The following is a 40800-nucleotide window of genomic DNA, read 5'->3' on the forward strand; positions in this document are numbered from 1 at the left end:
TGCGGCCGGGCGGCTTCTACGCCGCGAACCTCGCGGACGGCCCGCCGCTGGCCTACGTGAAGTCCCAGATCGCGACGGTGGGCACGGTCTTCCCCGAGCTCTGCCTGACCGCCGACCCGGCGGTGCTGCGCGGGCGCCGCTTCGGCAACGCCGTGCTGCTCGCCTCCGACCACGCCCTGCCGGTCGCCGAGCTGACCCGCCGGGCCGCGTCCGACCCGCACCAGGGGCGGGTCGAACACGGGCGGGCGCTGGCGGACTTCACGGGCGGCGCGGCGCCGGTCACGGACGCGAGCGCCCGGCCGTCGCCGGAGCCGCCGCCTTCGGTCTTCGAGTGACCCCGGACGGGCGGGACAGCCGCTAGTACAGCGGCAGCCGGCCCGTCCGGGCGACCTGGGAGTACCAGCGGGCGCTGGACTTGAGGGTGCGGGTCTGGGTGGCGTAGTCGACGTGGACCGCGCCGAAGCGCTTGCTGTAGCCGTGGGCCCATTCGAAGTTGTCGAGCAGCGACCAGAGGAAGTAGCCGCGGACGTCGGCGCCGTCGGAGATGGCCCGCCGGACGGCGTCCAGATGCGCGTGCAGGTAGGCGATGCGCTCGGGGTCGTGCACCGTGCCGTCGCCGTCGGGCTTGTCGTCGTACGCGGCGCCGTTCTCGGTGACCACCAAAGGCAGGCCGGGGACCTCCTCCGCGAAGCGGACCAGCAGGTCGTACAGGCCGGTCGGGTCGACGGACCAGTCCATGGCGGTCCGCTTGCCGGGCGGGCGGTGGAAGGCGACGCCGGCGGCGCCCGGCCAGGGCGAGGGCTCCGGGGCCTCGCCGGGCAGGCCGTTGTCAGTGGCGGCTGCTACCACTGTGGGGGTGTAGTAGTTGATGCCCAGCGAGTCGAGGGGGTGCTTGATGACGCCCGGGTCGCCGTCGTGCACGAACGCCCAGTCCGTGATGCCCGCCGTGTCGGCGAGGAGATCCTCCGGGTACGAGCCGTGCAGCATGGGCCCCGTGAAGATACGGGTGGCCAGGGCGTCGATGCGCCGCTGAGCGTCGATGTCCTGGGGGGCGTCGGTGAAGGCCCGGACGACGCCGGGGTTGAGGGTGACCGACACCTGGCCGTGGGAGGGCAGGGCCGCGCGCAGGGCCTGGGCGCCCAGGCCGTGGGCGAGGTTGAGGTGGTGGGCGGCGCGCAGGGCGGCCAGCTCGTCGGCCCGGCCGGGGGCGTGGACGCCGGAGCCGTAGCCGAGGAAGGCGCTGCACCAGGGCTCGTTGAGGGTGGTCCACATGTCGACGCGGTCGCCGAGGGCCTCGGCGACGAGGTGGGCGTAGTCGGCGAAGCGGTGGGCGGTGCCGCGCTCGGGCCAGCCGCCCGCCGTCTCCAGCTCCTGCGGCAGGTCCCAGTGGTAGAGGGTCAGGACGGGGCGGATGCCGTGTTCGAGGAGGTCGTCGACGAGGGCGCGGTAGAAGTCCAGGCCCGGCTGGTTGGGGTGGCCGCGGCCCGAGGGCTGCACGCGCGGCCAGGAGACGGAGAAGCGGTACGCGCCGATGCCGAGGTCGGCCATCAGGCGGACGTCGTCGGCGCGGCGGTTGTAGTGGTCGGTGGCCGTGTCGCCGGTGTCGCCGCCGAGGGTCCTGCCGGGGGTGTGGGAGAAGGTGTCCCAGATGGAGGCGGTGCGGCCGTCGGCGTGGGGTGCGCCCTCGATCTGGTAGGCGGCGGTGGCGGTGCCCCAGAGGAAGCCGGGCGGGAAGTTCACGGTCATCGGGTCTCCGTAAGTAGGTAGACGGCCCGGGAGGAGGGGAGAGCGGGGTGGGCGGAGGGGAGGCGGCGGCGCGGGGGCGGTCAGCCCTTGACGGCGCCCCGCATGATGCCGCCGACGATCTGTTTGCCGAAGAGGGTGAAGGCGAGCAGCAGCGGCAGGGTGCCCAGCAGCGCCCCGGCCATGATCACGGCCTGGTCGGGGACGTAGCCGCGGCCGAGGCCCGTGAGGGCCACCTGCACGGTCGGGTTCTCCTGGGTGAGGGCGATGATCGGCCAGAAGAAGTCGTTCCAGGCCTGGACGAAGGAGAGCATGGCGAGCACGGCCATCGCGGGCCGGGCGACGGGGAAGACGACGTGCCAGATGATGCGCAGGCTGCTGGCGCCGTCGACGCGCGCGGCCTCGACGAGCTCGCCCGGGAGCGCCTCCAGCAGGTACTGGCGCATGAAGAAGACGCCGAAGGCGCTGACGAGGGTGGGCAGGACCACCGACTGGAGCTGGTCGGTCCACTTGAGCTCGGCGACGACCATGAACAGGGGGACGACGCTGAGCTGGGGCGGCACCATCATGGTGCCGATCGTCAGGAGCAGCAGCGCGCCGCTGAAGCGGAACTTGAGCTTGGCGAAGGCGAATCCGGCGACGGTGCAGAAGAGCACCGTGCCGAGGGCGACGGTGCCGGCGACGAGCAGGGTGTTGAGGAGGGCGAGGCCCATGTTGGCCTCGGTCCAGGCGGTGGCGGTGTTCTCGGCGAGCCGGGTGCCGAACCAGAAGGGCGGCGGGGTCTTCGCCAGGCGCATGTTGTCGCGGGAGGCGGTGACGGCCGTCCAGACGAGGGGGAAGAGCGAGCCGGCGGTGAAGACGGCGAGCACGGCGTAGGTGAGGGGGCCGCCGTGCAGCTGCCGGCCGGCGCGGGTGCGGGCGGTGGCGGGGGTGGGTGCTTGCCTGCCCGGCCGGCGGCGGGAGCGGAGGCGGCGGCGCAGCCGGCGGAGCCTGCGGAGGGCCGCCGTGCGGGTCCGGGGCCGCCGCCGGGGGCCGGGGCCTTCGCGTTTCGGTCGTCCGGTCGTCGTGAGCGTCACGGCAGCAGCCCCTCAGTGGCTCTTCCTCAGCCGCCGCGCGATCAGCATGTTGGCCGCGGCGATCAGCAACAGGATCAGGAACATCGTCCAGGCGACGGCGGAGGCGCGCCCGAGGTGGAAGTTGAACCAGCCCTGTTCGTAGAGGTAGAGGCCGAGGGTCTGGAACTGGTGCGAGGCCCCGCCCTTCTGGCCGCCCGCCCCGCCGAAGAGCAGGGGCTCGCCGAAGAGCTGGGTGGCGCCGATGGTGGAGACGACGACGGTGAAGAGGATCGTGGGGCGCAGGGCGGGCACGGTCACGTAGCGGAACTGCTGCCGGCGGGAGGCGCCGTCCAGGGCGGCGGACTCGTACAGCTCGTCGGGCACGGCCTGCATGGCGGCCAGGTAGATCAGGGCGTTGTAGCCCGTCCACCGCCAGATGACGATCGAGGAGACGGCGATCTGGGAGCTCCAGGTGCCGTTCTGCCAGTCGACGGGGCTGATGCCGAGGGAGCCGAGGGCCCAGTTGACCATGCCGTAGTCGCGGCCGTAGAGGAGGACGAAGACGAGGGTGGCCGCGGCGACGGAGGTGGCGTACGGGGTGAGGAGGGCGACGCGCCAGAAGGTGGCGGCGCGCAGCCGGTAGTGCAGGAGGTGGGCGAGCCAGAGGGCCATCAGCAGCTGGGGGACGGTGGAGAGGACGCCGATGGTGAGGGTGTTGCGCAGGGCGTTCCAGAAGAACGCGTCGTCCAGCAGCCGGACGTAGTTGTGCAGGCCGACCCACTCCATGTGGTCGGGGGAGGCCAGCTCCACCCGGTGCAGCGAGGCCCACCCGGTGTAGATGAGGGGGAAGAGGCCGAAGGCGCCGAAGAAGAGGAAGAAGGGGGCGACGAAGGCGTAGGGGGTGTAGCGCACGTCCCAGCGGTAGAGGCGGCTGCGCCAGGGGCCCGGGGCGCCCCTGCCCTGCGCACGGGGCGGGCGGGGCACGGGGGTTCCGGCGGCGGCCGGGGTGCGGGCCGTGGCCGTCATGCGTCCACCACGTTGTCGATCTCCTTCTGCGCCGCCTTCCAGCCGGCGCGGGGGGACTTGCCCTGCTGCTCGACCTGGGGGATGCCGACGTCGGTGAAGGCGGTGCCGATCTGCTGCTCCTTCGGGCCGATGACGAGGGTGGGGATGGCGCGGGCCGCGGCGGAGAAGATCCGGCCGGTGGGCGCTCCGCAGAAGTAGGGGTTGCGGGCGTCCCGGACGAGGGGCATGGCGTAGGAGGCGGGGGTGGAGGGGATGCTGGCCTGCCGGCCGAAGAGCTTGGCCTGCTGTTCGGGGGCGGTGAGCCAGGCGGCGAGGGCGGTGGCCGCGGTGCGGTGCCGGGCGGCCTTGGGGACGGTGATGAAGGAGCCGCCCCAGTTGGCGGGGCGGGGGGCCGCGGCCACGTCCCACTTGTCCGCGCCCTCGGCGCCGGCCTTCTCCTTGATGTAGCCGAGCATCCAGGGCGGGCAGGCGACGGAGGCGAAGCGGCCGTTGGCGTAGGCCTGGTCCCAGGGCTTCTCGAACTGCTTGAGGCGGGCGGTCAGGCCGCCCGTGGCGGCCTGCATGGCCAGGTCCCAGGACTCCTTGACGGCGCGGCTGGTGCGGTAGACGGGCCGGCCGCGGTGGTCGTAGTAGCGCTCGGCGTGGGCGTGGACGGAGGCGTTGTAGATGCCGGCGGCCGAGTCGGTGAAGACGGTGCCTGCGGGGGCCCGGGCCATGTACCGCTTGCCGGTGTCGATGTACTTCTGCCAGTCGCCGGCCCAGAGGCGGCCCACGCTCTCGCGGTCGGTGGGCAGGCCGGCCTTGGCGAAGAGGTCCTTGCGGTAGCAGACGGCGATGGGGCCGATGTCCGTGCCGAGGCCGATCGTGCGGCCGCTGCGCGTGGTGGCCTGGTCCCACTTCCAGGGCAGCCAGTCGCTCCGGCGGACGCCCTTGACGCGGGAGAGGTCGACGAAGCGGTCGGCCTGGGTGGTGACGACCTCGTTGATGTTGCCCGTCTCGACGGCCTGGATGTCGGCGAGGCCGCCGCCGGCGGCGAGGTGGGTGAGGAGCTGCGGGTAGTAGGCGTCGTTCCGCTCGATCACGCTCTCTTTGATCGTGATCCCGGGGTGCAGCCGTTCGTACTCGGCGTAGAGACCGGCCTGTTTGTAGCCGAAGACGCCGAAGGTGCCGACGGTGACGGTGGTACTGCGGCCGCCGGCGCCGCTGCCGCCGTCCTCGCCGGTGCGGGCGTCCTCGGCGCAGGCGGCGAAGAGGACCGCGGCGAGCGTGGCGGCGATCCCGGCGGCCGCCTCGCGGCGCCGCGAGGGACGGCTCACGGCGCGGGGGCGGTGTGCCTGCGGGGGCCCGTTTCCGTCGCGCTGCCAGGTGCCATCGCTCACTGCCCTTTCCTCCGGGGCGCGGCTCCGCGGAGGTACGCCGCGCCGCGCCCAGTCCCGGCATCCGATCATTCCCTCGGACGAGGCGATCATCGCTCCGGCCGGGCCCTCCTCACCCGTAGGAGGGAGCTCGCGCGGGGGCGCCCGGGCAGGGCGGGGGCGTCAGGCGAGGTGGCCGGTGTCGTTCCAGCGTTCGAGCGCCGGGGCTCCGTAGGCCCAGCCGAGGATGGAGAGCGAGGTCGGGTCGAGGCGGATGCGGGAGCCGAAGAAGATGTCCTCGCCCAGCCAGCGGGCCGCGATGGTGCGCAGGATGTGGCCGTGGGCGAAGACCAGGACGTCGCGGTCGGCGGAGCGGGCCCACTCGACGACCTCGTCGGCACGGGCGCTGACCTCGGCGAGGCTCTCGCCCTCCGGGACGCCGTCGCGCCAGATCAGCCAGCCGGGGCGCTGCGCCTTGATCTCGGCGGGGGTCATGCCCTCGTAGGCGCCGTAGTCCCACTCCATGAGGGCGTCCCAGGTGGTGGCCCGGTCGCCGAAGCCGGCCAGCTCGCAGGTCTCGTGGGCGCGCAGCAGGGGGCTGGTGCGGACCTCGGTGTCCGGCAGGCCGTTCCAGGGGGCGCGGTGCAGGCGCTCGCCCAGGAGCTTGGCGCCGCGCCGGCCCTCGTCGAGGAGCGGGATGTCCGTGCGGCCGGTGTGCTTGCCGGACAGCGACCATGCGGTCTGTCCGTGCCGGGCCAGCAGGATCCGCGGTGCCATGACGCGCCCCTTCATCAGTGTTCGGTGACATTTCCAACAGAAATCATCACAGAGCGCCGCACCGCACTAAGGATTTCAAAAGAACGGCGACAGAAACGATCTGCTCGCCCTCCATCATCGCTCACCCGCCGAGCGGCCCCGCTTGCAGTTCCTCACACCCGGCACAGGCAACCCGGGCCTCGGCCGAAGCGTCTCCCTCCCCGCACCCGTCCGCAGGGCAGAGCACGCGGCACAACGAGCGGCATAACACACGGCGGAACAGCGGGCGAACCCGGAGCGTCCGGGAAGTCGCGGGGCGGTGTGCGATCGATGCGACGTACACCGTACGGTGGCATGCGCGCTTGTTGGCCGACGGACAAATGGAGAGCGTACGGATGTACCGCACCGCACCGCTTCGGAAGCGGCCGCGCTGGTGGACCGAGCTGCCGCTGATCGCCGTGGTGTACGGGCTGTACTCCGCCGGCCGGCTGCTCGTCCGGGGCACTGTGGAGCCCGCCGTCGACCACGGCCTGGCGATTCTCGATCTTGAGAAAAGCTTCCGAATAAACTTCGAGCACCCGCTCAACCGGCTGTTCACCGAGCACCCGGCCCTCGGCATACCCGCCGATTTCGCGTACGCGTCGCTGCACTATCTGCTCACGCCCGCGATCCTCATCTGGCTCTTCCGGCGCCGCCCCGCCGAATACCGCCTCCAGCGCAGCTGGCTGATGATCTCCACCCTCATCGGCCTCGTCGGGTTCACCCTGCTGCCCACCTGCCCGCCCCGGCTCCTCGACGCCGGCGAGGGCTTCGTCGACACGATGGCCCAGTACTCCTCGTACGGCTGGTGGGGCGGCGACGCGAGCGCCCCCCGCGGCCTCGGCGGGATGACCAACCAGTACGCCGCGATGCCGAGCCTCCACGTCGGCTGGGCCCTGTGGTGCGGCGTCGTCCTCTGGCGCCAGGGCCGCACCCCCTGGGCCAAGGCGGCCGGCGTGATCTACCCGCTCGCCATCGCCCTCGTCGTGATGGGCACCGCCAACCACTACTTCCTCGACGCCGTCGCGGGCGTCGCCGTCATGGTCGCCGGCCTGCTGCTGGCCAAGCCCGCGCTGCGCCTGGCCGACCTCGTCAAGAGCCGCCTGACCGGCGCGGGACGCGGGGAAACGGCCGGGACGCCCGCGAATGTCAGTGCCGGGTGCGAGACTTCGGCGGGTACAGCGCTTCCCCGGGCGGCGGCCTCCCGCCCCGCCGCAGGAGACGGCCGTCCGGGAGCGCCGCAGCGACCCCTCGAGGCGGATGCCAGTGACCAGATCCCCCGACAGCCGGCCCACGGCAGGGCCGGCGAAAGCCGCACCGGCGACACTGCGGCAGCGGCTCGCTGAGCTGCGCGGGCCGGGCAGCACGCCGCGCCCGCTCGACGCCCGCGCCCTCGCGGCCCTCGCCGCCAACCCCGGCTGCCGCCGCCGGGTCCTGCTGGACGGCGCCGGAGTCGACAAGTCCGCTCTGGCCCGGGCCCTCGGCGCGCCAGCCGCCTCCGGGCAGTCGCAGTTCGCGATAGCGCGCGGCCACTCCTTCGAGGCCCGCGCCAAGGCCGACGGGGGCACGGAGCTCGTCCGGCTGCTCCATGAGCAGCTGCGCGACGGCACCGCGGCCCCCGAGCCCGGCTCCGCCGACGTCCCCGACCTGACCGCCGGCGGCCCCGAGGGCCGCACCGCCCGGACGGCGCTCGCCCTGCGCGAGGCCACGGCCGCCGGCCGCTGGGCGCTCCTCGACCACCCGCTGCTCGCCCTCCCCGTGGCGGGCGCGCCCGCCTTCCTCGAACCCGACGCCGTGGTCGTCCACCCCGACGGGACGTGGACGGTCGTGGAGATCAAGTCCTTCCCGGTGATCGACGGCGCGGCCGACCCCGGCAAGGTGGGCGCCGCCGCCCGGCAGGCCGCCGTCTACGTCCTCGCGCTGGAGGAGCTCGCGGCCCGGACCGGCGACGGCGACCCCGCGCGCGTGCGCCACGAGATCCTGCTGGTCTGCCCCAAGGACTTCGCCAACGTCCCGGTCGCCGGGCTCGTCGACGTCCGCAAGCCGCGCGCCACCACCCGCCGCCAGCTCGCCCGGCTCGCCCGCGTCGAGGACATCGCCGCGGAGCTGCCCGCCGGCACCACCTTCGACCTGTGCCTCGCCGACGACGGCAAGACGGCGCACAGGCCCGCCGGGGAGCTCGCCGCCGCCGTCGAAGCCGTCGGCGCCGCCTACGCACCGGAGTGCCTGGCCGCCTGCGAGCTGGCCTTCCACTGCCGCGCCCGGGCCCGGGCCGAGGGGTCCGTGGCCACCCTCGGCCGGGGGCTGCGCGGGGAGCTGGGCGGGCTGACGACGGTGGAGTCCGTGCTCGCCGCCGCGCTCGGGGACGCTCCCGTGCCCGAAGAGGCGCCCGGCGGTGCGCCTGACCCGACCGTCGTCGCGCTGCGCCGCGCCGCGGCCCTCCGTGCGGAGGCCCTGGCCCCGCCGCTCACGGGAATCGAGGCCGCCGCATGTCGCTGATCACGACGCTCGCCCGGCTGGAAGCCGTACGGGACGGGCGCGCGCAGCCCCTGACCACCGTGCGCCACCGGCATCTGGCCGAACAGCCGCTGGTGTTCGTCCCGCTGACCACGGCGGGCGAGGCCGGCGCCCCGCTCGGCGCGCTCGTCGGCACCGAGCGCGAGCGGCCCCGGCTGCTGGTGGTGCCGCAGCCGCGCGACCGTGACCTGCGCTTCGCGTTCCTCGCCGAGCTGGCCGAGGAGATGCTGCCCTACGTCGAGGGGTTCGCCGAAGACATCACCCTTGAGGAGCGCAAGGAGACCGACCCGGAGACCGGCAAGAAGGTCACGGTCCAGGCCGAGCTGTGCGCCGGGGCGCCGCAGCTGCTGGTGCCGGGCGCGGCGGGCGTCTCGTACGTCCGGCTGCTCGGGCGCTCCATGCGCTTCCGCCGCACCGCGGAGCAGGACCCCGACGCACCCCACCCGGCTCCCCCGCGCGTGCCGCTCCTCGGCCGCTGGCTCACCCACTTCGGCGAGCGCGCCCGGGTGCCCGGCTCGTCGCTGCTGCTGCCGATGACGGAGCTCCTGGGCCGCCACTGGGCCACCGGCCAGAGCAGTCTGGAGGACCAGCACCTGGGGGCGCTGCTCGCCTGGATCGACCCGCCGGAGGGGCTGACGGGAGCGGAGGCCGCGCTGCGCGCGGAGCTCGCGCGCGACGCGGCCGGGCAGCTGCTCCACCCGCCCGCCGGCCCGGCCACCGACCCCGCCTTCGACAACAAGCTGCTGGCCCCGGCCGTCGCGCGCCACGACGCCGGGCTGCCGGGGGCCTCGAAGGAGATCCGCGCGCTCCTGGAGACGCAGCTGCGTCCCACGTGGGACGCGGTCTGGCGCGGCGTCGACCTGCTGCGGGCGCTGCCCGAGGGAGTGCGGGCCGGCGAGCGCTGGAAGCGGGACCGCTGGTCCTACACCGCGCACCGCGACCGCGTCCGGGCCGGCGAGCCGCCGCAGCCCCGGCGGGACGACGCGGTGACGGCCGCCCGCAAGCTCGCGGCGCGGGAGGCGGCCCAGGCGCAGCTGGAGGCCCAGGAGGCGCTGGACGATCCGCTGGTGATGGCCGGGCGGCGGCTGGCGGGCGAGGCGTTCACGGGGGAGGTCACCGAAGTGGTGATGGAGTACACGGAGGCGAAGGTGCCGCGGCCCAGGCCGCTGGTCACCGTGCGCACGGACGACGGCCCGTATCTGGCCGAGGGGGCGAAGGTGCACCGCGTCCTGCCGGGCGGCAAGGCGCAGCCCGGCGAGTTCGCGGGGCACGTGCCCGGTGAACCGGGGGCCCTGACGGTGCGTCTGACGGGCGGCATGGGGCGGGGCCGGGAGCCCGAGCCCGGTTCGGTGCCGGAGAAGGGGGACCGCGTGTGCTGGACGCTCTTCGAGCACGCCCCGCGCGGCGGCCCGGAGCTGCCGGATCCCGAGCGGACGCCGTGGACGCACGGCGGGCCGCCCGGCGAGCCGGCGGCGGAGCTGCCCGATCCCGTGACCGCGGAGGACCTGCTGTGAGGACGCCCACGATGCACCCGGAGAACGCGGGGGCGGTGCCGCCGCAGCGCGGCCGCGCCTGGGACCCCGGCGCGGCCGCCGAGGACGTCACCCGCCGGATCCTGCACGACACCCTGCACAGCCCGGAGCGCGGCGTCGTGGTCGACTCGCCGCCGGGCGCGGGCAAGTCGACGCTCGTCGTCCGGGCCGCGCGGGAGCTGGCCGCGGCGGGCCGCCCGCTGATGGTCGTCGCGCAGACCAACGCCCAGGTGGACGACCTGGTGCTGCGGCTGGCCGCGAAGGACCCCGAGCTGCCGGTGGGGCGGCTGCACAGCAGCGACACGAACCCGTACGACCGGGCGCTCGACGCCCTGCCCTCGGTGGTGACCTCCCCGAAGGCCGCCGCGCTGGCGGGGCTGCCGGTCGTGGTGTCCACGGCCGCGAAGTGGGCGCACACGAAGGCCGCCGAGCCGTGGGGCCACGCGATCGTGGACGAGGCCTACCAGATGCGGTCGGACGCCCTGCTCGCCGTGGCCGGGCTCTTCGAGCGGGCGCTGTTCGTGGGCGACCCCGGGCAGCTGGACCCCTTCAGCGTGGTGGGGGCGGACGGCGTCGCGCAGTGGGCCGGGCTGTCGTACGACCCGTCGGCGAGCGCGGTGAGCACACTGCTCGCCCACAACCCGCGGCTGCCGCAGCACCGGCTGCCGGTGTCCTGGCGGCTGCCCGCGTCCGCCGCGCCGCTGGTGTCGGCCGCCTTCTATCCGTACACGCCCTTCCGCAGCGGCACGGCCCACGGCGACCGGCGGCTGTCCTTCGGCGTGGCGTCGGACGGCTCGGGCCCGGACCGGGTACTGGACGAGGCGGCCGTCTCGGGCTGGGGCCTGCTGGAGCTCCCCGCCCGGCACACGCCGCGCACGGACCCGGAGGCGGTCGGCGCGGTCGCGCGCGTCGTGCGGCGGCTGCTGGACCGGGGCGGGGTGACGGTCAGCGAAGCGGGGCCGGATCCGGTGCCGCTCACGGCCGCCCGGATCGCGGTCGGCACGGCCCACCGCGACCAGGCCGCCGCGGTCCGTACGGCGCTGGCCGGCCTGGGCGTGCAGGGCGTCACGGTCGACACGGCGAACCGGCTCCAGGGCCGGGAGTTCGACGTGACGGTCGTCCTCCACCCGCTGTCGGGCCGCCCGGACGCGACGGCCTTCCACCTGGAGACGGGCCGCCTGTGCGTCCTCGCCTCGCGGCACCGGCACGCGTGCATCGTCGTGTGCCGCGCGGGCGTGGACCGCCTCCTGGACGACCACCCGTCGACGGAGCCGGTGCAGCTGGGGGTGACGGTGAAGTTCCCGGACGGCTGGGAGGCGAACCATGCGGTGCTGGCGCATCTGGCCGAGCACCGGGTGGCTTGGCGCGGGTGAGCCGCCGCGGCGAGGCCGCCGAGGGGCGCTCTTGCGGTGCGCAGGACAATGGAGGGCGGTGCAGACGATCCTGGAGGTATGTACATGTCCGAGCCGCAGTCGGCTCCCGACGCGGGTCCGAGCGACCGGCCGCGTCGTCTGAAGCCCGCGCAGCTGCTCTTCGAGCCCCCGGAGGCGGTCGCCGACCCCGAGCACTTCTTCGATCTGGAGTCGATCGAGGACCCCCGTGAGCTGCTGGCCCGTTCCACGGAGCTCGCGCTGGCCTTCCGTGCCGCGGCCGACCGGGCGACCGAGTTCCAGGCCGTGGCGGCGGCCCAGCTCGCCGACCCCCGGCGCTTCGACCGCCTGTCCACGGCCGTGATCGCCGAGCGCGCCGAGTGGAGCGAGGACTATGCGAAGAAGATGGTCGAGTTCGGCCGTGACCTGCTGCGCGGCGGCGGGACCGAGGAGTGACCGGCGCCGCTTGAGGCGCGCCGCACCCCGGTCCGGGGCCCCCTCGCACCCCGGACGGCCCGTGGTCACCACGCCGACCATGGGCCGTTGGCATATGCGGCGCGCAAAATAGCGCACCGCACCCCGCGCTGTCCCGACTTCCGCAACTACCCGGATCCGCTCCGGCCGCACCGCTGAGCATGGGCGCCATGACCTCTCGGCAGTACGACCCGCGCGATCCGCTCATCCGGCCGTTCCCCCGGCACGGCGACGCCCCCGGCGCCTCCGGCGTCCCCGGCGTCTCCTCCCGGCTCCCCGGCACCGCCGCCCACGTCACGCTCGCCGGGGCGGACTGGCTCGCCTCGGCCAGCCCCTTCCCCCGGAGCGTGCACGCGCTGTGGATCGACTGCCCGGCCAGCCCGGTCGTGCTGCCGTGCGGCGTCGCGTTCGACGTGGTCAGCGCGCCCGCCCTGTTCGGCCGCCGGGTGCTGGACCGGTTATGGGAGAAGGGGCCGGGCTCGGGCCCGGTCGCCGCCCAGCGCGGCCGGCTCCAGCTGTTCGCGGCCCCCGGCACCGCCCAGCGCCTGCCCGCGCTGCTCGGCTGGGAGGAGTGGGCGCGCGCGATGCCCCCGCTGCTGTGCCACGGCGCGGGCGACACCGTGACCATCCCCCCGCTCTACCCCCCGGGCCCGGACGAGCCCGCGCCGCCCGTCTCACGCTGGGTGGTCGCCCCGGAGGTGCGCCACCCGTGGCTGCCGAACGCGGAGGCGCTGCTGTGGGCGTGCGTGCGGGTGGCGCGCGCGGAGGCCGGCTCTCCGCTGGCGGAGCTCCCCCGCCGTACGAAGGGCCGTGCGCCCGAGCCCGCTCTGTGAGCTGCCGCCCCGCCCTGCCGCCCGCCCCGCCGCGCAACCCCCCGTGTGGCCCAGGCCACCCCTCTGACCTGCACAACCACCCCCGTGGCCCGCTGAAACATCCGGATTTTCGTTCCACCCGATCAGGGTGCTAAAGTCTTCCCTGTCAGCAGGCGCCGCTAGCTCAGTTGGTTAGAGCAGCTGACTCTTAATCAGCGGGTCCGGGGTTCGAGTCCCTGGCGGCGCACAGACAGACGAAGGCCCTCACCGCAAGGTGAGGGCCTTCGTCGTACGCGCCGCACCGCACGCGCCGCGTTGCCTTACGCCCGGCTCACCCCCACGGTCCACGACCCGCCGGCCGTCCGCCCCCGTACGGTCACCCGGACCCCGTCCGCCTCCGAGCTGAGCGACTCCCCCACGCCCAGCGGCGCGTCGGCCAGCGGCGGGTAGACGGACTCGCCCCAGCAGGCCTGGTGGCCCGGGTGCCCGTCGAGGACCTGCACCGGCCCGCCGCCGGAAGCCGTATCGCTGTGCACGCGGTAGATGAGGACGCCTTCGGTGCAGGCGCCGCTGTCGTTGCCGAAGGCGGAGCGCGCCTCGACGGCGAGGGCCGTGGTCGTACCCGTACGGATGACGACCAGGCGGGTGCGGTTGTCGCCGCCCGGCTGCATCGGCGTCTCCAGCGGCTGGAGCGTGTAGAGGGCGCGGCTGGGGCCGCGGGCGCAGGCGACCTGCGCCGGGGTGAGCCAGCCGAGCTTCCACTTGTGCCAGCCGAAGGGGTCGGAGGCGAGCCCGAACTGGCTGCCCATGAGGTCCCAGTCGCCGACGTGGGTGTCCCAGTCGCCCTTGCCGTCGGTGGGCCGGTGGTAGAGGTCGGGCAGGTCCAGGACGTGCCCGGTCTCGTGGGCGAGGACGTTGCGGTCGGGCGGGTGGTGCTCGAAGACGGTGACGATGCGGCGCAGCGGGACGCCGTCGGCCTGGAGCGGCCGGTCGAGGTTGACGACCTTGGTCGCGTCGGAGTCGACGCCGGGGGCGTCGGGGTCGGCGACGAGGTAGACGAGGTCGTAGCGGCTGAAGTCCACGCCGGGGTCGGCCGCGGCGACGGCGTCGCGCAGGTAGTCGGAGCGCCGGTCGCCGTCCCAGTCGCGCTGTATCCGGTACGAGGTGGCGGACCGGGGCATCCGGAACCACCGCTTCACCGGATGGGCGCGCAGCGAGAACCGCCCGTAGGACGCCCGTTCGAAGAAGCGGGAGGTGGCGGGGAAGTGGTCGGCCGCGAGCTTCTCCGGGCTCACCGCGGGCTTGGAGTCCGGGAAGGACAGGAAGATCATGACCGCGTCGAGCCGGCCCACGGGCCGTGGGTAGGCGGGGTTCCAGCTGTCGAGCCCTTCGGAGTGGTGGGCCTGGCTGCGCGGGAGCGCGCAGGGCCCGCCGGGCCCCACGGCCTGCGCGGGGACGGCGACGAGCGTGGTCGCCGCGATCGCGCACAGGACGGTGAGGACGGCCCCGACGCGGCGCAGGCGCCGCGGCCGGTCCACTCCCATGGGTGTCTGCGGACGCACCACGTCGACCTCCCGGGACGGATTCGGGACACCTCATCCACCCTCGGTGGATTTGTGGTGTTATGCCCTATTCCGCTGCTCCGGTCGAGTGACTAGGCCGACTTCTGGGTACATCACACTCAGTCACTGATGGTCAATCGAGATGGTGTGGCACTACAGGCTCAGGCACGAGCGCGCACGGTCGTGCAGAAGTGGACAACCCGGGGTCGGCGGCCCGGCCTCGCTCATGAGGGCCGCTGGAACGGTCCTCTCGCGAGCTCTATGATCGCCACATTTCCAGCACGGATACCCCGGGCGGACGGCCTCCCGCCGCCTGTTCGGACACGCGTACGAGATCCATGAGACCCATACGAAGCCAGTGCGGAACGAATGCCATGCGGGAGCGAGCGGTGAGCGGAACCCTCGATGGCCAGGGCGGCGCGCCCGGCCCTACGCCTACAGTCGTCACGCAACGTAATGAATCCAGTGATTTTCGTGCCGCGTTCAATGCCGCACAGCTCGCCATGGCCGTGGTGGGCCGCGACGGCCTGGTGCGCACCGCCAACCACGCCCTCGGGGCGCTGCTCGGCACCGATCCGGCCCGGCTCGCCGACGCCCCGGCCGCCGAATTCACCGGCCTGCGCGAGGACTCGCGCACCTGGAGCGCGTACCGCGAAGTGCTGCTCGGCCGCCGCGAGCGGCTGCACTGCACCCGGCGGCTGAAGCACACCGGCGGCCAGGGGGTGTGGGCCGAGGTGATCGTCACGCCGCTGCCCGACAGCTGCGACACCCTCCTGTCCGTCGCCGACATCAGCGACCGGCGCGACCTGCGGGCCCGCCTGCGGCACCTGCGGATGCACGACCCCGTCACCCGGCTGCCCAACCGCAGCCTCTTCTTCGAGCGGCTGACCACCGCGCTCGCCACGGCCTCCGCCGCGGACGGCGGCACCGGCCGGATCGGCGTCTGCTATCTCGACCTCGACGGCTTCAAGGCCATCAACGACACCCTCGGCCACCGGGCCGGCGACAGACTCCTGGGCGCGGTGGCCCGCCGGCTGAGCGAGTGCGCCGCGCCCGGCGGCCATCTCGTCGCCCGCCTCGGCGGCGACGAATTCGCCCTGCTGGTCGAGGAGTCGGCGGGCACCGAGCAGCTCGTGGAGCTCGCCGCCTGCGTCCAGGACCGGCTCCAGCGGCCCTTCGAGGTGGCCGGCCAGCGGCTGTCGGTCTCGGCCAGCATCGGCGTCGTGGAGCGGCCCGCGGCCGGCACCCACGCCACCGAGCTGATGCAGGCCGCCGACACCACGCTGTACTGGGCGAAGGCCGACGGCAAGGCCCGCTGGACGCTCTTCGACCCCGAGCGCAACGCCCACCGGATGACCCGTCAGGCCCTGTCCAGCACGCTGCGGCCCGCGGTCGAGCGGGGCGAGTTCGTGCTCCAGTACCAGCCGCTGGTCGGTCTGGTCGACGGGGTCGTCCGCGGGGTGGAGGCGCTGGTCCGCTGGCGGCACCCGCAGCTCGGGATGCTCCCGCCGAATCGGTTCATCGGCCTCGCCGAGGAGACCGGCGCCATCGTCCCCCTCGGCCGCTGGGTGCTCGGGACGGCCTGCCGCCAGGCCAGGCTCTGGCAGCTCGCACACCCCGCGGAGCCGATCGTCGTCAGCGTCAACGTCGCGGTGCGGCAGGTGTGGGACTCCGACCTCGTCTCCGACGTGGCGGCCATCCTCGCCGAGACGGGCCTGCCGCCGCGGCTCCTTCAGCTGGAGCTCACCGAATCGGCCGTCATGGGCTCGGCCGGCCGCCCCCTGCAACAGCTGCGCCAGCTCAGCGACATGGGCGTGGCCATCGCCATCGACGACTTCGGCACGGGCTACTCCAACCTCGCCTACCTCAGCCGCCTGCCGGTCTCCACGCTCAAGCTCGACGGCTCCTTCGTACGGGGCTTCCGCGCGGAGGAGCCGCCGAACCCGGCGGACGAGACGATCGTCGAGGCTCTCGTCCAGCTCGCCCACCGGCTGGGGATCACGGTGACGGCGGAGTGCGTGGAGAGCGCGGAGCAGGCGGAGCGGCTCGGCCGCATCGGCTGCGACACGGGACAGGGCTGGTTCTACTCCCGCCCCGTCCCGGCGGACTCGATCTCGTCACTGCTGACGACGGGGGTGCGGCCGTAGGTCCGTCCGCGCGAGGTTCGCCCGCGCGCCGTGGGGCGGGCGCACTCTCCGCCGCGGCGGCGACGTGCCCGCCCGCGCGGGCGGAACCGCTGGTTCGCCCCGTACGCGTCTAGTTCAACCCGTACGCGTCCGCGATGAGTTCGTAGCTGCGCAGGCGCGCGTCCGGCCCGTGAGCGCTCGTCGTGATCATCAGTTCGTCGACGCCGGTCGACTTCACGAGGTGGTTCAGCCCCTCCTTGACCGCCTCGGGAGTGCCGTACACCGCACTCGCCAGCCGGTCCTCCACGAACTCCCGCTCCGCCGGGCTGTAGTCGTAGCGCTCGGCCTCCTCCGGCGTCGGCACCAGCCCGGGCCGCCCCATGCGCAGCCGCAGCATCGCCAGCGCCCCGGTGAGCATCTGGCGCCGGGCCTCCGCCGGGTCCTCCGCCGCGAAGGCCTGCACGCCGATCTTGGCGTACGGGCGGTCGAGGACGGCGGACGGCCGGAAGCACTGCCGGTACAGCTCCAGCGCGGCGACCGTGTTGCCGGAGGAGAAGTGGTGCGCGAAGGAGAACGGCAGGCCCAGCGCCCCCGCGAGCCGCGCGCTGAAACCGGACGAGCCGAGCAGCCACACCGAGGGCCGGTCCGCGCGCTGCACGCCGCCGGGCACCCGCCCCTGGACCGGGCCGGGCACGGCGTGGATCCCGGCGTAGCGGTGCCCGTCGGGGAAGTCGTCGTCGAGGAAGCGGATCAGCTCCGCGAGCTGCTGCGGGAACTCGTCCGCGCCCTCGCTGAGCCGGTCCGCGCGGCGCAGCGCGGCCGCCGTCGCCCCGTCCGTGCCGGGGGCGCGCCCGAGGCCCAGGTCCACGCGCCCGGGCGCGAACGCCTCCAGCGTGCCGAACTGCTCGGCGATCACGAGCGGCGCGTGGTTGGGCAGCATCACGCCGCCGGAGCCGAGGCGTATGCGGTCGGTGTGAGCGGCGAGGTGGGCGAGGACGACGGCCGGCGAGGAGCTGGCGATGCCCGGCATCGAGTGGTGCTCGGCGACCCAGAAGCGGTGGTAGCCGCGGCGCTCGGCCAGCCGGGCCAGCTCGACGGTGGTGGCGAGGGCCTGCCGGGCGGTGCGGCCCGCGCCGACGGTCGCCAGGTCCAGTACGGACAGGGGTACGGGGGCGCTGCCCAGGGCCTGTCCCCGGATGAAGTCGTCCTGCGCGTCGGGCACGGTGGTCCGCCTTCCTCTTCCTGATCTGTTCCTGCTGCTGTCTGCTGCGATCTGCTGCTGCGTGTTCCTGATCGGTTCCCGGTCCCCTGTAGCCGGAGACTCTCTCCGGTTATTCCCGGCCGTGCCCCGCCCGCGCCCCGCGCCCGCCGGTCGGCCGGCATGGCAACGGCATATGCCGTACTGCCAACACCCTCTTCCTGCCATGCGTTTCGCGGTTATCGTGGTCGGCGGGAGACTCACCGGAAGCCCGTCCCGTAGGGGGAGACCGTGGCGCTGAAGCCCGACCCGACCGCGCCGTTCCACTCGGTGCAGTACGCCCTGCGGGTGCTGGAGGCCGTCGCCCGGTACTCCGGCGGCGTCACCGAGGCCCAGATCGCCCGCGAGACCGGCCTGCCGGCCGCCCACCTCGCGCATCTGCTGCCGATGCTCCACCACGAGGAGTACGTCCAGCGGACCGGCGACGGCGGCTACGTCACGGGGGACGCCCTCGCCCTGCTCGGCTCCGGCGGCGACCGCACCGCCGCCCTGCGCCTCAAGCTCCAGCAGTCGCTGTCCGAGCTGCGCGACTCGCTCGGCGCGGCCGTCTACCTGAGCCGCTACATCGACGGCGAGGTCCGGATCACCCAGTGCGCGGACGCCCCGCACATGCCCCGGGTCAACGAGTGGGTCGACTTCCGCTCCGCCGCCCACGCCAGCGCGGTCGGGAAGTGCCTCCTCACCCAGCTCGACCACGACGACCGCCGCGAGCACCTCTCGCGCCACCGCACGGCGCGGCTCACGTCGCGGACGATCACCAGCGAGAAGGTGCTGCTCAGCGCGCTCGACCGGCAGCCCGCGACCGTCCCCGTCCTCGATCTCCAGGAGTACGCGCTCGGCACGGTCTGCGCCGCCGTCCCGGTCACCGCCGGGAGCACGGTCGGCTGCGTCGCCCTCTCCCTGCCCCTGGCCCACGCCCACCGGCTGCGGCAGGCCGCCGAGTCGCTGAACCGGCGGGCCGCGCCGCTGATGCTGTCGATGGCCCTGTAGCCCCCTGGGGGCCCGGGGGCGGTCGGGGCGGTCGGGAGCACCTCTCCGGACCAGGTATATTTATCTCTGTCAGCAGGCGCCGCTAGCTCAGTTGGTTAGAGCAGCTGACTCTTAATCAGCGGGTCCGGGGTTCGAGTCCCTGGCGGCGCACAGACAGACGAAGGCCCTCACCGCAAGGTGAGGGCCTTCGTCGTGCCGCTCCGGCGACCGATAGCCGATGGCTACTGATGGCCGATGACTTATGTCATCGGCGACCTGTGATCGGTGGATCTGCCCGCCGGAGCGCCGGAACGACAGAGTTATGGGCATGGACACGATGACGCTCGCCCCCGCCGCCTCCTCCGCCGCGACCACCGCGACCACCGCGACCGCCGCCTCCTCCTCCACCGTCACCGCCGAGGAGATCAAGCCGCTGCCGGCCTGGTTCTTCGCCTTTGAAGGCGTAATGTCCGCCGCCTACGACCTCTTCCAGGCCGACCACCGGCTCCTGTGGGCACTGGGCGCCCTGGGCGTGGTCAACCTCGTCGTGTCCCTGACCGTCCTGCGCTCGCGGCTGCGCCTGGCCAAGCGCATGTGGCGCGGCAAGAGCACCCGCAAGGTGGCCATCGGACTGGTCGCCCTGCGGCTCGGCGCCCACCTGGCCCTCACCTTCGCCGGCTTCACCGTCGTCTCGGCCGCAGGCCACTTCGCCTTCGCCGCCGCGATGTCCGCCACCACCGTCGGCCTGCTCTGGTACGCCCAGCGCGTCTCGCTGCGCGCGCTCGCGGCGGAAGGCGTCTGAGCAGGGCCCGTAGCATGGAGGCCGCCCTTCCACCGCGCACGCACCAGGAGACAGGAGAGGAGAGGACCGTGACCAGCGCGACCAAGAGTCACCGGACGGCGGCCGCGGCCGTGCTCCTGCTCCTCCTCACGGTGCTCTTCGGACCGGTCCCGGGCGGCGCGCAGCCGTACACCGCGGTCACGACCACCCCCTCCGCCCGTCACGCGGCACCGGCACCGGCACCGGACCAGGCAGCCGCAGCCGTAGCCGCACCCGCGCACGCCGGGAAGCCCGTACGGGCCGAGGCCCCGGACGCCGGCACCAGCTGCCGGCAGCAGGACGTGCCGCTGAAGGACGCCGAGACCGCCGTCGCCTCCGGGCACGCCGACCCCGTCACCGCGCCGGGCACCGCCCGCGCCCCGCTCCCCCAGGCCGCCGCGCCCCGGGCGACCGCGCCGCGCGCGCCGCCCGCACCCGTCGCGGGCTGCGCCGAGTTGCTCCCCGTCCTGCGGATCTAGATCCGGTCCCCACGGCCCCGCCGGGCCGTGCTTCGCCATATCCGGATTCCGTACGTTCCAGGGAGCTTTCTCCTTTATGTCTGCCACTTCCCCGAAGGCCAAGAAGACCGACCCCAAGGCCAAGGCCAGGACCAAGGCCGGCGCCAAGGCCGGGCCCCGGTCCAAGGCCAAGGCCTCCGTCCCCCTCCCCCGCCGCCTCGCCGCGCTCGGCGCGATCCTCGCGCTCGTCGCGGCGGTCGTCGCCGTCGGCATGGCCATCGGCAAGAACGGCGGCGACTCCGGCAAGCGCGGGCCTTCCGCCTCCGGCGACCCCTCCGCCGACCCGATGCGGGGCGCGTACGAGCGCGCCGAGCAGGCCACCAGCCGCCGCAAGGACGGCGACCCGCTCGCGCTCGGCCGGAAGGACGCGCCGGTCGTGCTCGTGGAGTACGCCGATTACCAGTGCTCGTACTGCGGCAAGTTCACCCGCGACAGCCAGCCCGAGCTGGTCAAGAAGTACGTGGACCAGGGCGTCCTGCGGATCGAGTTCCGTAACTTCCCGATCTTCGGCAAGGACTCCGAGCGCGCGGCCCGCGCCTCCTGGGCGGCCGGGCAGCAGGGGAAGTTCTGGCAGTTCCACGACGAGGTCTACGCCAAGCTGCGCAAGGGTGACGCCCTCGCCGAGGACAAGCTCGCCGACATGGCCGCCAAGGCCGGCGTGAGCGACATCGACCGTTTCCGCTCGGACCTGAACGGGTCGGCTGCCGAGGAAGCGGTCAAGAAGGACCAGCAGGAGGGGTACGACCTCGGCGTGACCTCGACCCCGTCCTTCCTCGTCGGCGGGCGCCCCATCGCCGGCGCCCAGCCGATGGCCGCCTTCGACGAGGCCATCGAGCAGGCCCGGGCCGCGGCCGCCGCGAAGAAGAGCGGGAAGTAAGGGGCCGGCGTGACCGACATCGGCTACCTCGCCGCCTTCCTCGGCGGCGCCCTCGCCCTGGTCAGCCCGTGCAGCGCACTGCTGCTGCCGGCCTTCTTCGCGTACTCCCTGGCGAGCCCCGGCCGGCTGCTCGCCCGCACCGGCGTCTTCTACGTGGGCCTCGCGACCACGCTCGTCCCGCTCGGCGTGGCCTCCACCGCGGCCAGCCGGCTCTTCAACGGCCACCGCGAGCTGCTGGTGACCGCCGGCGGCTGGATCGTGATCGCCATGGGCGCCGCGCAGATCCTGGGCCTGGGCTTCGCCTCGAAGAGGGCCCAGGCGGCGGCCGGGCGGATCACGCCGCGCTCGGCCGCGTCGACGTTCCTGCTGGGCTGCGTGTACGGGCTGGCCGGGTTCTGCGCGGGGCCGATCCTCGGTGCGGTCCTCACCGTGACGGCCGTCAACGGCAATCCCGTCTACGGCGGCTCCATGCTCGCCGTCTACGCCCTCGGGATGGCGCTGCCGCTGTTCGTCCTGGCGGTCTTCTGGGACCGCTTCCGGCTCGGCAGCCGGCGGTGGCTGCGCGGGCGGGAGCTGCGGATCGGACGGCTGCGGCTGCACACGACGTCCCTGGTGTCGGGGCTGTTCTTCATCGGGATCGGCGTGCTGTTCCTCGCCTACGACGGGACCACGGGGCTTCCCGGTCTGCTGGACGCCGACCAGGAGTTCCGCCTGGAGGAGCTGGCGTCCCGCGTAGGCAACGCCGTCCCGGACTACGCCCTGCTGGCGGGGCTGGCGCTGGTGGTGGCGGGGCTCCTGGCCCGTTTCGCCCTCCGCCCGGGCAAGGACGACTCCGAGCAGGAGTGACGGGGCCGAACCGGCCTCAGGCCGGGATGATGGCGCCTCCCCGGGGTGGGGCCGGGGAGGCGCCAGGAGGCTCCGGCGTCCGGTGCGGTCCCGGAGGAGGCCGTCAGAACTGGACGTCGGAGCAGGCGTAGAACGCGTTGCCGGTGTCCGCGATGGTCCACACCGCGAGGACGAGCTGCTTGCCGCTCCGGCCGGACGGCAGCGTGCCCTGGTGGGAGACGGTCGCGTCGGGCACCCGGCCGCCGTACGGCACGGTCAGGAACGGCTGGAGGTCGAGGTCGGACCGGGTGAGCGGCCGGCTCGGGTCGTAGCCGGGCCTGGTGAGGTAGTAGCGGAAGTCGGTCGTGGCGTGGCGCGCCGTGAGCCGCCACCGGAACGTATAGCTCTGGCCCGAGCTGACGCTCGTGCTGGGCCACTGCCCGCCCCGCGGGTCGTCGAGCTCCGCGAAGCGGCTGTTGCCGCCGGCGCATATCGTGCCGTCGGCGGGCCCGCGGGCCGGGAAGCCCTTGGAGCCCTCGACGCTCTGCGGCTCCCACTGGATCTCGCCGCAGTCCTTGACGGTGCCGTTGGCGCAGTACACCTGCCGGCTGGTGGGGGTGTCGGTGTAGCCGTGGCTGCTCGCGCTGCCGGTGGCGAACAGGGACGTAGCGGCGATGCCGAGGCCGATGATCGCCGCACTGATCTTTTTGCGCATGCCTTTGCTCCTCGGAGAACGTGGGGGGTTCTGTGAGCCGAGTGAAATGCGGTCTAGACCAAGGCGGAGGCTAGTACCGGCCGTTTGGCATGTCTAGGCCAACAGTCGCAACGATCCGGTCGCGCCCCGTACGGGACGCCTTCACTTGCTCTCCATGGGGACCGCCGCTGCCCTGCACCCATGCCCGCGCGGAGGCCGCGCCCCGGCCTCCGGTCCTTCGCTGTTCAATGAGGCGCTCTTGACGCAGTTCGTCAGGTGTCTCCGGGCGCCGGAGCCCCGCCGGGCACCGGACGCCGGAGCCCCGCCGGGTACCGGGCGGCGCGGCGATCCGCCGGACGCTCAGCCCACGCGCCCGTACGCGTTCGGCCGGTAGCGGCCGAACGTCGAGACCCGGACCCCGGACCCCGGCCGCGGCGCCTCGACGTAGCGCTCCCCGCCCAGGTAGACCGCCACGTGGTGGACGCCGGAGGCCCGCCCGTTGCGGGACCAGAAGACGAGGTCGCCGCGGCGCAGCGCGCGCCGCCCGATGCGCTTCGTCGCGCGGTACTGGTCGGCCGCGACGCGCGGGAGCCGTACGCCCGCGCGACGGTAGGCCTGCTGGACGAGCCCGGAGCAGTCCCAGCGGCGGGGGCCGTCGCCGCCCATGGCGAAGGGGTCGCCCACATGGGCCAAGGCGTAGCGGATGGCCGGTTCCAGGCGGTCACCGACGGGCCGGGCCGCCGGGAGGACCGTCCGCGGGCCGCCGCGCCCGGCCGGCGGTCCTCCCGCCGCGGAGGGTGCGGCCGCCGCCGGGCCCGCTCCGGGCCCGGCCAGCACGGCCGCCCAGACGGCCGCCACGACCGCGCCGCGTATTCGCACCACGCCCGCCGCGCCTTTCCCCGGGCCCCCGGGCCCGGCGTCCTGCCAGTACTCGGGCACAGCCTCTCAGCGGCCCCGGAGGGCCGCACGCCGGAGCGGCCCGGGCGGGTGACGAGGCGCGTGGTCGGGAGCACCCCTCGGGATCAGGTAGAGTTTTCTCTGTCAGCAGGCGCCGCTAGCTCAGTTGGTTAGAGCAGCTGACTCTTAATCAGCGGGTCCGGGGTTCGAGTCCCTGGCGGCGCACGCGAGTCTCAAGGCTCCTCACCTCTCGGTGAGGAGCCTTGAGTCGTTTTCCGGCCAATGGCATGCCCCCTCATGCCGGGTCGCACCACTTTGCCCGGTAAACACCTTGTTTCACCCTTGCGATCATGGCCCGGCGTCCGAGATCCTGAACGGACAGCGATGACCCAACATCACTAAGTGACGATTGAGTTGAGTTGGGTGGCGCCGGGGGGGCCGGTGCTCTTGGGGTCCGTGCGGCTCGTGGGGGGCCGGACGAGACCCGCGATCTGACACACGCAGTCAGCATGCGTGCGGGGGGAAATGCACATGACGTCCACTCCTGCCGGCGCCCGGCGGCAGCTCCACGATCAGACGGCGGCGGCCGGGCCTCGCACGCCCGTCCGCCAGGGAACGATCCCGCAGCAACCAGGCCATAGCGGGGCAGTCGACCACGGCGGGGCGGCCGGCCATGGCGGGCCGGTCAGAGTCCCGCCCTCGCGCCCGCCGAGAGCCCGGCCCCGGTTCGACTACGAGCACTACAGCCGGCTGGCCGGCCCGCTCACCCAGCCCGACCCGGACCGTCCGTACCGGGTGCGCTACCGCAGCCTGCTCGCCGAGGAGACGCACCGCGTCCTCGGCGCGGCCCTCCTCGGCGCCGCCCCCGTCGTCTCGCTCGGCCTGCTGATCTGGCTGATGCAGCCCGCGCACTGGACGCAGCGCGACCACGCCACCCCGCTGATGCGGGTGCTGGATGCGGTGATGCTGGTGTCGATCGGCCTCATCGAGCTCTTCCGCACGATGAACGTCGCCTCGAACGCCCACGCCACCCTCGTCGCGCGCGACCCCGTCCCCGTCGTGCCCGAGACCGGCACCAAGGTCGCCTTCCTCACCTCGTTCGTGCCCGGCAAAGAGCCGCTCGACATGGTCACGCGGACGCTGGAGGCGGCGGTCCGGCTGCGCCACCGCGGCCCGCTCGACGTCTGGCTGCTCGACGAGGGCGACGACCCCGCCGTCAAGGCCGTCTGCCGGCGGCTCGGCGTGCGCCACTTCTCCCGCAAGGGCATCGAGAAGTGGAACCGTCCGAAGGGCCCGTTCCGCGCCAAGACCAAGCACGGGAACTACAACTCCTGGCTGGACGCCCACGGCGACGCGTACGACTTCTTCGCCTCGGTCGACACCGACCACGTCCCGCTGCCCAACTTCCTGGAACGCATGCTCGGGTACTTCCGCGACCCCGATATCGCGTTTGTCGTTGGTCCTCAGGTCTACGGGAACTACGATGCGGCCGTGACCAAGGCCGCAGAAAGCCAGCAGTTCCTTTTCCACGCCCTGATCCAACGCGCCGGAAACCGCTACGGCGCACCCATGTTCGTCGGCACCAACAATGCCGTCCGGATCAGCGCTCTGAAGGGAATCGGCGGCCTCTACGACTCGATCACGGAGGACATGGCCACCGGCTTCGAGCTGCACCGTCACCGCAACCCCGCGACAGGGCGGAAGTGGCGCTCGGTCTACACCCCGGACGTCCTCGCGGTCGGCGAGGGCCCCAATGCCTGGACGGACTTCTTCACCCAGCAGCTGCGCTGGTCCCGGGGCACCTACGAGACCATTCTCAAGCAGTTCTGGAAAGGCCCCTGGTCGCTCTCCCCAGGGAAATTCCTCAATTACAGCCTGCTGGTCATCTATTATCCGATGACCGCACTCAACTGGATGCTCGGCGCCCTCAGCTGCGCCCTCTTCCTCGGGCTCGGCGCCTCCGGAATCCAGATCAATTCCGAGGTCTGGATGATGCTCTACAGCGATGCGGCCGCCCTCCAGATCGGGCTCTACATCTGGAACCGCCGGCACAATGTCTCGCCGCACGAGCCCGAGGGCTCGGGCGGGCTGGCCGGCATGGTGATGTCCGCGCTCTCCGCCCCGGTCTACGCCCGCTCGCTGATGGATGCCGTGCTGCGCCGCAAGAGCCGCTTCGTCGTCACGCCCAAGGGGGATTCCGCCAGCCCCGACACCCTGTTCGGGACCTTCCGCATCCACCTGTTCTTCCTGGTGGTCTTCGGCGGCTCGCTGGTGGCCTCCTTCTGGCTCGGTCACACCCACGCCGCGATGCGCACCTGGGCGGCGCTGGCCCTCGCGATCACCGTCGCCCCGATCGTCGCGTGGTGGTGGACGACGCACCGCGCCAAGAGAGCCGTGGAGGCCACCCGATGAACTTCCGGCGTTACCGTGTCAGCCGCCGCACCCGCCGCTTCGCGGTGGGGTCGGGGGTGGTGCTCGCCCTGGCGGGCATGAACGGGCCGGCCATCTGGGGCTACGCCTCCCACGAGTACCACGACTACAAGATCAACCAACCGGAGTACAAGGAGCGCAACGGCCACTGGGACGTGGTCGACGTCCCCGAGCGGTACCGGATCAATACGATCCACGCGGCCCTGCTGCACACCGGGAAGGTGCTCCTCGTCGCCGGCTCCGGCAACAACGCCGCCCATTTCCGCGCGAAGTCCTTCCGCACGGTCCTGTGGGATCCGGTGGCGGACACGTACAAGGACATCCCCACCCCGAAGGACCTGTTCTGCGCGGGCCACACCCAATTGCCCGACGGCCGCCTCCTGGTGGCCGGCGGCACCCAGCGGTACGAGAAGCTGGAGGGCGACATCACCAAGGCCGGCGGCCTGATGGTGGTGCACAACGAAAACCCGGACAAGCCGATGACGCTGCCCGCGGGCACCCGCTTCACCGGCCGCAAGAACGGCAAGACCTTCGAGTCGAAGGACGCGGTGCTCGTCCCCCGCGCCAAGAAGGAGCAGAACAAGGAGACCCGTAAGGTCACCGTCACGGTCTCCACCGCCCGCGTCTATGTGGAGGCGCTCCAGAAGGGGCACGAGTTCGAGACCGGCCTCACCGACAACTACCGGGTCGAGGGCCTCTCCGGCAAGGACGGCCAGAACGTCTACGGCATCGCCAACAAGCTCTCCTTCGACAAGAAGGACTTCCAGGGCATCAAGGACTCCTTCGAATTCGACCCGGTCGCCGAGCGCTACGTCACGGTCGACCCGATGAACGAGGCCCGCTGGTATCCGACCCTGACCACCTTGCAGGACGGCAGGGTCCTCTCGGTCTCCGGCCTCGACGAGATCGGCCAGGTCGTCCCGGGGAAGAACGAGGTCTACGACCCGAAGACCAAGAAGTGGACCTACCTGCCCGACGAGCGCTTCTTCCCGACGTATCCCGCGCTCTTCCTCACCGACAAGGGCCGGATCTTCTACACCGGCTCCAACGCGGGCTACGGCCCGGCGGACAAGGGCCGCGTGCCCGGCCTGTGGGACCTGTCGACCAACGCGTTCACCGAAGTGCCCGGCATGAGCGACCCGGACATCCTGGAGACCTCGATGTCCGTCCTGCTGCCCCCCGCCCAGGACCAGCGCTACATGGTCCTCGGCGGCGGCGGTGTCGGCGAGGACGCGAGGTCCACCGCCCGGACCCGCATCGTCGACCTGCACGCCGACCGGCCGCGCTTCCGCGACGGCCCCGACCTCTACGCCAAGGCCCGCTATCCCAGCAGCGTCATCCTCCCGGACGACACGGTGCTGACCACCAACGGCTCGGGCGACTACCGCGGCCGCAGCGCCTCCAACGTCCTCAAGGCCGAGATCTACGACCCGGCGGACAACAGCCGGCACGAGGTGGCCGATCCGCTGGTGGGCCGCAACTACCACTCGGGGGCGCTGCTGCTGCCCGACGGCCGGGTGATGACCTTCGGCTCCGACTCGCTCTTCGGCGACAGGGCCAACTCCAAGCCGGGCGTCTTCCAGCAGCAGATCGACCTCTACACCCCGCCCTACCTCTATAAGAAGGGGCGGCCCGAGCTGAAGGACACCGCTCCCCGGACGGTGGAGCTGGGCGGCACGGCCACCTACCGCGCGGAGCGCCCGCAGGACATCGCCAAGGCGCGCCTCATCAGGCCGGGGTCGTTCACGCACGTCACCAATGTGGAACAGCGGTCGATCGCGCTGGAGTTCAAGCGGACGGCGGACGGCATCACGGTCACGCTGCCGAAGGACCCGTCGCTGGTGCCCCCCGGGTGGTACATGCTCAATGCCGTCGACGGCCGGGGCGTGCCCTCACCGGCGGTATGGGTGAAGGTGCCTCCGGCGGCCCCGGCGGCTCCGGAAACCCTGGCCAAGCGGTAGCGCCCGGCGGCGGGCGCAGGAAGCAGATCCCGCGCCGGCGCCGCGGTCAGTGGGCGTTGCGCGCGAGGTCCAAGGCGTAGGCCTCCCACCACTTGCCCGCGCCCGGGCCGCCCTTGCACGTGCCGTCGGACTCGCCCGGGCGCTTGACCCACAGATACGCGTCGACCTTCGCGTCCCCGGTGCGGGTGGTGGGCGGGGTGCCCAGGGCGCGGCCGCTCGGATTGCACCAGGCCTTCTCGTGGCCGGGTGCGTTCAGCGGGCCGTTGCCGTTGCGGCTGGTGTCGATGACGAAGTGCTTGCCGCCCAGCAGGCCGGACAGCCGGTGGCCGTAGTCCTTGTTGGCCTTGGTGGTCTGGAAGTTGGAGACGTTCAGCGCGAAGCCGTCGGCCTGGTCGATGCCGGCCCGGCGCAGCGGATCCGCCATCCGGTCGGCCGGAATGACCCAGCTGGAGTTGCCCGCGTCGAGGTAGACCTTGGTGTGCGGGAGGGCCTTGAGGCGGCCCACGGCCTCCTTGAGGAGCGCGAACCGCTCCTCGTGGTACTGCTGCGGGGTGCAGCCGTCGGAGATGTGGGGCAGGGCGTCGGGCTCCAGGATCACCGTCGCGCCGCGGTTGCTGATGCCCCGGACGGCGCCGTCCAGCCAGCCCCGGTAGGCGTTGCCGTCGGAGGCGCCGCCCTGGGAGTACTGACCGCAGTCGCGGTGGGGGATGTTGTAGAGCACGAGGACGGCGATGCGGTCGGCCCTGGCGGCGGCCTCGGTGAAGCCGCGTGCCTGCCCCTCGGGGTCATCGGGGCCGATCCACTCGGCGACGGGCTGCGCCGCGATCTTGCTCAGGAGCTGGGCCTGGCTGCTCCGGCCGCGGCCGCGGAGCTCGGAGGCGCGCTTGGCCGCGGTGGACTCGGGGTTGACCCAGAAGGGCACCTGGGCCTTGGGCTGCTGGGCGGGGGCCTGCGGGGGCGGGGCTTCCTTGGGGGGTGCCGCGGAGGACTCGGCGGAGGAACAGCCGGCGAGCAGCAGCATCGCTCCCACGGCGGCCCCGGCACTGCCCAGAGCCGCGCGCGCCCTGCGCGCACGGCCGGTGTGACTGCCGTACATCCATTCCCCCTCGGGTGCATTCCTGTAGGGGTGTCCCCACGCCCCCACGGGACATGACCGGTCCCTGCAATGCTGGCACACCCCGGTGCCGAACCGTGTGTGATCTGTGGATGACGGGGAGTCAATTCGCCCGGTCGGCCCACCCCGTACGCTCATCGCCGTACGAGCGCGGCCGGCGTCCTGGGCCCCTTCGGCCCGGTCGCACCGGTCAGGTAGGCGGAGACGACGACGTTCGCGCTGTACGAGCGGCGGGCGCGGTCGAAGTCGCCGCCGCAGGTGATCAGGCGTAGTTCGGCGCGTTTGCCGTCGCGCGGCCCGTAAGCCTTGGCGGGGTCGAAGCGCTCCTTCGTGAAGACGGAGACGTCCTCGACGGTGAACTCGGCGGTGGTGCCGTCCGCGCGGCCGACGCCGAGGGTGTCGCCGGGCTTGAGGCTGCCGAGGTCGTAGAAGACGGCGGGCGCGTCGTCGGTGTCGACGTGGCCGACGAGGACGGCGGCGCCGGGTGCGCCGGGCTGCGGCCCGCGGCGGTACCAGCCGACGGTGCCGGCTTCGGCGTACGGGGGCGGGTCGACGGCGCCCGCCGGGTCGAGCCCCCTGGCCTCGACGGGGGCGTCCACGCCCAGGGCCTTGATGGTGAGGGAGCGGGGCGGGGCCGGAGGGAGGGGCGCGCGGGCCGGGGGCAGCGGGTCGGCGAGCGGGCGGCCGGCCGCGGCGACATCACCGGCGGTGGGGGTGACGGAGGAGCCGTGGCCTTCGGTGATCTCGCGCCCCCACAGCCACAGGCCGAGCAGCAGGGCGACCCACACCGCGCCCGTCAGGAGCCGGCCGCGGCCGCCGGTGCGGGTGGCCGGCCCGGGGTCGGGCTCGGGTGATGCGGGTTCGGGCATGGCCTGGGGGTCGCTTTCCCTCACTGCTGCCCGGAGGACCGCTGGGCGGCCTCGGTGCGGCGCCGGTGCCAGATCAGGCCGGTGGCGATGAGCGCCGTGATGCCCGCCAGGACGAGGCCGGGGGTGCCGGGGGCGTTCTCGGCCGCGGTGCCTCCGCCGCCCGCGGGGACGGGCGCCACGGGGGCGGGCGGCTCGTGCGGCGCCTGCTGCTGCGGCTGCGGGTGGACGGCGGGCCTGCTGTCCATCGCGCGCTCCCGGTCCTGCTGCTTCCGGTCCTGCTGCGGCGACTGCGAGGGCAGCGCCACCTGCTCGTGGGCGTGCGTGACCGGCAGGGGCTTGCCGTGCGGGACGACGGTCAGCTTGCCCTCGGCCACCGCGTCCTCGCCGTCGCACGTGACCCGTACGGGGTAGACGCCGGGGTCCACGGACGAGCGGACGGCCGCCGCGGCGAACAGCCCGGCCGAGTCCCTGGCGAGCCGGGCGTCGGAGACGAACGCCTCGGAGGCGGCGGTGGCCCGGTCGCCCGAGCAGCCGGCGACGCGCAGCTGCACCTGGCCGCCGGGGTGGCTGCTGACGGCGGTGAGTTCGATCGTTCCGGACATGGTGGCGGGCTCGTCGTCGGCGTGCGCGAGGGGCGCGCAGACGGCGACGGCCGCGAGAGCACCGCACAGGGCAAGGCGGGCAGAGTCCATGGTGAACCTCCTGACAGTCAGAGATTCACCTGCTGTTCCCGGCGGGCGCATCCGCTCCGTGGGCGGGTTGCTCCGTTCGGTGCCGGACGGGGCCCGTTCAGATCAGGGGCTGTTCGGATCGGGGGCCGGCGTCAGGCGATCCGGATCCGACCCGGCGTCAGACGATCAGGTCGACCAGGTCCGCGATCGAGTCGGCGACCTGGGAGGGCCGGAACGGGTGGCGGTCGATGTCCTCGGGCCGGGTCAGCCCGGTCAGGACGAGGAAGGTCCGCATGCCCGCCTCCAGGCCGGCGAGGATGTCGGTGTCCATCCGGTCGCCGATCATGGCGCTGCCCTCGGAGTGCGCGCCGATGGCGTTGAGCCCGGCCCGCATCATCAGGGGGTTGGGCTTGCCGACGAAGTACGGCTCGCGGCCGGTCGCCTTGGTGATCAGCGCGGCCACGGAGCCGGTGGCGGGCAGGGGGCCGCCGGCGGAGGGGCCGGTCTCGTCGGGGTTGGTCGCGATGAAGCGCGCGCCGCCGTTGATGAGCCGGATGGCCTTGGTGAGCGCCTCGAAGGAGTAGGTCCGGGTCTCGCCCAGGACGACGTAGTCGGGGTCGGCGTCGGTGAGGACGTAGCCGATGTCGTGCAGGGCGGTGGTCAGACCCGCCTCGCCGATGACGTACGCGGTGCCGCCGGGCCGCTGGTCGTCCAGGAACTGGGCGGTGGCCAGCGCGGACGTCCAGATGTTCTCGACGGGCACGTCCAGCCCGATGCGGGCGAGGCGGGCGTGCAGGTCACGGGCGGTGTAGATGGAGTTGTTGGTCAGGACGAGGAAGGGCTTGCCGGATTCTCTGAGCCGCTTGATGAAGGTGTCGGCGCCCGGGACGGGGATGCCCTCGTGCATCAGGACACCGTCCATGTCGGTCAGCCAGGACTCGATCGGCTTGCGCTCTGCCATACGGGGACTCCTGCCGTACGCGCCCGCTTCGCGGGGCTCGGGGACGCCGGGTCGCACCTCTTCGTGCCACGGCTCGTGTCTCCAGCGTAGACACGTCCGGGCGACGTCCCGGTGACGGCTGCGCCTCGGGCGGCTCACGGCCCCCGGAAGCCCCTCGGCAACCACGGAACCTCTGGCGTCTCTGAGGCCCCTGCCTCCCCCGGAGGCAGACCTTCAGCGCCCCGAGCGCCGCGCCCCCACGATCAGGGACGCCCCGGCGAGGAGCAGCGCGCCGGCCGCCGCCGCGATGGCGAGGAGGGGGCGCTGGGAGCCCGTGTCGGCCAGCAGGGGCTGCTCGCCGTCGTCGGCTCCGCGCTTGGCGGGGGCGCCCGCACGGGCGGGGGCCTTGCCGATGCCGAACGTGTAGTCGTTGGACTCCCCCACCCACTCGCCGTCGTCGCCGCGCCGCTGCACGGCGGTGATGTTGGCGGTCACGGGCCCTTCCGGGGCGCCTTTGGCGAAGGCCAGGCGGACGCGTACGGGCACGCTGCCGTGCGCGGGGACGGAGAAGCCGCCGAAGCCGGGGGCGGCCGCGGCGCGTGCGGAGCGGTCCGCGCGGCCGGCGGCGCCCGGGGCCGTGCCGTTCGGCGTGCCCCTCGGGGCCGTACCGCTCGGGGTGCTGCTCGGGGCCGTGCCGTCGAAGACGCCGACGTTCTCGGCCTCGTCGGTCCGCTCGAAGCGGACGGGGCGCCAGCGATCCGCCCCGGCGTCGTAGAAGTCGAGCCGGATGTCGCCCGGCTCCAGCGCGCGGCCGCGGTCGGCGAGGACCGCGACGGGGTGCACGGCGCGGCACTCGGCACCGGAGTCGTTGCGCAGTTCCAGCCGCCAGGCGCGGGGCGCGGCGCCGCGCTCGTACGACTCGGGGCCGCCGCTCAGCTTCGCGGCGATGGGGAAGTCGGGGGTGCCGGGGGCGGCGCAGCGGGGGCGGACGGGTTCCGGGCCGGCCGCCGGGTGCGCGGGGGCGGGGGCCGCCGTCGCCAAGATCGCGAGCGCGGTGGCGCCGAGGACGAGCGCACGGGGCTTGGGCATCGCGGGACCTTTGCGGTGGTCGGGTCTGTTGCCGGTGCACGGTCAGGTGCCGGTGCACGGTCAGGTTGCTGCCTGCCTCGAACCTCCCACCGCCCGCTCGCGGGTCCCGGCCCGGCGCGGTCGCGTACCCCGACCAGCCGTCACATACCGCCCGATGAGCCTATTTTCGTGTCATCCGAGTGGAGCCGGTGCGCCTGGCCGTGCCGGGCGGGCGCGGCTCGGTCAGGATCGGGGCATGGCCACTGCTGATGCTGAGAAGTGCGTCCTCCAGGGCGGGCCGGAGGGCCTCCCGGAGCACATCGTCCCGGTCCCGGCGCCGGGCGAGGACGTGAAGGTGCCCTTCCGGGGCGGTTACGAACATTTCCGGGCCACCTCACGGCAGTGGGACACGCCCGGGGGCCGGTTGCCGGTCTACGAGTGGTCGGGCCGCACGGAGGCGGCGGAGTAGCGGTGGCGGAGGAGCGCGGCGGCGGGAGCGAGGCGCAGCACCCGCGGAGCGGGGACGACGCCGAGACGTACCGGAGGAACCCCCTCAAGAGCCTGGCCGGCCTGCCCCTGGTCGGGGACCTGCTGGAGCCCTTCCTGGGGCACTACCCCGGCAAGGACCTGCCCGCCCTCTTCTCGGCGCCGCACTTCCGCGGCCGGTGGGAGGAGCTGGACCCCGGCACGTACGAGCGCGGCGGGCCCGTACGGTCCGTGCTGGTGCCCTCGCGGCGCTGGCGGCCGGGCAAGGGGCCGCAGCCGCGGTGGGCGGTCACGCTGTACACCGGCCCGCAGGGGACGGGGACGAGCATGCGGTTCGAGGAGGGCGACGACGCCTCGGAGCTGGAGGAGCTGTTCGCCGTACGGGTCGCGTCGGTCAGGGTCGAGCGGTTCCTGGGGACGGGTGAGTGAGGGGCGGGTTCGGGGGAGGCGGGTTCGGGATAGACGGCTGCGTGAGGGGCGGGTTCGGGAGAGGCTGCTACGGCGAGTGTGTGAGGCCGGCCTTCGGCAGTCCGGACAGCCGGTCGCGCCCGAACAGCGAGGCCAGGACGAGCTCCGCGGCCCCTTCGACGACGGTGCGGTCCCCGGCCGGGGTGACGGCCACCGGGGCGGCGGCGCCGAGCACGTCCCGCACTCCGGCCGCGTAGGTGGCGGCGTCCTTCAGGAGCGTGCCGCCGCCGAGCAGCACGAGGTCGATGTCCAGCAGGCGTACGAGGTTGGCGGCGCCGGTGCCGAGCAGCCGGGCCGCCTCCGCGACGTCACCGCGGGCGACGGCGTCCAGGCACAGGACCTCGATGCAGCCGCGGTCGCCGCAGGGGCACAGGGGGCCGTCCAGCCGGAGGACCTGGTGGCCGAACTCCCCCGCGCCGGTCCGCGCGCCCCGGTGCACCGCGCCGCCCAGCACGAGGCCGGCGCCCAGGCCCGTGCCGAGGTGGAGGTACGCGAAGGAGCCGGCCGGGCCGGCGCAGCCGCGGAGCACGAGGCCGAGGGCGGCGGCGTTGGTGTCCTTGTCGACGACGACGGGCAGGCCGAGCCGCTCGGCGAGCGCGTCGCGCAGCGGGAAGCCGTCCCAGCGGGGGAAGCCGGTGACGCGGTGCAGGACGCCGGTGCGGTGGTCGAGGGGGCCGGGGAGGGCGACGCCCGCGCCGAGGAGGGAGCCGCCGGCCTCGGCCCGTACGCGCGCGGCCTCCGCCGTGACCGCCGCCAGGACCGTCTCCGCGCCCGCCCCGAGGTCGAGGGGGGACGTACGGGTCACGACCTCGGCCCCCGACAGGTCGACGAGGGTGACCGTCAGGGCGTCGCGGTCGAGGTGCACGCCGATCGCGTGCGCCGCCTCCGGCATCAGGCGCAGGGCCGTGGCGGGCTTGCCGCCCGTGGACGCCCGGCGCCCCGCCTCGGCGGCCAGGCCCGCGACCCGCAGCCGCCCGGTGATCTTGCTGACCGCCTGCGGGGTGAGGCCCGTGCGGTCCGCCAGCTCGGCCCGGCTCGCGCCGGCCGGCCCGGCGTCGCGCAACAGGCCGAGGACGAGGGCGGTGTTGTGGTCGCGGAGGGCGGCGAGGTTGGCGCCGGGGGCGGGCGAGCTGTTCACGGGTCCATTGTCGCCGCCGCTTGCAGTTTCGCAACAGCGTTGCCAAAGTGGAGGGCATGAGCGAGGGCATGGACGGCATGAACAGTGACAGCGGGACGGGCGGAGCGGGCGGGACCGGTGGGACCGGCGGGGCTGCCCCGGACGGCGGCTCCGGCGGCTTCCGGGTGGGCCTGATCGGCTACGGGCTGGCGGGCTCCGTCTTCCACGCCCCGCTCATCGCCGCCACGGACGGTCTCGTCCTCGACACCGTCGTCACCGGCAACCCCGACCGGCAGCGGCAGGCCGCCGCCGAGCACCCCGGGGTGCGGGTGGTCGCGAGCAGCGACGCCCTCTTCGAGCGCGCCGCGGAGCTCGACCTGGTGGTCATCGCCTCCCCCAACAAGACCCACGTGCCGCTGGCCCGTGCCGCCCTCGAAGCCGGCCTCCCGGTCGTCGTCGACAAGCCGCTCGCCGCGACGGCCGCCGAGGCCGAGGCGCTGGCCGGCCTGGCGGAGGAGCGCGGCCTGCTGCTGAGCGCCTTCCAGAACCGCCGCTGGGACAACGACTTCCGCACCGTGCAGCAGCTCCTGGCCGACGGCGCGCTCGGCACCGTCCTGCGCTTCGAGTCCCGCTTCGAGCGCTGGCGGCCGCAGCCCAAGGGCGGCTGGCGCGAGTCCGGCGACCCGGCGGAGATCGGCGGCCTCCTCTACGACCTGGGCAGCCACGTCGTCGACCAGGCCCTCGCCCTCTTCGGCCCCGCCACGGCCGTCTACGCGGAGGCGGACGTGCGCCGCCCCGGCGCGGAGGCCGACGACGACACGTTCATCGCCGTGACGCACGCGAACGGCGTCCGCTCCCACCTGTGGGTCAGCGCCACCACGGCCCAGCTCGGCCCCCGCTTCCGGGTGCTGGGCAGCGCGGCGGGCTACGTGAAGTACGGCCTGGACCCGCAGGAGGCCGCCCTCCGCGAGGGCCTGCGCCCCGGTGCCGGCAGCTCCGGCTGGGGCGTCGAACCGGAGTCCCTCTGGGGCCGCCTCGGCGCCGGCGAGTCCCCCCAGACCGGCGGCGGCGACCCCGTACCGACGCTCCCCGGCGACTACCCCGCCTACTACGCGGCGATCGAGACGTCCCTGCGCACGGGCGCCGAACCCCCGGTGACGGCGCGGGAAGCGGCGGCGGCGCTGCGGGTGCTGGAGGCGGCGCGGCTGTCGGCGGACGAGGGGCGCACGGTGCGGATCGGGGAGGCCGGATGAGCTCCGGAGCGCCCGAAGTATCCGAGGTGGCGGCCCTGGAAGAGGACGAACGCCGCCTGGCCCTGGACCGCTTCGGCAACGACGACGCCTGGCGGCTGGGCAGCCTGCTCGCCGGCCTGGCCCGGGAGCGGGGCGCGGCGGTCACGATCGGCATCCGGCGGGGCGCGCAGCAGCTCTTCCACTGCGCGCTGCCGGGCACGTCCGCGGACAACGACGCGTGGATCGCGCGCAAGTGCCGCGTGGTGGAGCGGTACGGGGAGTCGTCGTTCCTGGTCGGGGCCCGCTTCCGCGCCAAGGGCCGCACGTTCGAGGAGTCCTCCCGGCTGGACCCGGACCACTACGCGGCCCACGGCGGCGCGTTCCCGCTGCGTGTACGGGGCACGGGCGTGGTGGGCGCGGTCGCCGTCTCGGGCCTGGCCCAGGCGGAGGACCACGCGCTGGTGGTCGAGGGCTTGGAGCGGTTCCTGGCGGAGTCCTGACGGCCCCGCACCCCGAGGGTTCCGTCAGGGCTTCCGTCAGGGCGTGCTCAGGGCATTCTCAGGGCGGTCTCGGGGCGATCACCGATGAACCTCGCCGTCCCGCGGCGGAGGATCGGAGCATGACCCAACGCGCCCCGGGACGGCCGGCATTCACCCCGCTGACCCGCTTCTCCCTCGTCGCCGCCCCGGCGCTCCTCGCCGTCTACGGAACGGTCCGGCTGCTGTCCCGCTCCGGTGTGCCCGGACCGGGCTGGACCGCGGGCCACCTGGCCCTCTTCCTCGGCCTGGCCCTGTTCGGGCCGGTCTTCGCCGGCCTGCGCCGCCTCGCCCCGGCCGGTTCCGCGGTGCGGCGCCGCGTGGCCGCCGTCAGCACCGTCGTGGCCCTCGCCGGCCTCGCCGCCTCCCTCGCACAGACGGCCGTCGACCTCGTCGTGGGCTTCCGGGCCGCGGACGGCGCGGAGATGAGCGAGCTCTTCGGGCAGGTCCAGTCGCACGCCGCCGTCAAGCTCGTCGTCTACTCCGCCGGCCCCCTCCTCTTCTACGTGGGCCTGCTCGCCCTCGTCGGGTCGCTCGTCACCCGCCGGGGCCCCGTCACCGGCTGGACGCTGGGCGCGATATGCCTCGGCACCGTCGTCATGGGCGTGAGCCTCGACCTGCTGCCGGCCGGCAGTGCGCTCTTCCTCCTGGCGCTGGCCCCGTTGAGCCGGACCGGCAGCGCCGCCCTGCCGACTCCTGGCGGACATCCCGTCGACAGCCCCGCACGCACCCGGACCTGATCGCCGGTCAGCGCTTGGGCCAGTGCCAGAGGGGCTCGTCCAACATGCTCTCGCGGCCCGCGACCTCCGTCTCCCCGAGGGCGTTCTTGACGAGGGCGATGGGGTTGACGTCGATGCGGTGGCGGCCGGCGCCGCGGCCGAGGGCCTCCGCCAGGCCCGGCGCGTGCGTCACCACCACGACCTGGGTGTCCCGCGCCGCCGTCAGGATCAGGTCGGCCAGCGGGCCCAGCAGGTCCGGGTGCAGGCTGGACTCCGGCTCGTTGAGGACGAGGAGCGCGGGCGGGCGCGGGGTGAGCAGCGCCGCCGTCCACAGCAGATAGCGCAGCGTGCCGTCGGAGAGCTCGGCCGCGCCGAGCGGGCGCAGCAGCCCGCGCTGGTGCAGCTTCAGCTCGAACCGGCCGCCCTCACTGACGATCTCCGCCTCGCTGCCGGGGAACGCCGCGTCCACGGCGGCGTCCAGCGCCTCGCGGTCGCCGATCTCGCGGATCGTCTGGAGCGCGGCCGCGAGGTCCGCCCCGTCGTGCCCGAGCACGGGGGTGCGGGTGCCGATCTGCGCGCTGCGGGCGGGCGCGTGCGCGTCGGTCCGCACGTGGTCGTAGAACCGCCAGGACCGCATGTGCTCGCGCAGCCGCAACAGGTCGGGGGCGAGCTGCGGGTCGGCGAGCTCGCTGAGCATGCTGTCGTAGGGGCGGACGGAATTCACGGAGCTGTGCCACGTGCCCTGCGCGGTGCGGGTGCGGACGGCGGGGCCGGAGCGGTCCGAGAGCAGGGCGGCCGGGCGCAGCACGGGCCCGGCCCAGGTGCACTCCCGCTTGATCTCCGGGTCCAGGTTGAACATGGACGGCGCGCCCGTGCTGCCCGAGGTCGGTATGGGGTGCCCGAAGTCGACCGCGTACCCGAACTCGTCCCCCGCGAAGCCGAGCCGGAGGCTCGCCGCCGGCGAGCGCCCCGAGCCCTTCCGCTCCCCCGCCCACAGCGTGGACGCCAGCCCGCCCTCCCGCGCCAGCGCCGCGACAGCCCCGCCCCGCGCCGAGTCGGCCAGCAGCCGCAGGGCGCGGTAGAGGCTGGACTTCCCGGTGGCGTTGGCTCCCGTGATCACGTTCAGCCGTCCCAGGGGGACGATGAGGCGGCGCAGGGAGCGGTAGTTCTCGACGGCGACGGTAGTGAGCATGGGACCTCTCGGGACATAGCGGTACCTAGCGGTGCATCGTTCCCACCAGTGTGCCAAGAGGCACTGACAACGCCCGTCCGGGAAGACCCCGGCCCTCCCGCCTGTTCTCTCCGAGCAGTGCACTCACGAGTGCTGAACAGAAGGGGGAGGCCGTGTCAGTGGCGTTCAACGAAGAGACGCGCGAGCTGCTGGACGGGAGGAACTTCGCGACCGTCGCGACGCTCAACCGGGACGGCGCGCCGCAGACCTCGGTGGTCTGGATCGCGCGGGACGGAGACACCGTGCTGTTCTCCACCACGGCGGGCCGCCTGAAGGCGCGCAATCTCGCCAGGGACCCACGGGTCAGCCTCACCGTGTTCGACACCGCGAACCCGTACCACTCGGTGGACATCCGCGGCACCGTGGAGCTGATCGAGGACCGGGAGAAGTCGCTTCCGCGCAGGCTCTCGCACAAATACCTCGGCGAGGACCCGCCGGCCGAGCCGGAGGAGACGCTCCGGCTGATCGTCCGGGTGACCCCTCAGAAGGTCACCGGTTTCGGCTCCTGAGGCAGGCGGCCGCCGGTGCCGAGCGCGTCTCGGCACCGGCGGCCACCCTGAGGGAATGCCGTCGCGGAGCACGCCGGAAATGAGAGAGAATCTCTCGGTTCAGTCACGTACCAGGAGATTCATGCACAAGCGTCTGCCCCTGCTCGCCATCTGTCTTACGGCCGCCGCGTTCGGCGCCTCGGCGTGCGGCCCGTCCGGCGAGAGCGAGGCGAGCGCCTCGGCGACACCGGCCGCCGCGTCCTCCGCGCCCGCGTCCGCCCCCGCCGCCGCCCCGTCCGGGAGCCCATCGGCCTCCGCGGAAGTGCGCGGGCTGACAGGGCTGCCGGCCAAGCTCTACCTCAAGACGATCCGGGACAACGCTCCGGATCTGGACCGCATCAGCGACGACGTTCTCGTCACTCATGGCAACGCGCTCTGCCTCGCCCAAGGGAAGGCCCTCGTCGACCAGGCCATCAAGACCAAGGAGGAACTCGGGCTCACCGGAAAGCAGGCCTCGCAGATCCTCGGCAGCGCGCACGGCGTGTGCGGCAGGAACGCGTTCAAGTAGCGCGGGAGGACTGTGCGGGGCCGGTAGGGAGCCGGTACGGGACTAGTACGTGAGCACCGGGCTCTTCACGAACTGCGCGAACTCGAAGTTCTTCCCGTTGGGGAGGATCTGGACTTCGGCCCGGTACCGGTGCCCGGCGGTCGGGTTCGGCAGGGTGTAGTGCTGGTCGACCGGCCGGTCGCACCGGCGCAGCTCACGCTCCCACTGCCAGCCGGTGGTGTCGTCGAACGCCACCAGCCGCATACGGCAGTCGTCCCCGGCCTCGGGCCAGTCGCTGCGGCCCTCGAAGAGAATGTCGCCCCCGCGCCCGCCGTCGTCGATCAGGCTCACACAGGCCTGCCGCGACGCGGGGCCGGTACAGCCGCCCCCGTCGGCCGCCGCGGCGCTACCGGCGGTGCCGGCCAGGGCGGCGCCCGCCAGGGAGAGAGCGGTCAGCGCCGATGCCGCAGCGCGCGGTAATGCACGAAGAATCATCGTTCCACCTCATATGCCGTGAGCATCCGGAAGATCCCCGGAATGGAGTGCGCTGAGCATATGAGGGTGGCGAGGTCTCGTGCACGGGGATTTTGACGCAGGGTCAGGTCAGGAGCGTCGGCTCGCTGTCCTCGCCGGGGCGACCAGAACCAGGGGGATCTCCCGGGTCGTCGCAGTGCGGCGGGCCGGACTTGCGGCCCCGGGTGGCAGGCTGCTCGACGCGCAGGAGGCGAGCCTTTCGGGGGCGGCTGACCACTGATCTGCGCCCTAGTCGTCGCCCCCGTCGCCACTGCCGCCGCCGCTGCGGCTCCGCCCGCCGGACGTCAGCAGGCTGAGCAGCACGTCAGCCACGACCGACACGACGAGCATCCAGCGAGGTACGTCGTCGTCAGTGGTTTCGTCCGGCCCGGTCATCACGACTCTTCGCCGTAGTGCCGGCGGTTCACCGGGAACGCGATTCCGTGATCAGTCACCCGCCCGAGCGTAGCGCCGCCGGTATGGGGTGGCTGGGTGGGGTGGCTGGGTGGGGCCCACCCAGCCGGTGGATTTCCGCGCCAAGCCCCCACTCAGGTGGTGCGAATGTACTCAATCCCCTCGCCCAGGTCCGCGTTGTCCGCCAGCGGCGTCAGGTGGAGCGGGGTGTGCGCGGACGTGAGGCTGACCGGGATCAGGCAGCTCGGGTCCTTGTACCCGAGCACGACGGTGCGGTCGGTGCGGTTCTTCACCGACCTGGCGGTCATGAGGCGCTCCGGCGCGTCCGCGGACGGCTTGACGATCCGCGTGCACTCGACCAGCGCCGACTTGTACACCGTCTTCTTGCCGTGGAAGCCGGGTTCCGACCAGAAGCGGATGCTGCCTGCGGTGCAATCGCTGTGCGCCACCGCGTCGTCATCGTGTGCACTGGCCGCCCCGGCCGTACCAAGTACCCCCGCGACCGCGAGGGCCACGCCGATCGCCGCCGAGGCCATGCGCTGGAACATTGCTGTCTCCTGATGGGTTGCGGTTCGGGATGACTCCCGCTGCCGGTCCGCTTGACCGCTGATCTGAGTGCGGGGTGTGGGCACTCACGCGAACGGGGGCGCTACGGAACCAACGTTGACAGCCAGGCCGCGTGCGGTTGGGGGGGTGGGGGGGGTGGGGGGGGTGGGGGGGATTGGTGGGTGGGTGCGGGTCAGAACAGGCGGACATCCGACCCCGGACGTG

At 73.5% G+C, this 40800-nt stretch carries 40 protein-coding genes and 3 tRNA genes (1 of these 43 cut by a window edge); 25 read left to right on the forward strand and 18 right to left on the reverse strand.

The window, feature by feature from the left end; genetic code table 11:
- Positions 1–335, forward strand: the end of a protein-coding gene (locus D7231_RS30025; RefSeq protein WP_120758762.1) for a spermidine synthase. The gene continues 535 nt to the left of window position 1, outside the view; 335 of the gene's 870 nt are visible here — the last part of the coding sequence; the start codon falls outside the window, past its left edge; it ends in the stop codon at positions 333–335.
- A gap of 22 nt (positions 336–357) precedes the next feature.
- Here the strand turns inward: D7231_RS30025 and D7231_RS30030 are convergent, their stop codons facing one another.
- The 5 genes from D7231_RS30030 to D7231_RS30050 all read right to left on the reverse strand — a co-directional run bounded on the left by D7231_RS30030 (position 358) and on the right by D7231_RS30050 (position 5956).
- Complete coding sequence (locus tag D7231_RS30030; RefSeq protein ID WP_120758763.1) at positions 358–1746, reverse strand: GH1 family beta-glucosidase; 1389 nt, start codon at positions 1744–1746, stop codon at positions 358–360.
- An 80-nt stretch (positions 1747–1826) separates the two neighbouring features.
- Positions 1827–2639: a carbohydrate ABC transporter permease gene (locus D7231_RS30035; RefSeq protein ID WP_228774352.1), complete on the reverse strand. Its 813-nt coding sequence runs from the start codon at positions 2637–2639 to the stop codon at positions 1827–1829.
- A 192-nt stretch (positions 2640–2831) separates the two neighbouring features.
- Positions 2832–3824 (reverse strand): carbohydrate ABC transporter permease, encoded by a 993-nt coding sequence (locus tag D7231_RS30040; protein ID WP_120758764.1) that lies wholly within the window; start codon positions 3822–3824, stop codon positions 2832–2834.
- Positions 3821–5203 carry an ABC transporter substrate-binding protein gene (locus D7231_RS30045; RefSeq protein WP_391473567.1) on the reverse strand — a complete coding sequence of 461 codons (1383 nt, stop codon included), beginning with the start codon at positions 5201–5203 and terminating at the stop codon, positions 3821–3823. The genes D7231_RS30040 and D7231_RS30045 overlap by 4 nt, the downstream gene beginning before the upstream one ends.
- 159 nt (positions 5204–5362) lie before the next feature.
- On the reverse strand, positions 5363–5956 hold the full coding sequence (locus tag D7231_RS30050) for a histidine phosphatase family protein (protein ID WP_120758765.1): 594 nt from the start codon (positions 5954–5956) through the stop codon (positions 5363–5365).
- Between the two features lie 374 nt (positions 5957–6330).
- Here D7231_RS30050 and D7231_RS30055 point away from each other — a divergent pair, with 374 nt between their 5' ends.
- From D7231_RS30055 to D7231_RS30085, 7 genes are all read left to right on the forward strand, one after another.
- On the forward strand, positions 6331–7320 hold the full coding sequence (locus D7231_RS30055; RefSeq protein ID WP_228774329.1) for a phosphatase PAP2 family protein: 990 nt from the start codon (positions 6331–6333) through the stop codon (positions 7318–7320).
- Positions 7235–8473, forward strand: a complete 1239-nt coding sequence (locus D7231_RS30060) for a hypothetical protein (RefSeq protein ID WP_120758803.1) — start codon at positions 7235–7237, stop codon at positions 8471–8473. Before D7231_RS30055 ends, D7231_RS30060 begins: the two co-directional genes overlap by 86 nt.
- Complete coding sequence (locus tag D7231_RS30065) at positions 8464–10005, forward strand: hypothetical protein (protein ID WP_120758767.1); 1542 nt, start codon at positions 8464–8466, stop codon at positions 10003–10005. Before D7231_RS30060 ends, D7231_RS30065 begins: the two co-directional genes overlap by 10 nt.
- An 11-nt stretch (positions 10006–10016) precedes the next feature.
- Positions 10017–11396 carry an AAA domain-containing protein gene (locus D7231_RS30070; protein WP_120758768.1) on the forward strand — a complete coding sequence of 460 codons (1380 nt, stop codon included), beginning with the start codon at positions 10017–10019 and terminating at the stop codon, positions 11394–11396.
- An 84-nt stretch (positions 11397–11480) separates the two neighbouring features.
- Positions 11481–11849 carry a hypothetical protein gene (locus tag D7231_RS30075; RefSeq protein ID WP_120758804.1) on the forward strand — a complete coding sequence of 123 codons (369 nt, stop codon included), beginning with the start codon at positions 11481–11483 and terminating at the stop codon, positions 11847–11849.
- Between the two features lie 188 nt (positions 11850–12037).
- Complete coding sequence (locus D7231_RS30080; protein ID WP_228774328.1) at positions 12038–12700, forward strand: bifunctional DNA primase/polymerase; 663 nt, start codon at positions 12038–12040, stop codon at positions 12698–12700.
- A gap of 152 nt (positions 12701–12852) precedes the next feature.
- A tRNA-Lys gene (locus D7231_RS30085) sits at positions 12853–12926 on the forward strand.
- A 73-nt stretch (positions 12927–12999) separates the two neighbouring features.
- Here D7231_RS30085 and D7231_RS30090 read toward each other — a convergent pair.
- Complete coding sequence (locus D7231_RS30090; RefSeq protein ID WP_241999994.1) at positions 13000–14244, reverse strand: M6 family metalloprotease domain-containing protein; 1245 nt, start codon at positions 14242–14244, stop codon at positions 13000–13002.
- A 500-nt stretch (positions 14245–14744) separates the two neighbouring features.
- On the opposite strand from D7231_RS30090, the gene D7231_RS30095 reads away from it, so the two are divergent.
- On the forward strand, positions 14745–16388 hold the full coding sequence (locus D7231_RS30095) for a putative bifunctional diguanylate cyclase/phosphodiesterase (RefSeq protein WP_228774327.1): 1644 nt from the start codon (positions 14745–14747) through the stop codon (positions 16386–16388).
- A 109-nt stretch (positions 16389–16497) separates the two neighbouring features.
- Here the strand turns inward: D7231_RS30095 and D7231_RS30100 are convergent, their stop codons facing one another.
- Positions 16498–17589, reverse strand: a complete 1092-nt coding sequence (locus tag D7231_RS30100; protein WP_120758771.1) for an LLM class flavin-dependent oxidoreductase — start codon at positions 17587–17589, stop codon at positions 16498–16500.
- Between the two features lie 267 nt (positions 17590–17856).
- On the opposite strand from D7231_RS30100, the gene D7231_RS30105 reads away from it, so the two are divergent.
- The 6 genes from D7231_RS30105 (at position 17857) to D7231_RS30130 (ending at position 21655) form a co-directional block, all read left to right on the forward strand.
- On the forward strand, positions 17857–18615 hold the full coding sequence (locus D7231_RS30105) for an IclR family transcriptional regulator (protein WP_120758772.1): 759 nt from the start codon (positions 17857–17859) through the stop codon (positions 18613–18615).
- Between the two features lie 76 nt (positions 18616–18691).
- Positions 18692–18765: transfer RNA gene (locus tag D7231_RS30110), tRNA-Lys, on the forward strand.
- A gap of 157 nt (positions 18766–18922) precedes the next feature.
- On the forward strand, positions 18923–19396 hold the full coding sequence (locus D7231_RS30115) for a hypothetical protein (RefSeq protein WP_147449813.1): 474 nt from the start codon (positions 18923–18925) through the stop codon (positions 19394–19396).
- A gap of 68 nt (positions 19397–19464) precedes the next feature.
- The gene (locus D7231_RS30120) at positions 19465–19893 is read left to right on the forward strand and encodes a hypothetical protein (protein ID WP_120758774.1); all 429 of its coding nucleotides are present in this window, start codon (positions 19465–19467) and stop codon (positions 19891–19893) included.
- A gap of 76 nt (positions 19894–19969) precedes the next feature.
- Positions 19970–20809, forward strand: a complete 840-nt coding sequence (locus tag D7231_RS30125; RefSeq protein ID WP_120758775.1) for a DsbA family protein — start codon at positions 19970–19972, stop codon at positions 20807–20809.
- A gap of 9 nt (positions 20810–20818) precedes the next feature.
- Positions 20819–21655, forward strand: coding sequence for a cytochrome c biogenesis CcdA family protein (locus D7231_RS30130; protein ID WP_120758776.1), 837 nt, complete (start codon positions 20819–20821; stop codon positions 21653–21655).
- 103 nt (positions 21656–21758) lie between these two features.
- Here D7231_RS30130 and D7231_RS30135 read toward each other — a convergent pair whose 3' ends face one another.
- Positions 21759–22349 carry a lytic polysaccharide monooxygenase auxiliary activity family 9 protein gene (locus D7231_RS30135; protein ID WP_120758777.1) on the reverse strand — a complete coding sequence of 197 codons (591 nt, stop codon included), beginning with the start codon at positions 22347–22349 and terminating at the stop codon, positions 21759–21761.
- 339 nt (positions 22350–22688) lie between these two features.
- Entirely contained in the window at positions 22689–23210 is a 522-nt protein-coding gene (locus D7231_RS30140) for a C40 family peptidase (protein WP_147449814.1), read from the reverse strand.
- A 166-nt stretch (positions 23211–23376) separates the two neighbouring features.
- Here D7231_RS30140 and D7231_RS30145 point away from each other — a divergent pair.
- From D7231_RS30145 to glxA, 3 genes are all read left to right on the forward strand, one after another.
- Positions 23377–23450, forward strand: a tRNA-Lys gene (locus D7231_RS30145).
- Positions 23451–23756: 306 nt separating this feature from the next.
- Positions 23757–25637 carry a glycosyltransferase family 2 protein gene (locus tag D7231_RS30150; protein WP_120758779.1) on the forward strand — a complete coding sequence of 627 codons (1881 nt, stop codon included), beginning with the start codon at positions 23757–23759 and terminating at the stop codon, positions 25635–25637.
- The gene (gene glxA, locus D7231_RS30155; protein WP_120758780.1) at positions 25634–27616 is read left to right on the forward strand and encodes a radical copper oxidase GlxA; all 1983 of its coding nucleotides are present in this window, start codon (positions 25634–25636) and stop codon (positions 27614–27616) included. Before D7231_RS30150 ends, glxA begins: the two co-directional genes overlap by 4 nt.
- 46 nt (positions 27617–27662) lie before the next feature.
- Here the strand turns inward: glxA and D7231_RS30160 are convergent, their stop codons facing one another.
- The 5 genes from D7231_RS30160 to D7231_RS30180 form a co-directional block, all read right to left on the reverse strand.
- A complete protein-coding gene (locus D7231_RS30160; RefSeq protein ID WP_120758781.1) occupies positions 27663–28712 on the reverse strand; it encodes a glycoside hydrolase family 6 protein in 1050 nt (349 codons plus the stop codon).
- A 152-nt stretch (positions 28713–28864) separates the two neighbouring features.
- On the reverse strand, positions 28865–29599 hold the full coding sequence (locus D7231_RS30165; protein WP_120758782.1) for a class F sortase: 735 nt from the start codon (positions 29597–29599) through the stop codon (positions 28865–28867).
- Between the two features lie 20 nt (positions 29600–29619).
- Positions 29620–30291, reverse strand: coding sequence for a hypothetical protein (locus tag D7231_RS30170; RefSeq protein ID WP_120758783.1), 672 nt, complete (start codon positions 30289–30291; stop codon positions 29620–29622).
- A gap of 157 nt (positions 30292–30448) precedes the next feature.
- Positions 30449–31231, reverse strand: coding sequence for an HAD-IIA family hydrolase (locus D7231_RS30175; protein WP_120758784.1), 783 nt, complete (start codon positions 31229–31231; stop codon positions 30449–30451).
- 213 nt (positions 31232–31444) lie between these two features.
- The gene (locus D7231_RS30180; RefSeq protein ID WP_120758785.1) at positions 31445–32299 is read right to left on the reverse strand and encodes a hypothetical protein; all 855 of its coding nucleotides are present in this window, start codon (positions 32297–32299) and stop codon (positions 31445–31447) included.
- 235 nt (positions 32300–32534) lie between these two features.
- Between D7231_RS30180 and D7231_RS30185 the strand changes: the two genes are divergently transcribed.
- Together D7231_RS30185 and D7231_RS30190 are read left to right on the forward strand one after the other, a co-directional pair.
- Positions 32535–32747, forward strand: a complete 213-nt coding sequence (locus D7231_RS30185; protein WP_120758786.1) for a DUF5988 family protein — start codon at positions 32535–32537, stop codon at positions 32745–32747.
- Positions 32748–32749: 2 nt separating this feature from the next.
- Entirely contained in the window at positions 32750–33193 is a 444-nt protein-coding gene (locus D7231_RS30190; RefSeq protein ID WP_120758787.1) for a hypothetical protein, read from the forward strand.
- A gap of 67 nt (positions 33194–33260) precedes the next feature.
- Here D7231_RS30190 and D7231_RS30195 read toward each other — a convergent pair whose 3' ends face one another.
- Positions 33261–34370 carry an ROK family transcriptional regulator gene (locus D7231_RS30195; protein WP_120758788.1) on the reverse strand — a complete coding sequence of 370 codons (1110 nt, stop codon included), beginning with the start codon at positions 34368–34370 and terminating at the stop codon, positions 33261–33263.
- A 77-nt stretch (positions 34371–34447) separates the two neighbouring features.
- Here D7231_RS30195 and D7231_RS30200 point away from each other — a divergent pair, with 77 nt between their 5' ends.
- From D7231_RS30200 to D7231_RS30210, 3 genes are all read left to right on the forward strand, one after another.
- Positions 34448–35602: a Gfo/Idh/MocA family protein gene (locus D7231_RS30200; protein WP_120758805.1), complete on the forward strand. Its 1155-nt coding sequence runs from the start codon at positions 34448–34450 to the stop codon at positions 35600–35602.
- Positions 35599–36081: a heme-degrading domain-containing protein gene (locus tag D7231_RS30205; RefSeq protein ID WP_120758789.1), complete on the forward strand. Its 483-nt coding sequence runs from the start codon at positions 35599–35601 to the stop codon at positions 36079–36081. Before D7231_RS30200 ends, D7231_RS30205 begins: the two co-directional genes overlap by 4 nt.
- Before the next feature lie 119 nt (positions 36082–36200).
- A complete protein-coding gene (locus D7231_RS30210; protein WP_120758790.1) occupies positions 36201–36857 on the forward strand; it encodes a hypothetical protein in 657 nt (218 codons plus the stop codon).
- A gap of 7 nt (positions 36858–36864) precedes the next feature.
- Here the strand turns inward: D7231_RS30210 and D7231_RS30215 are convergent, their stop codons facing one another.
- The gene (locus tag D7231_RS30215) at positions 36865–38028 is read right to left on the reverse strand and encodes an AAA family ATPase (protein ID WP_120758791.1); all 1164 of its coding nucleotides are present in this window, start codon (positions 38026–38028) and stop codon (positions 36865–36867) included.
- Between the two features lie 158 nt (positions 38029–38186).
- Here D7231_RS30215 and D7231_RS30220 point away from each other — a divergent pair, with 158 nt between their 5' ends.
- Positions 38187–38576 (forward strand): PPOX class F420-dependent oxidoreductase, encoded by a 390-nt coding sequence (locus D7231_RS30220; RefSeq protein WP_241999995.1) that lies wholly within the window; start codon positions 38187–38189, stop codon positions 38574–38576.
- A 121-nt stretch (positions 38577–38697) separates the two neighbouring features.
- The gene (locus D7231_RS36615) at positions 38698–39123 is read left to right on the forward strand and encodes a hypothetical protein (RefSeq protein WP_158673835.1); all 426 of its coding nucleotides are present in this window, start codon (positions 38698–38700) and stop codon (positions 39121–39123) included.
- Positions 39124–39165: 42 nt separating this feature from the next.
- Here the strand turns inward: D7231_RS36615 and D7231_RS30230 are convergent, their stop codons facing one another.
- Positions 39166–39597 (reverse strand): hypothetical protein, encoded by a 432-nt coding sequence (locus D7231_RS30230; RefSeq protein WP_147449815.1) that lies wholly within the window; start codon positions 39595–39597, stop codon positions 39166–39168.
- Positions 39598–40163: 566 nt separating this feature from the next.
- A complete protein-coding gene (locus D7231_RS30235; RefSeq protein ID WP_120758794.1) occupies positions 40164–40577 on the reverse strand; it encodes a hypothetical protein in 414 nt (137 codons plus the stop codon).
- Positions 40578–40800: the final 223 nt, after the last annotated feature.

Source organism: Streptomyces klenkii, from assembly GCF_003626645.1.
Taxonomy (GTDB): Bacteria; Actinomycetota; Actinomycetes; order Streptomycetales; family Streptomycetaceae; genus Streptomyces; species Streptomyces klenkii.

What these genes read in the sequence shown, in the direction of transcription:
- D7231_RS30030 (WP_120758763.1), bottom strand. Translation starts at nt 1,746, where the DNA reads ATGACCGTGAACTTCCCGCCCGGCTTCCTCTGGGGCACCGCCACCGCC.
- D7231_RS30040 (WP_120758764.1), bottom strand. Translation starts at nt 3,824, where the DNA reads ATGACGGCCACGGCCCGCACCCCGGCCGCCGCCGGAACCCCCGTGCCC.
- D7231_RS30050 (WP_120758765.1), bottom strand. Translation starts at nt 5,956, where the DNA reads ATGGCACCGCGGATCCTGCTGGCCCGGCACGGACAGACCGCATGGTCG.
- D7231_RS30055 (WP_228774329.1), top strand. Translation starts at nt 6,331, where the DNA reads ATGTACCGCACCGCACCGCTTCGGAAGCGGCCGCGCTGGTGGACCGAG.
- D7231_RS30060 (WP_120758803.1), top strand. Translation starts at nt 7,235, where the DNA reads ATGCCAGTGACCAGATCCCCCGACAGCCGGCCCACGGCAGGGCCGGCG.
- D7231_RS30065 (WP_120758767.1), top strand. Translation starts at nt 8,464, where the DNA reads ATGTCGCTGATCACGACGCTCGCCCGGCTGGAAGCCGTACGGGACGGG.
- D7231_RS30070 (WP_120758768.1), top strand. Translation starts at nt 10,017, where the DNA reads ATGCACCCGGAGAACGCGGGGGCGGTGCCGCCGCAGCGCGGCCGCGCC.
- D7231_RS30075 (WP_120758804.1), top strand. Translation starts at nt 11,481, where the DNA reads ATGTCCGAGCCGCAGTCGGCTCCCGACGCGGGTCCGAGCGACCGGCCG.
- D7231_RS30080 (WP_228774328.1), top strand. Translation starts at nt 12,038, where the DNA reads ATGACCTCTCGGCAGTACGACCCGCGCGATCCGCTCATCCGGCCGTTC.
- D7231_RS30095 (WP_228774327.1), top strand. Translation starts at nt 14,745, where the DNA reads ATGGCCGTGGTGGGCCGCGACGGCCTGGTGCGCACCGCCAACCACGCC.
- D7231_RS30115 (WP_147449813.1), top strand. Translation starts at nt 18,923, where the DNA reads ATGGACACGATGACGCTCGCCCCCGCCGCCTCCTCCGCCGCGACCACC.
- D7231_RS30125 (WP_120758775.1), top strand. Translation starts at nt 19,970, where the DNA reads ATGTCTGCCACTTCCCCGAAGGCCAAGAAGACCGACCCCAAGGCCAAG.
- D7231_RS30135 (WP_120758777.1), bottom strand. Translation starts at nt 22,349, where the DNA reads ATGCGCAAAAAGATCAGTGCGGCGATCATCGGCCTCGGCATCGCCGCT.
- D7231_RS30150 (WP_120758779.1), top strand. Translation starts at nt 23,757, where the DNA reads ATGACGTCCACTCCTGCCGGCGCCCGGCGGCAGCTCCACGATCAGACG.
- glxA (WP_120758780.1), top strand. Translation starts at nt 25,634, where the DNA reads ATGAACTTCCGGCGTTACCGTGTCAGCCGCCGCACCCGCCGCTTCGCG.
- D7231_RS30160 (WP_120758781.1), bottom strand. Translation starts at nt 28,712, where the DNA reads ATGTACGGCAGTCACACCGGCCGTGCGCGCAGGGCGCGCGCGGCTCTG.
- D7231_RS30165 (WP_120758782.1), bottom strand. Translation starts at nt 29,599, where the DNA reads ATGCCCGAACCCGCATCACCCGAGCCCGACCCCGGGCCGGCCACCCGC.
- D7231_RS30170 (WP_120758783.1), bottom strand. Translation starts at nt 30,291, where the DNA reads ATGGACTCTGCCCGCCTTGCCCTGTGCGGTGCTCTCGCGGCCGTCGCC.
- D7231_RS30175 (WP_120758784.1), bottom strand. Translation starts at nt 31,231, where the DNA reads ATGGCAGAGCGCAAGCCGATCGAGTCCTGGCTGACCGACATGGACGGT.
- D7231_RS30180 (WP_120758785.1), bottom strand. Translation starts at nt 32,299, where the DNA reads ATGCCCAAGCCCCGTGCGCTCGTCCTCGGCGCCACCGCGCTCGCGATC.
- D7231_RS30185 (WP_120758786.1), top strand. Translation starts at nt 32,535, where the DNA reads ATGGCCACTGCTGATGCTGAGAAGTGCGTCCTCCAGGGCGGGCCGGAG.
- D7231_RS30200 (WP_120758805.1), top strand. Translation starts at nt 34,448, where the DNA reads ATGAACAGTGACAGCGGGACGGGCGGAGCGGGCGGGACCGGTGGGACC.
- D7231_RS30205 (WP_120758789.1), top strand. Translation starts at nt 35,599, where the DNA reads ATGAGCTCCGGAGCGCCCGAAGTATCCGAGGTGGCGGCCCTGGAAGAG.
- D7231_RS30210 (WP_120758790.1), top strand. Translation starts at nt 36,201, where the DNA reads ATGACCCAACGCGCCCCGGGACGGCCGGCATTCACCCCGCTGACCCGC.
- D7231_RS30215 (WP_120758791.1), bottom strand. Translation starts at nt 38,028, where the DNA reads ATGCTCACTACCGTCGCCGTCGAGAACTACCGCTCCCTGCGCCGCCTC.
- D7231_RS36615 (WP_158673835.1), top strand. Translation starts at nt 38,698, where the DNA reads ATGCACAAGCGTCTGCCCCTGCTCGCCATCTGTCTTACGGCCGCCGCG.
- D7231_RS30230 (WP_147449815.1), bottom strand. Translation starts at nt 39,597, where the DNA reads ATGATTCTTCGTGCATTACCGCGCGCTGCGGCATCGGCGCTGACCGCT.
- D7231_RS30235 (WP_120758794.1), bottom strand. Translation starts at nt 40,577, where the DNA reads ATGTTCCAGCGCATGGCCTCGGCGGCGATCGGCGTGGCCCTCGCGGTC.